Source organism: Paenibacillus glycanilyticus (assembly GCF_051200795.1).
Lineage (GTDB): Bacteria > Bacillota > Bacilli > Paenibacillales > Paenibacillaceae > Pristimantibacillus > Pristimantibacillus glycanilyticus.
The window spans coordinates 2,146,482-2,202,419 of record NZ_CP195155.1; the positions used below are offsets into that span (position 1 = coordinate 2,146,482).

Consider the following 55,938-nt stretch of genomic DNA (forward strand, 5'->3'; position numbering starts at 1 on the left):
GCGACCTATACCCGCAATTCGGAATAAACATCGTTCATTTCGAAGATGACGCACATACACTCCCAACCACTTATCGCATGATTGGCCAATCACTCGATATCATTGCGGGGCCATTTCTTACAGATAACTTGAAGGATTACTACCGTATGCTTAAACTGGGAAGTTACCGTGTTTGCTTTGCCGTATCTCGGCAACATAGGCTAGCTTCAAGAAAAACACTTTCTGTCAAAGATTTGTATGGGGAAAGATTGGCTATAGTGAACGGTGGCGAGAGTGCGATCATTCATGACATACGTGATTTCCTGATCATGAATCATCCTCAAATACGAATTAAGGATGTTCCGCGTCTCTATGATCTTGATGTGTTTAATCGCTGCGAGGAAAGTAATACGGTTATGCTAACATTGGAGGCCTGGGCAGATATTCATCCATCTTTGGTGACGATCCCTAGTGATTTAGATATAGAGATTCCATATGGTTTGATATATCCATTACATCCATCCCAGGAAGTTGATCAATTCTTAGAAATCATAAAAGAAATGCAAGGTAATGTTCTAGCTAAGGTTGAGTGATTCGAGGTGCAATGTGTAGAAAATGGTGACTGGAGCTGGAGCTGGAGCTATTGGTGAACGATATCTCAATTAGAAACGTCAGCAGCCGGTCAATAATGACCGGCTGCATGACGTTTCTTAACTAATACGGTCCACTAGATGAAGATAATGCATGTTGAGTTTTCGCTTAATCAAGTTTACAGATCGACTTTCCAGTTCCCCATCATCTTTGCAACTTCCGGATCACGGTACGATAAGAAAAGACTTTTTCGCGTATCGAGAGTGGAAATTTGTTCGATGTCGTCCGTGCTCAATTCAAAATCGAAAATGTTAAAGTTTTCGACGATCCCTGGTAACTGGGACAAAATCAAGCATATGCATAGTGACGTATTTTACTCGCAGAAAACGTAAGATATCACAAGAGACTTAACCCCTTTGAATAATAAACTCGGACATACAATAAGCGTCTTCCATTAATAAGTAAGCAAAATGGCAGCTGATCAATGATCAGTTGCCATTTTTGTTGAAGAAAAGGGCAGGATTACGTTATAAAACAATAAATTTTTGCGTCTTTATAACAGAGATGTTTTTTATAGACCTATGTGAAGGATGGAAAGGAGTTAACCATGTCACAACACCGTAAGATTATTTCTACCATAACCGTACTCTATACTATTTTGATTCTTTATTTTTTATTTCTCGCTTTCGGTAGAATAGGCGCCGCAGATCAAACGACTGGCTACACCTTTATATTTTTACCGGACGATTTCTTTAAGTTGCCAAGTATATCGGATCTTCTACATCCTACCTTGATGGATTTTGTAGGATTTGGAAACCTCGCAGCCTTCATTCCTTTCGGCCTATTGATTCCATTGTTATATCGGATCACCTTTGTTAGATTCATTACAGTGTTCTTTCTATCGATTCTCTTAATGGAAACCATACAGGCACTAACGTTGCTCGGCAGCTTCGATATTAACGACGCGATTCATAACGCATTAGGCGCGGCAGTCGGTTTTGGGGCATACAAGCTTGGTGTTCGCTCAAAAAACGGTTGGCGCAATACTGTGATGACTGCCATCTCCTGCATGGTTCTTTTATTAGGAGTACGGGGATTGTTTGGGATTGTAGATAAAGCGTTCACCAAAGAAGAAGGTCCCTTTGTGGCGATAAACGAATTGAAAGACAGCTCCGGAAATTCATCAACGGGAGAAAAAACAAATAGCTTTATAATTAGCGGTCAAAACGTAAAACCCCGCTATAATATGTATGACGTCGAAGGTGAAAATTTAGAAACGTTCACCTATACGTTTAAGGAGAAGTCTGTTTTCTCCTTGTATTACGGAATACCTGATCAAACGGATGATTCCGGAAGCATTCGTGTTTCCGTCAATGGGAGCGAGGTAATGACCGGTTCTGGAGAAGATCAACGCCGTTATCCGGAACTATTCCCGGCTATGTGCGAGATTCCTATCGAAGCGGGGAGCGAGCTCACGATAACAATTGAGGGGAACGAAAAAATATGGGATGTTGGGTATAGGAAGATGCAATATTTCTGGAACTGAGTCCATCGCTGTACTTATTAATTTTGCTCGCTATTTAATCAATCCGCCGAATACTTTAGGTACGGCGAAATATGCGGACCGATGTACTTAAAGATCATCAACAAATACTTCACATTGTTAATACGATGGGGGAATGAATAAATGAAAAATAATGAAAATATTCTCTATCTGATATCGGGACCACTCGGAGTAGGCAAATCAACCACTTCGAAAGAACTTGCACGAAATGTTCAGCAATGCGTACTTATTGAAGGGGATATTCTACTTGGCATGTTAAATGACGAACTCTCACTTTCGTGGGAAGAACGCTTACGACTCACATGGGATAATATACTGACATTAACCAGGAACTATTTGCAGCATGATTTAAATGTCGTTATTGATTTTGTAGTGGAGGAAGAACTGGAATGGTTTTGTAACCATTTATCGGACTTGAAAAATGTGACTTTAAAATACGTCGTGCTGACAGCGGATAAAGATAAAATAATAGAACGGCTAAACTCTCGAGGGGATATTGATTCCTTGGAACGTTCTTTGTTTTTATTAAACAAGATGGAAAGTTCACATTTCAATAAAAAATTTAGCTATAACACTACCCATAAACACCCGACAGAAACGGTAAAAGATATTATCGAAAACTCTCGTTTTCATGTGCCATTGAATCCTTTTAGATTGAACTCTAACGGCAAACTATAGTGCAATCAATACAGCTGCAGCTTTTTATCATTATCCATCTAAAGATCACTTGATCGTTGCCATTCTGGAACGCTCCAGCGAGATGTATTGGGCTTGGTTCGAGGAGACGGTGCATATGGCAAGTAACACTTTAATTGTTATGAAGGTTGTTTTCAAAGCCGAACCGAGGAGGCAATCGGTACGGCTTTGTTTGCATTCCGTCGATCTTAGCTCCTGGGTACTGAGTGTTGACAGCCATCCAAATATAGGATAACATGATGTCAGTCACCACTGACAGACATTAACGGGAGACGAGGTGTTCATCATAGATATCAGCAAGTTGGGAAGTAGCGAAAGACTCTTGCTAGTGGCGATCGATCTCATCTCGGAGAGAGGCTACAATGGGGTTACCACGCAAGAGATCGCTACGGCCGCCGGCCTGAGCGAGAAGACATTGTTCCGGCACTTCGGCAGCAAGCTGAAGCTACTTGAAGCCGCCTTCGAACGGTATCACTACGCCGAAGAGATGAGAAAGATTTTTGCGGAAAAGCTATCATGGGAGCTGGAAAAAGATCTCCTGACGATCAGCAAGACCTATCACGAGATCATGAACCGCAATCGCAAATTGCTCAAGATCAGCATCAAGGACGAAACTCAGATGTCGGGATTTAAAGAACGATTGCTTAGGCATCCTCTGCAGTTGCTCGAGTTTCTAACGAGTTACTTCAACACGATGAGCGAGAAAGGGAAGCTGCGTTTGACGGATCCGAGGATGCAGGCTTTTACGTTCATGATGTCGCAGTACGGAGCATTTATGAACGATCTGGAAGCGGGGAGGAACTACCCGGATATCGCGCTGGAACCTTTCATCGAGGAAAGCGTCAGAATGTTTGCTAGGGCTTTAACCCCCTAGCTTTTTTTCCAAACTAAATGTCAGTAAGTACTGACAGACAACAGGAGGGGATTAAAATGGCAGGACTAGAAAACCTGTACGATGTAGCGGTGATTGGCGGAGGACTGTCGGGTCTTACGGCCGCCGTATATCTGGCTGCAGGCATGGCAAGCGCTAAGCAAGCTGCTTTGGAGGTGATGAGCGATGAAAGGGGTTAAGCTCGCCTACTTGCTGGCCGTCGTCAATGCCGTCGTAATTGGGATGTCGTTCCTAGTCGTCAAAAAGTCGCTTGACTACGCAAGTCCATTCGATACGTTGACTTTTCGTTTCGCCGCAGCGTTCGCCATCCTATCCATCATGGCAGCATCCGGCTTGTTCAAGTTGAACTACCGCGGCAAACCGCTATACAAATTGCTGATGTTGTCCAGTATGTATCCTCTCGGTTTTTTTACCTTGCAAACGTACGGACTGCAGTATACAACTTCCGCGGAGGGAGGAATTATTAATGCGCTTTCGCCTCTCGCGACGATGGTGCTCGCCTCCGTATTTTTGAAAGAAGCGACGTCCCGGCCGCAGAAGCTATCCCTTATCCTGTCCGTGTCAGGCGTCGCCTTTATATTCATCATGAAGGGCAACGGCATCGGCTTTTCCAATATGAAGGGCGTGTTTCTGTTGCTGTTGGCTTGCGCGGCTCTCGCCGGATACAGCGTGCTTGCTCGTTCCGTGTCGAAATCTTTCAGCCCGGTGGAAATCAGTTATTTCATGGTAGGAACGGGATTTGCCGCATCGCTGGTATTCTCCCTTGCCTTCCATGTATCGGACGGAACGCTGAGCAGACTCGCGGCACCGCTTGCGAGCATGACATTCATGATGCTGATTCTTTGCCTCGGAGCGGTTCAAGTCGCCACGGCGCTGATGGGAAACTACATCCTGTCCCGAATCGAAGCCTCGCGAATGGGAGTATTCATCAACTTGTCGACGGTTGTCTCCATTGCTGCCGGCGCCGGGGTCCTCGGTGAACCTGTTGCCTGGTATCATTTTATCGGTTCAGCACTTATTGTTGCCGGAGTTATTGGAATGAATCTGCGCATACGGAAGGAAGGACTGGCCTTATGATCAAAGGCTCCGCTATAGCGGAGCCTTTTCTATAAGATTTCGATGACCTAAGCCTTTGGAATTTTCAGCACCATGCCGGCTTTCACATCATCCATATTATCAATATGATTGTAATCCGCGATGAATTTTACATATTTGTCGGAGCCGTAATAGATTTTGGAGATGCTGTAGAGCGTCTCGCCACTCTTTACGGTATGAACGGATGTCTTCAAGGAAGGAATGATGAGGTTGGTGCCAGCTTTCAAGCCTGCATTTTTATCAAGCTTATTTTCTTTCGCGATATAATCCACATATTCCACCGATTTGTAGAACATTCTGGAAACCTCCGACAGCGTGTCGCCTGCTTGGATTAGATAGGTAGCGGGCAAGTGTATTTTCGAATAGTCTTTAGTTCCTTGCTGGGCGCCATTTATCGAGCCGTTTGTTGATGATAAGGCCGGGATCTTAAGATGATCTCCAACTATCATATCATTAATAAACAAGATATGGTTATACTCTGCAAGCAGCGTATAATACTCCTTAGATTGATAAAACTTCTCTGATATCATTCTTAGCGTATCGCCTTTTTGAACCACATAGGTGGTTGGAAGCTTTACCGTTTTAGCGGGGGCTTCCGTTGATTTATTGCCATAATTCTTATTTTCTTGCATAGGTTTTTCTGTCTGTGCAGGCTTAGGCGTCTCCGTTGGCGTATCGCTTTCACTGACCGGTGTGTTGGATGCAAGAGGAGCAGGTTCTTCTATCAAATCATTTGATTCCTCTGCAGGCTCTTGTTCGTCTTCACCGTTAACGGTTCCGGCGGTGGGGTCATCCTCCGATAGCTCGTTTCCGCCATTCCCATTATTAAGGGAATCCGAATCAGCTGGCTTGCTAATACTGCTCTGCCCATTGGCTTGCTCGGCATTCTCGGCAGCTAGCGGAAGTTTAGAGTCAACTTTATTCGTATATTTTCCATAAATTACTCCGCAAATGCCAATAAGAAGGATGACTATCGCCAGATAGATGATGAGATTTGTTTGTTTTAAAGATACCAATCTTCCCTTGGAATGTTTGCTGCTGCGTGTGCTTCTCTTATCCAAAACGTAATCTTCTCCTTTATTACAAATTTAAACCTATTCTATCGGACTTATTAACCTCTGTGGAATGGGCCTTAATAGCCAATTCATTCTCAACGAGCATGTACACCGATTGAACAGTAATCCTATTTAGAAAATCTAGTTCTTTGGTGGCGTATGAGAATGCGGGTTAATATAGGTCTGCACGAATCTAGTAAATTCAGGTATAATAGTAAGCCTACATAACCTAAGAATATTAAAGGAGACTTATAGGCTTATATGAAAAAAATTGTATACCTGACAATTTTGATCTGTGGGTTGATTAGTATTTCCGGTTATATGCCAAACCGGGCGGAAGCAAGCGGTAGTTATACGGCCAAGGTATACACCGACTCCTTGAATGTCCGGAGCGAGCCATCGGGTGATTCGTCGATTGTAGGCGGTTTGAAGAATGGCGATATTGTCACCGTTTCAGCTGAAGAGTACGGCTGGCTGCGCATCAAGTCGAACCGCGTCTCCGGTTGGGTGGCAGGACATTATTTGAAGAAAGTTAATGCCGTTACGGCAACAGCGACAGATCAAGATGACAGCGTGAAGAAGAGCTCTGCAGCCGCACGTGCGACTGTGCTTGCCGATGGGCTTCGGCTCAGGGCAGGCGCCGGATTAAATCAAGAAATTCTGGGATATCTAACAAAAGGTGAGACTGTTACGATAATAGACAACCGGGAAGGATGGGCTCGGGTCAAGACTCTGGATAAGCAACTCGGCTGGGTATCGGATCGTTATATCGCGAAAGGCGAAACACAAACGGCGGCGGTTGCAGCGGGAAAATCGAAGAGCCTCAAGGGGAAAGTAATCGTAATCGACCCCGGTCACGGCGGAGACGACCCAGGAATGATCGGAACTACATATGAAACGATTGAGAAAAAGCTTAATTTGAGCACTTCCTTCTACCTAGAGAACGAGCTTCGCAGCCGCGGAGCGCGCGTCCTCATGACAAGAACGAAGAATGAGGAGAAGCCCGGGCTTTCCGATAGGGTCAGGATAAGCGAATCCGCCGGTGCGGACGCATTCGTCAGCATCCATTATAATTCTTCGGAGAAAAACACGTCCGGCATACTTACCTTCTATTATTCGAATACAAAAGATCGGCCGTTGGCCCGCGCGATAGAAAACAGGCTTGCGAACGGCATCGGCTTGAAGAGCAACGGGATTTCATACGGCAATCTTCACGTTTTGCGGGAAAATGATACGGTATCCACACTCGTAGAGCTCGGCTTCTTGTCCAACGCATATGATGAATCCATCGTCCGCGGCTCCGACTATCAGAAAACAGCAGCCAAAGCAATTGCGAATGGGCTGGAGGATTACTTCAACAGGTAACTGAATGTTTCGTACTCTACCGCTTCGTTCCTGCAGCCTGGTTTATTTTCCACTTATGTATGTACAGAAATCATACCAAACTTCGTTAATCCCCCTACAAAACGGTGGCCTCAATTAAAGGCTGCCGTTTTTTGAAATAAAGGGCAGTTTAACGCAACTATCCAAGTATTGGAAGCGTAAAATGTGTCGTATAGTTTTTCTGAGAAAGAAGAGGGGGGAAGGAACCTCCCTTTGGGAAGATCGTTAAGGGAGGCCGAGATGAACGAAACCGCATTTGACGAACCATTATTTGCAAGCCTGAGGCCGGGCTTAACCTCGTTCTGTTACCGAATGTTAGGCTCCATGGACGATGCGGATGATGCCGTTCAGGAGACGAGTATTCGGGTCTGGCAGAGCTGGAGCACGTTCAGACAGGATTCCTCTTTCAAAACTTGGGTCTATCGGATTGCCTCCAACCTGTGCTTGGACAAGCTGAGACAATCCAAACGCCGCGCGCTTCCCGTTGACCTATTCGATCCGGCCGTCTCCATCGTCGAGCCGCGCGAAACGCTGCCGGACTCTGCCTGGATCTGGCCGTCTTCCGACTTTGGGGGCAATCCGGAGGATCTGCTTCTCCGCAGGGATACTCTTCAACTGTGCTTCATCGCTCTCCTGCAGATCTTGCCTCCGCGGCAGCGCGCGGTACTCATTTTGAAGGATGTATTTGAATGGTCCTCCAAGCAGATCGCGGAAACGTTGGCGATGTCGCCGGCAGCGGTGAACAGCGCCTTGCAAAGAGCCCGAGAGACGATGGACCGGGCGCAGCTTCGCTCGGATGAGCTCAGCAGCATGGACGTTCAACCGGAGCAGCAGCTGTTGTCCCGATATGTGGAGGCCTTCGAGCAATTCGATATTGCCGCTCTCGTCGCGTTGTTCCACGAGGAAGGCTGCATGTCTATGCCGCCCTTCGAGATGTGGATCCGCGGCAAGGAAGATTTGTCCGCCTTCTATTCGCTTACTCGCTGGCATTGCGAAGGTTCGCGATTTGTGCCTATTACGGTGAATGGCGGTTACCCGGCGTTGGCCCAGTATATGCCGGACAAAGAGGGCCCTGGCTTGATACCCTGGGGCATCCACGTCATCGAAACCAAAGAAAATCAAATCCTGCACGTTCAAAACTTCATTCATACGCCATTATTTTCGCGATTTGGGCTGCCTGAGCGAATTGACCGATGAATTTCGTCATTGGGTTACGTCTATAACATTGAGGATAACCAAACAACGAATATCATGAGAGAGGTGTATATTTAGGATGGAAACGAGTCAACCGACGAAAGTAACCGTGCAAGCTGTCATTCTAGCTCCTGTAGAGAAGGTATGGCGCTATTGGACCGAGCCGGATCACATCACGAAGTGGAATCAAGCATCCCAGGACTGGCATGCACCGAGAGCTGAAAACGATCTGCGGGTCGGCGGCAAGTTTCTGACACGGATGGAAGCGAAGGATGGCAGCATGGGCTTTGATTTTGGCGGCGTCTACGATGTCGTGAATCGGCATGAGGCGATCGGCTACACCATGGAAGATGGAAGAAGAGTGGATATTGCTTTCGTCGATCAAGGGAATGAAACGAAGGTCATTGAAACGTTCGATGCGGAAAGCTCCAATCCCGTCGAGTTCCAGAAAGCAGGCTGGCAAGCGATCATGGACAATTTCAAAGCCTATACGGAACAAAACTAATCATCACGAAGAAAACGCCGGGGAAGATGCCCGGCGTCTTTCTTTTTGAACCCTAGTACGAGCCTGCTCTCCGTTAGTCTTAACCTTGTGCCGCATCCATGTTCATGCAGTTGATGGCCCACAGATGACCGTCCAAGTCCACGAAGCCCCAATGATACATGGACCCATGATATTCAGGTTCAGCGTGCAATTTCCCGCCCAAGGAGACTGCGGTATTTACGATTTCATCGACTTTTTCGCGGCTCTGGAAAGCCAATGCGATCGTCATCTGCGAGTACTTGCTCGTATCGACAGACTGCTTCTCCGTTAGCGTATTAAAGAATGCTTGATTGATCAGCATGACCTGCAGGTTGTCGCCGATTACGATGGCTACCGAATTCTCGTTATCGGGGAATTGCGGGTTGAGTTCGAATCCGAGTCCGGTGAAGAACGCTTTCGATTGTTCAACGTTTTTTACAGGCAGGTTAAAGCTCGTGAATGCGGACGTTAATGCCATTTTCAAAACACCTCTTCGTCAAATTAGTTTGTGTGCATTATGCCTTCGTTTATATAGACGACAGCCGATCCGGGAATTCATCGGTCTAATGGATAAGGAAGTGTAATCATGTTCAAGTTTATGCCAAAAATTTTTAGTGTTGTAATTCTGGTTGGAATGCTTGCATCTTGCGGTACCACTAGCACGACCGTTGGGTTAATTAAAGTTGTTGATAAAGAGCAACCAGAGAGGGACTCATACTGGATTAAAGTCGAAGATTTAGGTAATCATCCCGAGGAAGTCCGGCTTAAAGTGAATAATGAAAATACATGGAATCTGATATTAATAGGTGAGATTTACGCTGTATCATACGATTTTAAAACAAAAGACGAGAACAAACACACCGGAAAGCTAACATCAATAAGACCGGCTACTCAGCCTAAATGATTAGATACAATAGCTAAGACACGAGAAATTCGTATTCGTAAATCGCTTGAATCCTTTCCAGAACGTTCCGCGCCTGGTCTTTAAACTTTAATTCCGCAACCCGTCCTTTCAGCAAAAACACGCCGCTCTCATGATGGTGTTCCCCGAGAGCACCTTCGTACAGCTTATTGGCGCCGAGGGTAGGAGGGGAGAAAAATAGCTTCATCAATACTTCAACCACAACGGGCAGTCCGGATTGTTTCCCTTTTCTTATCGTATTGTTGCCACCCGGGTCAACGCTGCGGATCTTGATGTCGTCCTTGGCGAGCTGCGATGCCACGGCCTGAGTCCATAGCGAAAGAGCTAGCTTCGAGGTCGCGTAAGGACCAAGCAGCTTGCGAAAGGTTTTGGGATGCTCCAGGACTTCGATCGAAAATTGTTTTGTAAATTTAAGAGCAGAGGATGAGGTATTGATTACCGTTTTTAAACGACTATTTTTCAGGAGTTCCTTCAATTCCATCAGAATAATATAAGGAACAACCGTCATCAACTCATAATGCTTCTCGCGCCCTTGTTTCGAATAGCTCAGCTCGGGGAAGGATCCTCCGGCGTTATTGAATAAAATATCGATCCGCCGCTCCTTGCTTTTAATCTCTTCCAAAGTAAGTCTCAAGCTTGCAAAGTCGGCAAGATCATCCGTTTTATAAATGCGAAGCGATCCGCTCTTGACCGCATTGTGGAGACTCATATCGTCGGCAGGAAAGTCAGAACGGTTTACAGCAACCACATGCCAGTTCTCCGACAGTAATTTCCGTGTGAGCTCCAACCCGATCCCGGCGCTTGCGCCTGTAATCAATGCGATATGTTCATGCTGGTACTTGTTCATTGTGCATCTCCTTCTTATATATGATATTTGATTCGATAGCGCAAATTCTATAACTTGAAGTCGACTCCAAGTCAAGATGCGAATATAATGTTTTTTCCAAGGATAATTGGTTTGACTTGGAGCGAGCCTCAAGATGTATAATGTACAAAAATTAATCAATTTAAGGGAGGGAACAGGATGAAGGAAGAGCAACGCTTTACGATAAAGCAAACCGCCGAGCAAACGGGAATTACTGAGGATACAATCCGTTATTACGAAAAGATCGCGCTGCTGCCTCGCGCAGAGCGGAAGGATAACGGGCACCGCATCTACCGGCAGGAAGACATCGATACGATCCGGCTGATAGCATGCCTGAAAAAAACGGGAATGCCGTTAGAGGAAATTCGGCCTTTCTTGGAAGTCTCAGTTGATACTGATCCCGCGGAATATCCCGAGCTTGTGGAACTCCTAAGAAGTCATCGCGAAAATATTGTCAGCCAGATTACTTCACTGCAGCAAGTTGTAGATTTTATCGATATGAAGCTGGATGAAGGGAAATATAGACGGGATTGTTCGGATGAAGAGAACGTAGGGGTTGAACCGAAATCAAAGCCTGTCTCACCCGGCGAAATGAGGTATTTTTCCGTATCGGCCAAAACGGGCAAGTCACAGGCCTCCGCCAAATAAGCTCGTCATAACAGGGACGGCTGCTTCTCAAGTAGACTACTTTAGTCCATTGAGCTAACGGAGAAATTATAGATCAGTACGAAACCAGGCTGCCGATCATGGATCAGTAGCCATTTTTATTAAGAAGGAGGTTTTATTTCTGAAGCATTTTATCCCATACTTATTACAACGGTTGGATGTCAAAGTGAAACTGAGGTAGTACCGAAGGCTAGTATGTTCAGTATTAAAGTACATACTTCTAGCCATTTACAAGTTAATCAGGTGTTTGCTGTTAATAGTTCTTTAATTAATAACTCAAAAAGCTCTTGGGATATGGAGCACGGTGCCGATATGTTCACCTATGAGGTTTATGATAGGAAAGGTAAACTCATCCAGCAAGATGTAAAGGAACGGTTTGTGAATGCTATCGGATATGAGACCACATTAAATCCAAATGACTCCTATAGCTATGATGAAGGGGAGCATGTTTTCCCGAAGTATAACGAGCTTTCGTTACAGGAAGGAAGGTATGAAATCATTTCAAAGGCGAAATTCAGAATTAAAAAAGAGGGGAAAGACTTTGAATTTGAAGTTGAATCAAAACCTTTCAAAATCGATGTTTATTAATAACCGCCTTATTAAGAACTCTTAAATATCTCATTCGCGGCCGCATAAATTGCGGCTTTTTTGTGTTTACCAATGTTATGACAAATAAACGGCTCATGCAACACTTGATCTTAATAAAGTAAGCCTCTTTTTGCTTCATTATGTAATTAAACATAACACGAATTATTCTTCTTATAAAAAATCACAATAAACAAGTTCACGTTTTTGTGAGATTCACAAAGAAAATCGGTATTTTATGTGATATAATGTGACATATAAGAAAGAAGAACATCGGAAATGTGATGGATTGTTATTGATTCTTACAAAATGAGAGTGAAGAAAGGGGAAACCTAACATGCAGGTTACAGCAAATCCCTATGCATGGCCGTACGATGGCAGGATCGATCCTGCGAAAACAGCGCTCCTTATTATTGATATGCAAATCGATTTTTGCGGCAAAGGTGGTTATGTAGAGCAGATGGGATACGATTTGTCATTGACGGCCAAGCCGATTGAACCTATCAAAAAGCTGCTGAACCGGGTTCGCCAGATTGAAGGTATGACGGTTATCCATACAAGAGAGGGCCACAAGCCCGACTTGTCCGACCTTCCTGCAAATAAACGCTGGCGAAGCAAGCAAATCGGCGCGGAAATCGGCTCGCTTGGTCCAGCCGGACGCATATTGGTGCGAGGTGAACCGGGCTGGGAAATCATTGAAGAACTTACCCCGATTGAAGGGGAGTTCATTATCGACAAGCCGGGCAAGGGAAGCTTTTATGCAACAGACTTGGATCTGGTGTTAAAGAACAGGGGCATTACTCACTTAATACTGACTGGCATCACGACTGATGTTTGCGTCCATACGACAATGCGGGAAGCAAATGATAGAGGCTACGAATGCTTAATCCTTGAGGACTGCACAGGCGCGACCGATCCAACCAATCATCAAGCGGCGCTTCATATGGTGACGATGCAAGGCGGGGTATTCGGCAGCGTCAGCAGCTCAGCGGATGTACTGGTTGCTCTGGAAAGCTACTAACACGGACTATCGCGAAACTTCTATTCAGCATCCAGCTATTATTTATCCATAAATAGAGACATACCGGAGGGAAATATAATGTGGAATAAAAAATCATTGTTTATTGTTCTGACGGCTCTGATGCTTGTAGTAACGGCTTGCGGTTCCAATGCAAAAACCAGCACCAGCTCAAATGCGGTCTCTTCCAACTCGACAGCCGGAGAGACAAAGAAGCTGAAAAAAGTCGTGCTGAGGCTGAAATGGATTCATCAAGCGCAATTTGCCGGCTATTACGCAGCGGTTGAGAAAGGCTTCTATAAGGAAGCGGGATTGGATGTTGAAATCAGGCCGGGCGGAGCCGATTTCCCTTCCGTTCAGATGGTCGCTTCGGGAAGCGAGCAGTTTGGCGTAACGGGCGCGGATCAAATTCTGATGGCTCGGGAGAAAGGCGTACCGGTTAAAGCGTTGTCCGCGGTATACCGCAAAACGCCATTCGTATTGTTTAGCTTAAAAGACTCGGGCATTACGAAGATCGAAGATCTTGCCGGCCAGAAGGTAGGCGTGAAGCTTGGCGGCAATGAAGAGCTGACCTTCCGAGCGATGGTCAAAAGCGCGGGCATAAATGCGAAATCGATTGATGAAATGCCAGTGAAATACGACATGAGCCCGCTGCTCAGCGGTCAAGTGAAAGCGTGGCCGGGTTATGTCATCAATGAGGTGCTTGCCGTACAAGAGCAAGGGCATGAGGTGAATATTATCCAGCCTGGCGACTACGACATTAATTTCTATGCAGATACGTTATTTACGACGGAATCGTTGATTAAGAAGGATCCTGAAATGGTGAAAAGCTTCGTTGAGGCTTCGATGAAAGGTTGGGAATATGCGATTGCCAATCCGGAAGAAACAGCCGGGTTTGGTCTGAAGTTCGGCGATAAGCTGAACCTCGAGCATGAGACAGCGATGATGAAAGCAAGCATTCCGCTGCTGGAGCCGGATAAACTGCCGCTTGGCAAGATGAATACCGAAGCCTGGGACGTTTTGCAAAAAAGCTTGATTGATTTGAAGTTTCTGAAGAAAGAACAAGATCTGGATAAAGTGTTTACGAATGACTATATCGAATAGGGAGTGATTGATGTGCAAGCGACGGTAAGTGAATGGATGAATGGAGTGGCAAAGCAAGAACAAGCATCGGTTTCTTCGATGAACGAAATCGCGGTTACATTAAAGAATTGCTCCCTTTCGTTCGGCGATGTTCCTGTACTGAACAATGTTTCCTTGGACATCTATAATAATGAATTTGTTTCTATCCTTGGCCCAAGCGGCTGCGGCAAGTCCACGCTTCTGCGCTTAATGCTGAGTCTCCTCCAGCCGAATGCCGGAGGGGAGGTTAAGCTCGCAAAGGATCTCTCAATCGGGATGGTCTTTCAGAAGCCGGTTCTGATGCCTTGGCTTACGGCCATTCAGAATATCGTACTGCCACTGACGATCGGAGAGAAGCGCTTCTCGAAGAAAGAAGCTCGGGACAAAGCGGAGGGAGCGCTTCGGCTGGTTGGCCTGCAGGACTTTACGAATCACTTCCCGCATCAACTAAGCGGTGGCATGCAGCAACGTATCGCTATCGCGCGAGCGCTTGCCGCTGACCCGGCCGTGCTCTTAATGGATGAGCCGTTTGGCGCGTTGGATGAATTTACGAGAGAGAAATTGAATTTCGAGCTGCTGCGGCTGTGGGAAAGTCCAGACACAAGCTTAAGCACAGTCGTTATGGTCACTCACTCGATTCAAGAATCGGTCATTATGTCGAACAGAATCGTCATGATGTCCCCAAGACCGGCCGGTGTGGATGCCATTATTCCCGTTCCGCTTCCTGCGCACCGTGAAGTGGGCATGGAGGAGCTTCCGGAGTACCATCATACGGTTAATGAATTAAGAAAGAGGGTCAAGCACTTATGATGAATAAAATAAAAAGCAGCATGTACCCTATCAGCTTTGCGCTTGGCTTTATTCTTTTGTGGGAGCTGGCCGTCCGGTTGTTCCATGTCCCCGTGTATTTACTTCCCGCTCCTTCTGCCGTCATTGAGGTTATGGACGGATCGCTGTCGTCCCATATGCTCGTCACGCTAACGGAGGCGTTGGCAGGCTTTGTGCTCGCTAATATTTTGGGGATGATAACGGCCGTTATTTTCGTTCACTCCAAGTCCATTGAGAAGGGAGCCTTCCCGCTCGCCATTGCGCTTAAGACGACTCCGCTCGTCGCGTTGGCTCCGCTGTTGGTCGTTTGGATGGGAACCGGCTATTCCTCGAAGGTTGTCGCATCGATGCTTATCTGCTTTTTCCCGATTCTCGTCAATAGTGTCAAAGGTCTGAAAGCCATTGAACATGAGGCTTGGGAGCTGTTCTCCACTTATAAAGGAACAAAAGCGGAAATATTCTGGAAGCTGCGCCTTCCGACGAGCTTGCCTTACGTATTCTCTGCTTTGAAAATATCCTCGTCGCTTGCAATCGTAGGAGCGATCGTCGGGGAATTTGTCGGAGCGAACAAAGGGCTAGGCTATGTCGTACTCGTATCTTCCTATCATATGGATACGCCGATTATGTTCTCGGCCATTATTGCATCGGCATTATGCGGACTGTTGCTTTTCTGGGGCATTAGCTGGTTGGAGAAGAAAATTGTATTCTGGCAAAGGGCGGATGATCTATGATGAAATGTTCAGTTATTAAAGTACCGGCTCGTTCACCGAATGATATGTCTGCGCTTCAGCGCTATATTGACGAGTCGCTTATTAACCCGAAGGAAGTTGTAGCCGTGCTGGGCAAAACGGAGGGGAACGGCTGTGTCAACGACTTTACCCGTGGGTTTGCGGTTCTGGCCTTGAAAAACTTGTTCGCTCCTTATAAGGAAGCTTCTGCTGAACCGGTCTCGTTCGTGATGTCCGGAGGAACGGAGGGGATATTAAGCCCTCATTTCTCGGTCATTACCCGGAGTGAATCCGATTCGATTAGGAGCAAGCAGGAGTTGTCTTCATTAGCGATTGGAGTAGCAAGAACGCCTGATTTCATGCCTGAGGAGCTTGGGCGTCTCGCCCAAGTGGATCAAGTGGCGGAGGCCGTTCTCCGGGCAATGGAAGGGGCGGGCATTAACGATGCTGCCGACGTGCATTTTGTTCAAATTAAATGTCCGCTGCTGACGGCGGAGCAAGTGCAGGAAGCGGTTCTTAGAGATGCCTCCACTGTAACCGAGGATACTTACAAATCTATGGGCTACTCTCGCGGGGCATCGGCGCTTGGCGCAGCCGTAGCGCTTGGAGAGATTGAACGGGAGCGACTGCAGGATACGGATATTTGCCACTCGTGGGAGCTTTTTAGCCAAGTGGCATCCACGTCGGCAGGCAGCGAACTCGCCTATTGCGAGGTTATCGTATTCGGCAACTCCGCTTATGCGGAAGGGCCATATTTTATCGATCACGATGTGATGAAGGATGCAATTGACGCGGGAGCACTAAAGCGGATTCTGGAGAAATATCCGGATGCCGAGATGGTGCAGGTGCTTGCTAAGGCTGAGGCTGATCCAACCGGAAATATAAGAGGCAAACGGCATACGATGCTCGATGACTCGGACATTAATCATACCCGTCATGCACGCGCAGTCGTCGGAGGCGTTCTCGCTTCCGTATGCGGCGATCCAATGATCTACGTATCCGGCGGCGCGGAGCATCAGGGTCCGGCGGGCGGCGGCCCGGTAGCGGTTGTTTTCCGGCGTAACGAACATAAATAGCGAATGATAGGAGACTGATTATATGACAATTGCAAATGAGACAGAGGTTATCGTTGGGGAACATATGGAATGGGGGCTGATGCCAGACCATATTCATTTGTATCATAGAGAAATCGTATCGGCGGCGCAAGCGGATAGGCTGGGAATCCGTTCGAGCTCGATTCTATGGGAGAAAATCGGTGTCGGCGGGCAAGTACTGCCTCACTATCACGATGTCGCCGAAATTATATATATTTCCGTCGGAAAAGTAAAACTGCTCTGCAACGGCGAATGGAAAAGCTACAAAGCTGGCGATACGTTTCATGTGCCGGCCGGGGTTATTCATTCCGTAGCGAACGATGATGATCAGCCGTCCGAACAAATCAGTATTTTCCTCCCCGTTGAGGAGAACGTGCCTGCCAACTCGTTTTTCAATACAACTCTCGTGGAAGATGTTTATTCCATTAAGAAATAGAATAGCGGGGTAATGCCATTGGAGACTAACAATCAGGCAAGCTTCACCTGCGGAGACATCTTGCTTATACCCGACTTCAAGGAAGCAGTCGTACTAGCCGGTGCCGGCGGTATGCATCGGAGCATTAACCGGGTCAATGTCATGGAAGTGCCTGATGTCATCGATTGGGTGAGACCGGGGGAATTTCTCATTACGAGCGGATTCCCGTTCCGGGATCAGCCGGAGGCAATAGCGGACATTATTCCGCAGTTGGTTGAAAAAGGCGTTGCCGCGCTTGGCATTAAGACGAAGCGGTTCATTGACGAGATTCCTGAGCGGGCGCTTGAGCTGGCGGATCGACTCGCTTTTCCCGTCTTCGAACTTCCGGCTACGACCGTGTTCTCGGATGTTGTCCGCGATATTATGGAGCGAGTGCTGGTAACCGAAGTAAGGGAGCTGTCGCTTCTGCAGAGCCGATTCCAAAAATTATCCCAGCAGCTGTTGTACGGAAATGGAATTGAAGAATTTCTGCAAACGCTCGATGGTATGTTGAACAATCCAATCGTGCTGCTCGATGATACCGATCAGCTGTTTCTATCCCCGCAAGCGGGGCTGCTTGCGCAAGCGGCGAATGTCGAGCTCTGGTCGCAGCTGCGGATGGAGACGAATCTTGGCGTCAGCTTCATTTCCCTTGGCGACCGCCGTATTCGGGTATACGTCTCGGAGGTAAACGATAAGCAGCATGAGAAGTGTTTGCTTATTCTGTTGGAGTGGAATCAGGAGCATTCCATCGTCGATCAACTGACGATAGATCGGGTTGGCATTCTAGTAGGCTTGGAAATGATCAACGCAAACGCCCGGAGAGAGGTTGAATTAAAATATATTGACCAGTTTCTTCAGGATTGGATTTCCGGGCGGATCGTGGCAATGGAGGATTTGAAGCTCAGGGCAGAAGCATCGGGCAGCCAGTTGGAGGATCAGCAGCAGCTATTCGTAGCGCTTGTGCGCTGGTTAAATGGAAAGCCTGCGGTTAAGCAGCTGCAGCAAGTAGTCAAAAAGCTTCGTTCCAAGTCGCTTCGCGAAGGACTGCAGTTCACGATAGCGGAAGGGGAATTGATTTTTCTTATTCCGGTTTCCGCGCAGCACTCGAAGCAGACGGCGCTGGACCGGGTTGCGGCAGACCTGAGATCGGTTATTGGTTCGTCAACTGCGTTCTCGCTTTGTATCGGCAATGTCGCCAGCCGGCCTGACCTGGTGTGCGAAAGCTATGAAGAAGCCAAAAAAATTCATCACATCAGCACGATTTGCAATTATGAAGAGCCCTATGTGGATTTTAAACGGCTTGGAGCTTTTCAACTGTTATATCACCTGCCTCATTCAGAGGCAGTTATACAATACCGGGATCAGTATATCGTTCCACTGCTCGAATACGATAAGAAACATCAATCCCAGCTGTATGAGACGATCCGCGTTTATTTCAAATATAACCGGAACGTAAAAAAGACGTCCGCGGAGCTGATTACGCATTACAACACCGTTTCTTACCGGGTGGAACGAGTATGCGAGCTGCTAGGCATTAACGTCGATGACGGCGACGATATTTTACAGCTGTATTTGGCCGTTAAGCTAAACGAGATGCGGCCGGTAACGTTATGAGAGTAGGAGGTTGGTCATGAGCAAATCAGGTATTCCGGATAAGCTGACCATCGAGCGGCTTCGAGAGTTGTACGCAAGCGGAGCGCTTACGCCCGAGGCTGTTGTTGATGGAATTATGGAGCGCGTTCAGGCGGATGCCGGCATGAATATTTGGATTACGCCGCCAACTATGGATAGTGTGCAGCCCTATTTGGATCGGTTGAAAGGGACGGACCCGGAAAGCCTTCCATTATGGGGGATTCCGTTTGCCATTAAGGATAATATCGATGTTGCTCAAATTCCTACGACGGCGGCATGCCCGACATTTGCTTATACACCTCAGGAGCATGCAGCTGTTGTGCAGAGGATGATAGATGCAGGTGCGATTCCACTCGGCAAAACAAACCTGGACCAGTTCGCGACCGGACTAGTAGGCGTGCGCAGCCCGTATGGCGAGACGCATAATGCGCTGCGGCCCGAGCTGATTAGCGGCGGCTCAAGCTCGGGCTCGGCGGTCGCTGTTGCACGCGGCCATGCGGCTTTTGCCTTTGGTACGGATACCGCCGGTTCCGGCCGGGTTCCGGCTGCATTAAACAATCTGGTCGGCTATAAGCCAAGCCTTGGAGCCTGGCCGACCAAAGGCGTGGTTCCGGCTTGCGCCAGTCTTGACTGCGTCAATGTATTTGCCCACTCCCTCGCGGATGCCTTAGAGGTTGATAAGCTTGCGCGCGGCATTCATGAATCCGATCCATGGTCCCGCAGCATCGAGCGTTCCGCATCAAAGCTCCCGAACAAAGTTGTATTGCCAAGCGTCAAGCTGCAGTTCTATGGACCTTATGCCGCAGAGTATGAAAAAGCTTGGGAAGCTGCAGTAGAAAGAATTACTAAACTTGGAGTCGCTGTGGAATATATCGATTATGACTTCTTCTCCCGGGCGGCGGCGTTATTATACGACGGGCCTTGGGTTGCGGAGCGGTGGGCGAGTCTGGAACCATTCGTGACAGCTAATCCGGGCGTAACGTTTGAGACGACGGAGCGAATTTTGAGGTCAGGTGCTTCCGGGAAGCACAGCGCTGCTTCTGTGTTTAAAGCTATGCACCAATTGCAGCAGTATAAGCTGGAAACGAAGAAGCTGCTTAAGCAGGCGGTAATGGTGATGCCGACCTGCGGAGGCACATGGACGCGCGAGCAGGTGAGTGCCGATCCAATAGGGGCAAACTCGGATATGGGGCGCTACACCAATCATTGCAATTTGCTTGATTTATGCGCGGTTGCGATTCCTGCAGGCTTTGCTGCTGATGAGCTGCCATTTGGGATTACGCTGTTCGCGCTTGCAGAAGAGGAGGCACTCATTACCGGCGCTGCTGAGCTTTTCCTTACGGGAGAATGTGGTGCAGCTGTACCGCCTGTACCTAATTCCGTAACGGAGCAAGCAATGGTACCCGTTGCCGTATGCGGACTTCATATGCGTGGATTTCCTCTGGAGAAGCAAATGCTGGAGCATGGTGCCCATTTTGTTCGTGAGGCGGCTACAGCCGCAAAATATCAAATGATTAAATTGCCGACCGTTCCGGCTAAACCCGGCTTGATCAAGAAGGGTAACGGAGGGCAGTCCATTCAGTTGGAAGTATGGGAAATGCCGAAGGCGGCATTTGGTGCATTCACAGCCCTTATTCCTGCACCGCTTGGAATCGGGAAAGTCGAGCTTGAGGATGGCACCGAAATTCCCGGCTTTATTTGCGAAGGTTATGCGGAGCAAATAGCTGAAGATATTACCGATTCTGGCGGTTGGCGTTACATTAGCGTATAGAGGTTTTTACGCTAACGGCGAACTTTAGTTGAGAACAACAAAATGGCAACTGATCTGAAAAATGATCGGTTGCCATTTTTGTTGAAGTAAGGGGCAATATGTTATCACCTAACGTGAAGCTTATTAATCAGGTGATACTCTTTGGCCAGAATGGCAAGCCCGGAGCATTTGGCCGAGGGATAAAAAAGAGGCGGTTGGTTACCTAGTTTATGCTAACCAACCACCTATTTACTGCCTAATTACAGATAGACCGTTCCGTCAAGATGCACAGGACCGGTTATGGTAACGGAATTTTGACCGATATGTTCTACGGTCAGAGCATATTGCTGGAAAGTACCAACTAGAGCGGCTGTTGCCATTTCCGTATGCTGGAAGGCTGTCGTGAAATCAAGCGATACCCAAGGACCCTCATCTCTTGTTCCGATAAAAGCAGAATCTGTTGTCTGGTAAATAATAGGAGCAGGAGCAGCGGTTCCGCCTCTCCGGATGCGAAAGAGCAGCTTCGGAACAATTGTGAGTAGAAGCAGCTGTGCCTCCCAGCCAATTGTTGCTTTTATTTCGATCCGATTGTTGATGTTGTTCACTTGGAGAAAGAATGAGGTCAACAGGTATTCCGCACCAGGAGAGATTATAAACGGAAGCGAACCCGTTCCTGCTGCAACATCTTGATATTGGTGATCTACAATATTAACTGACATACTATCACCTCCTTTCAAAACGGGCTCCAATTACGGTAGTCGTACTCCTACCAGCTGTTTCTGTAGAACGAAATAGGACCTATATGATCTGTCCCTTATCGGTCTGGGGGATTTCACTTTAAAAAGTGTAATAGAGATTGAGATAGCGTACTTCGGGGGGATAACCTATGGGGGGCGGCTCTCAAGCAGACGGAGGCTCAATTATTTGCGATGCGTGGAAGAACACCTTACTGCAAAGCTAATTCCTGTCCTCTTCTTTATCTTATTTTCATATATTAGATTCATAGATTCAGTACTATGCAATGTACAAATATACGATGGAGCATGGAAAATTAATTTCGCTGCCAGTATGTCAACGAAGGCAGAATCGTTATAACTAAAGTCTTCCGTAAATTGGTAATTCCATTTGATATAATCATCTAAGCAGCTGTTGATTCTCGCAATGTGGATTAAGTAAACGAAGAAAATGGAGGAAGTAATGAATATTGAACATAAGAAGCTTATTTATGCTTTAAACCAACGCTTCAAGATGGATATCATCTCTGCCGACTGCGAAACTATTCCTTTACAGGGCGGAACTGTCGGAAATGTGTACCTGTTAAAGGGGATCGCTGAAACCGTGGACGGCGAAAAATTGCCGTACCGTATAGTACTGAAACACCAGAATAAATGGGAGCGTTACGGCGATCCGGGCTCATGGCGTCGGGAATATGATCTGTATTCGTCTGACCTAGGATCGACGTTCTCGCCAGCCCTTCGCTGGCCGACATGTTATTTCGCCGAACTCAATGCGGAAGAGAATGAATACCAGCTTTGGCTGGAATATATCGATGGCTTAACCGGTTTAGACTTGACCAGTGACATGTATGAAAAAGCTGCGCTAGAGTTAGGGCGCTTTCAAGGCAAATTGTATGCGGAACAGCCCGCCGTGCTACAGAGCCTGACCAACCTGAGTCATAAGGATTTCATGAAGAATACTTACTTGCATTATCGGTCATGGCCGGTCGTCTACGATTATATACGATCGGAAGACTGCCAATTTCCGCTACACGTGCGACAAATGCTTATAGACATCGATGAGCAAGCAGACCGGATATTCGCCCGTATCGAAAAATTGCCCCTCGTGCTATGCCACCGGGACTTCTGGGTAACCAACCTGATATATGTTGACGGGAAATTCGCGCTCATCGACTGGGATACCAGCGGATGGGGCTACCTCGGCGAGGATCTCGCAAGCCTGATTGCGGATGAAGCAGATATCGATCACATGGTAGAACACTACCAGCGATGCGTCCCTGCGTACTATAAAGGCTTTTCGGAGTATGTGGATGTATCCCTTATTACCGATCATTGTGTCTACGAAATAATCCTTCTTGTATTTGGATACAGGCTTGTGGAGCAGTATCTCCATACGGTGGCAGATGATGAGAAGACGAAGTGTGTCCATATTCTCCAAAAAATCTATGAAATGAAGGCTCTGGATGGTCACATCTGGTTACAGTGGAGCAGATGAGTTATGAAGGGATGAGGAGAAATGAAATTTGAAATTGTTTCAGTACCTTCATTTTGGGGAACTGATTTAAAGCAAAAGCTTATTTCAGTTCAAGAACGAAATAATAAACTTGTTGTACTATTTCCGGGTAGAAATTACTCTTGTGAACTTCCGCTTCTTTACTATGCGGGGAATGTCGCGCTTCAACACAATTATGATTTATTTATATTGGAATACGGATATCAAGCTGCACGAACCGGTTTTGACATGAATGATTTATCTAGAGTAATAGATGAATGTTATGACTCGATTAGGAGCAAAGTGGATAGCTATAATGAAATTATTTTTATTAGCAAGAGTATGGGGACTATTGTGGCAGGTGAGGTTTACAAAAGATTACAAATAAAAGCAAAGCATATTTACTTAACCCCTTTAGTTGAAACGATTCCATTCATTAATGCATCAGAAGGAATTGTCATTTATGGTGGGAACGATCCGTACTTTACAAGGGAAAATGCAATTGAAATTGAAAACAAACAAAGGGTTTTTGAGATTCCAAATGCAGATCATGGATTAGAGTCCGGAAATATAGATGAAAACCTTACTATATTGATGAAGGTTATAAATTTTTATAAAGGTGAATTACAGTTAATTAAAGAATGATATAATTAAATTTATTAAGTTTTAGATAAATAAAGAGGTGGAAATTATGGAAACTAGTGCTGATGTATTAATAATTATCGATTTACAAAATGGTGTATGTTACAACAAAGAACATTTGTTTGGATTAGAGGAATTACTTATTAAAGTAAATGAAAGAATTTCGTTATACAGAAAGTTGAATAAACAAATTATTTTTGTTCAACATTGTGATGAGGAGCTCATACCTGGAGAGGAACTTTGGGCTATTGATGCTAAACTTGATGTCCAAGAACAAGATTTTTTGATAAAAAAGATACATGCCAATTCTTTTTATAGAACGAACTTAAAGGAGATTTTAGATCAATTAAATGTACACAGTATAGAATTTTGCGGTGCCCAAACAGAATACTGTATGGATGCTACTATTAAGTTTGCTCATGGACTGGGGTACAAAAATTTTATGGTAAAAAACGCAACCTCCACATTAAATAATTCATTTATGTCTGCAGAAGAGACTATTAATTTTTATGAAAAGATGTGGAATCATAGATATTTAGAATTTGTATAAAGATGATAAGAAATCTTAGATGTTTTATTCATTCTAATATATAAGTTCAACACATAAAGCTGCAGCAGATCGGATGATCAGTTGCGGCTTTTGTTTATGTAGGGCAGGTTAGCGCAACAATCGTGTGTGTGCTTCCGTCAGATAGCAAGGGGGTAGTAGAATGAAAAAAATTGTGATGTTTCTTTTTCTCTTAATAATGCTTACGGGCTGTGGGTCGAAATCGCAGTCAGTACCTGGCAACCTAATAACGCTCACTCACGATTTTGAACAGAACGGACTTGTACTAAATGCCAAAATTACGATAAATAAAAATATTAAAGTCGTTGCATCGATTACCAATAACAGTGGGGAGACAATTGTTTATAATGACCGTTGCAGCATTCCTTTTAAGATATTTGTGCAAAAGGAAGATGCCTATTCTCTCCTTATTGCAATTGGTGAAAAAGAAGTAGTATGTGTAGATATTTTTGATCCGAATGATTTAAAGGAAATGGAGCCAAACGAAACATTAGAAAAAGAAATAACATTTAAACGTGAGGTTAGATTATCGAATGGACAATCGGTAAGCGCATTAAGTGGCATGTATGATGTATATTTTTCATTTCAAATGCACGGCAAGGAGCGCTTCCTATCCACATTACCATTAGAATTAGTAATGGATAAAGTGTCAGAAATCTTGACTGTAGATCAAGCTAAAGCGAAAGCAAAAGAGAATAAAGAAGTGATGGAATGGATTGAGGAGCATGAAAAAGAAAATATGTCCATTGAATCAGAAGACGCCATTTTAAGCGAAGGAATGTGGACAGTTATGTTTCATTCTTTTCATAAAGAGAAAGATGATCGCTTAGATCGCATCATCATCAACATGGATGCCAGATCTGGAGATATCAAGGGGATTCACTATGAAGAGCTTAGCAAAGAGGCATTGGAATATCTGAATTAATAAAATTTATTTACCATTTTTAGAACTGCAATCCGATAATGGAAACGTATTTGGTATATTCATAGATACCCCATGTTACTGGATATACCTTAAAAGTCATAGAATCGGAGGAGTTTCCATCGAGCCCAATGAGCTATCCTCCTTATTTTTAGAACCACCTTTTGTTGATTTGTACTTGGTAATGTTAAAAATAAAACAGCTTTTATTGAACATTTCAGATTTAAGCAAACCAATTCAAGCCTTCGGAATTTTGCCCAATCAAACGGAACATTTTTCTCGATTAGGCTTCAGCATCCAGCCTCAAACCGAATAGCATCCAAATTATTAAGAAGAGCGTTAACTGTGTTGCATGAAGAGTATGAGGTTCTTCGTCTTTTTATCACAATAGGAAATCCAGCGGAAGCATTATATTACAATGTAGGTTTCTATCCTGGATTAGCTCAAACTACATTTGAACTGCCACATAGAATCATTTGATGAGACTAACGGGGAACATTAGTTTAATCAAAAAGATTGGCAGCAGATCGGAGGATGAATGAGCGGCTGCCTTTATTTATGGGTGTGTGTCATGCTCATTCGCCCTTATTATAACTTCATCCTCAGAGTATCTTTGCTTAACATAAAGATCTCCCCAATCACAAACTCCTTTTAAAACGTCATTCAATGAAGCCCCTAAGTTTGTAAGCGAATATTCAACCTTCGGCGGCACTTGATTGTGCACGATTCTGGAAACTAACCCATCTTGTTCGAGTTCCTTTAATTTTTCTATAAGCATTTTTTGTGTAATCCCCGTAACCAAACGTTTTAATTCACCCGTTCTAACAGGTCCACTTCCTAAATTGAAGATAATATGTGACTTCCATTTTCCCCCCATTACATCTAACACTACTTCAACTTGATTATTATATATCTTTCTCATTTTGATTAGATCTCCTAACAATAATGCAATTGTTACTTTTTCGTGTGTATATCACGAAAAAGTGCGTACTTTTCAATGTATTTGTACTATACCATAATAAACCCGGTAAGCTATTTAGGTCTTATAGCTTAAACTAATCTATTCTATTCATATATGACGGAGGCAAGGCAAATGGAAAAGAAGAAAAATCTAAGTGCTAGTTTTTACGATGTGATTCATGATCGCCGATCTGTTCGCAAATATGATACTTCAGTTCATGTTCCTGATGAAGAAATTAAAGAACTTATTGGAGAAGCTATCCTTGCTCCAAATGCTCATAATCTAAACACTTGGAGGTTTATGGTCTTTACGGATCCTGTTCTTAAAGAAAGATTACACAAAATTGCTTTAGGTCAACGTCAAGCACTTGAAGCATCTGTTGTAATTGCTGTGTTAGGTGATTTGAATGCTTATTCTATAGAAAACTCGGATAGAATTAACCAAAAAGCTGTCGATGCGGGTTTTATGACAAAAGAAGTTAAAGAAAAAATTGATAATAGCATAGACAATTTTAGTGGGCATGTAAATGAGCAAGTCAAAAGAGAATGGCTAATGCTTGATAGTGGCCTAGCAGCTATGCAATTTATGTTAGCTGCAAAAGCAAGAGGTTACGATACTGTACCTATGATTGGATACGATGTTGAAGAGTTTCGTAAAGAGTTCAATATACCAGAAAATCTCGTTAATGTTCTACTGATCGCTGTTGGAAAAGCAAAAGAACCTGGACACCCGACTGTAAGATTAGAGGTAGATGAAGTGACCTTCTGGAACTCGTATACTTGAAATTACTCTGAAAGACGACATGGCAAACTCTTTAACTGAATTGCCGTTATCGGTGGACGAAATCTTTCGTGGTATTGATGCAGTTATTATTACCCATCTTCACGGGGATCATTACGATGATGCAGCCAAAGAAAAATTCTGCTTGAACCTGACGTTACGTAATGGTTTATGATAAAAGTGAATAAATTCGAAATCAAAGGAGTAACGGACATGAGAAAACTCGTATTGTTTATGCATGTATCGCTGGATGGGTATGCGTCGGATTTGAACGGAGGACTCGATTGGATTCCGTATAACGAGGAACTAGAGAAATACGCCGAGGAGGTCGTTGCCGAGGTCGGAGCTCCCGTCTATGGGCGTACGACGTATCGGATGATGGAGGGCTACTGGCCCACGATGTTGGACAATCCTGATGCGTCAGTCCATGAGATGGAGCATGCCAGATGGCTGCAGGATGTTCAGAAGATCGTCATTTCCGGAACGATGGACAAGTCGGAATGGGACAATACGATACTGATTAAGGAGAATATCGCAGAGCAAATCAAGGAGCTTAAAGAGCAGCCAGGGAAGAATCTCGTCATCTTTGGCAGCCCGGGAGCGGCGAAAACATTGCTTGAGCTTGGCCTGATCGACGAATTCCTGCTGACGATTTGTCCGGTCGTCTTGGGCAGCGGAAAATCGGTATTCGAAGGCAGCGAGAAAGTTAAGCTCAAGCTGTTATCCAGCCGAACGTTCAAGTCGGGCATTATTGCGACCCGTTATGAGTTGGAGAAATAGCCATACCGTTACGCAACGAGGATGAAGCTGCCGATATTGTCGGCAGCTTCATGGCGGTGCAAGTTATTTTTTTACCACAGGTACCCAGAACTCGCCGTAAAAGATGCCCTCACCGTTATCCTCGCGATAGGTCGCATTTGGTCCGCCGATGTAAGCATAATCAGTGATTTGGGACAAGACTTCGCCAAAAGCAAGGTAAGTCAACTGATCAAACAGAGTCTCCTTGTCACCCTTTCCCGCGACAACGATGTACTCGCTCTCCGGAAATTCGATCATGCGGGTAGCGTCAGCCACTGATTTTCCAGCTTCCACAGCAAAATAATTCCACGGCTTGCCTTGATATACCTCGTTCACGGACCATTCACGGTCATCTTTTGCAGCGTCTTTGAGCTTAGCAAATCGCCCGTCAGCCTTGAGTTTGCCCCAGAATTCGGCTTTTTCCTTTTGCAAAGCTGTCATGTCCTGGAAATTGGACTGGATTGAAAAACCGTATGCGGTTAATGTGAACGATTTTTTACGCTCAATTGTATATTCTGCTGCCATGGGAGCTCCTTTCGAAATTCGTAAAGATTAGGCGTCGACTTTTTTTGCGCGAAGCCACATTTCGCCGTAGAATTCACCGTTTTCGGCTGCTTTGACGAATGTTGAGTTGCCAGGTCCTACGTATTTGTAGTCAGTAACTTCTTGCAGCAAGCCGCCGAAAACTTTGCCTGTGATTTCATCAGCAAGGCTGTCTTTGTTAGAGCCTGTGCCAGGCACAACGAGGTAGTCGCCGGCGAGGAAATCGAGGACAATCGCGTCTTCCACCTTGAAATCACCCATCACGCCGAAGCCGCGCCAAGCCTTGCCGTCGAGCACGTAATTGATTTGATATTCTTGCCCGTCAGCCAGCGCGAGAAGCTCAGCAAGCTTGCCGTTTTCGGTGATTTCAGCCTTTTTCGCTGCCGTTTTTGCTGCGTTGCCTGCCCAGTCGTTGAAGTCCTCGAATGAAACACCGAAAGCCGTCATTTTGTAATTTTCCGAGATCGTTTTGATGGAGTAGTTAGACATTTTTATTATCTCCTTTGTGTGTTTACTTTGACAAGATTGATTCTATTTGCCGAATGTATCAAAAAATGATACTTTTTTGATACAATAAACACATGAAGAAAACAGAACGAGTAAACCTAATCATGCGCTATATCAATAACCGCGCGCATTTTACAATTGCCGAGATTCAGCGGGAGTTCAAAATTTCCCGAGCGACGGCGATTCGCGACATTAACGAGATCCAGGCGATGGGTTTTCCGCTGACAACCGAGCTGGGGCGGGGCGGAGGCTACAATGTCCTGCAAAATCAGTATTTGCCCGCTGCACGTTTCACGCCGGATGAGCTGAAGGCGATTTTTATCAGTTTTATAGCCTCGAAAAACTCACAGCTGCCCTATCTGCAAAATCGCCGCTCGATCACGGAAAAACTTATCGGCATCGCGTCGCAAACGCAGCAGGACGAGCTAATCGAGCTGAATCATATTTTGCTTTTTGAAAATACGAATCCTGCCAATCCGAATCTGTTGGAGCTCGACGATGCAGCGCCTGCGGAATTAAATCAGTTGATTTCGCTTGCTGTGCGAGATAAGCATTTGCGCGTGACGTATGAACCGAGTCCCGGCTGGCCGCAGTTGCTGGATGTTTTTTTGCTGCATATTTTCAACTCGAATGCCCAGTGGCTAGTCGAGGTTTACGATTTTGATACGGACGAATTTCGTTATTTGCCGGTTGATTTGCTGCGGGATTCCGCGATTTCCGAGGATGAGATGAAACACTCCGAGCAAGAGATTTTAAGCAAAAAACGGATCGGTGCGCGTCAGTCCAATCTAGTTGTGAAGCTTGACGCGGCTGGGATTCAGCGTTTTAAACGCATGCACCCGCCGGGGATTATTTTGTCCTTTACCGGAATGTTTCAGTCGAGCGGGATTTTTAATGTTCAGCTCGATGTGAACGATGCTGAGGAACTGGCTTACTACGCGGATTGGCTGTTATTTTTGGGGAAAGGGGTCGTGTTTGAGCGTATTCCAGAAGAGCTGCGTTTGATTTTGGAAGATCGTTTAACCCATCTAAGATTTCCTAACTAGTCTATTGTTGTATAAAAGTTAAATTTAGCGACGATACTTCTGAATATCTAGTATATTTGGAGGTTATTTCTATGAGTCAACAACTGAGTTATGATAAAACTCATCTTTTAATATCTAGCTTTTTGAACGAAAGCAATGATAAAGTGTTTTGTTTTCTGACAGCAGATCATACAAGCGGGAATTCTTTCGTGCTTAAGAGATACTGCAAGGATAACGATCATGCAGCTTATATGAATTTAATGTCTGCTAGATCTACTAAATCGTTGATCCTTCAATTGCTGCATTCGATAGAAGTGCCTTTTGTCAAACAATATCAAAATGATTATTTAATTCACTTGTTGTGTTCGGAACTGGCAAAAAAGAAGATTTCTTATTTTGTCTTTGATAATATTCAACAATTTGAAACGAGCACGAATATCTCCGAGATATTCGAGCTGTTAAGATATCTAAATATCAATACGGATGTTCGGTTTATTTGCGTAGGCTCTAGAATGCCGGAGAGCTTATCCGCGGAAATTACGAGGCGCAGCGAGTTTTTAAACGTCATCTAAAAACGAAAGATTGTTTCCGTTAAATCCCGATTAACTCTGCCGATCGGGATTTATTTTAGTGTTTCCCAACCCTTTCCTAGTTAAGCACAGACATCGTATCCAGAGTAATATCTATACTTGCAAAAAAAAAGACAGCTTCAGCATTTTATCTGCTGTAAGCTGTCTTTCATGTTTATTTCGCAAGCTCCGAAACGTGCTGCTCAACGTAGGAACGCACGGCTTCCGCATCGTCCAGATCAAGCACGGCTTCCGCGAGGGAAGTCAGTTTCTCGCGGTCTAAACGCGAGAGAAGCGCGCGGGCGGGAAGGACGGCCGATGCGCTCATGCTGAATTCATCCAGCCCCATGCCAAGCAGAATCGGAATGGCGATTGGCGTTCCCGCCATTTCGCCGCACATGCCTACCCACTTGTTCTCCTTATGGGCCGCCCGGATAACCTGATCGATCAACCGGAGGACGGGAGGATGGAGGGGATCGGATAAGTAGCCAAGCTTCGGATTCATACGGTCGGCTGCCATCGTATATTGCACGAGGTCATTGGTGCCGATGCTGAAGAAATCAACCTCCCGGGCGAACCGATCCGCCATTTGGGCGGCAGCAGGGATTTCGATCATAATACCGGCTTCAATCCGTTCGTTAAAGGCGATATTTTCGCTTCTAAGCTCCTGCTTGGCTTGCTCGAGCAAAGCCTTGGCCTGCCGCCATTCGCCAAGCGTAGCGATCATCGGGAACATAATTTTCAGATTGCCGTAGGCGCTTGCGCGCAGAACGGCGCGTAGCTGAGTCTTGAACAGCTCCGGCCGGTCCAGACAAATCCGGATCGCTCGGTAGCCGAGGAAGGGATTGTCTTCCTTCTCGAGCTGCAGGCTTGGCAGCTCCTTGTCGCCGCCGATGTCCATCGTCCGGATGACGATGGGAGCACCTTGGCCAAAGGCCTCAGCCGCATCTTTATAAGCGGAGAACTGTTCATCCTCCGTAGGCAGGTCGGAGCGGCCCATGTACAGAAACTCGGTACGGAACAAGCCAACGCCTTCTGCACCTTGTTCATGCGCCTGACGCGCATCTTGCACGGAGCCAATGTTGGCGACCAGTTCAACCTGATGTCCGTCCGCGCTAACCGAAGGCTTGCCGCGGAATTGCTCAAGCAGCGCGCGTTGTCCCGCGGCTGTTTCTTGCAGCGCTTGATATCGGGCCAGCTCTTCGTCTTCCGGCTCGACCAGCACAAGTCCGGCAGCACCGTCTACGATAACGAGCTGACCGTCCTCAATACGCAGCGCTTCATCTCCGGCGCCAACAATCGCGGGGATGCCGACCGAACGGGCAATAATGGCGGAATGGGAGGTGCGCCCACCAACCGCCGTTACGAACCCGCCAATCACAGAAGGATCAAGCTGAGCCGTATCCGAAGGCGTCAGATCGAAGGCGAACAGGATAGACTTTTCTTTTGAATGCGTAGCTGTTGTTGAAGCCGGAACGGAATCGGCGTCCGTGCCGTGACCAAGCTTACGAATGACGCGGCGGCTGACATCGCGGACATCCGCCGAGCGCTCCCGCAAATACTCGTCATCCAGGGAGGCGAGCATGTCGGCTACTTCTTCGCCGGATTCGTTCATCGCCGCTTCCGCCTTGTAACGTTGTCCGCGGATCCGTTCCTGTGCCGCGCCAATCAACTCTTCGTCCTCAAGCAGCATCAAATGCGCTTCGAAAATTTCGGCTTCCTTCTCGCGCCCGTCCGTTATCATGCGGTTATGAAGCTCTTCAAGCTCACTACGCGCTGCCGCCACAGCAGTATCGAAGCGGCTGAGCTCAGCCGCTTCTTCGCCTGCTTCGACGTAAGTTATTCCTTGAGGAACAGCCTCTTCGCGGAGGATAACCGCACGGCCGATTGCGTAACCTTCCGATGCGGCGATCCCTTTTATCTCGGTTGCCATCATTTTGCGTGCCTCCTTACTAGGCTTCCACAGAAGCCAGCACCGCACCAATAGCGTCAACCGCAGCTTCGGCTTTTTCTCCTTCGGCACTGACCGTTACCGTATCGTTTTGCTTGGCTCCGATTGACAGCACGTTAACCAGGCTTTTTGCGCTGACCTTACGTCCGCCTTTCTCGATGTAAACCGTGCCTTCGCAAATTTTAGCAGCTTCAACGATTTTTTTAGCGGGACGGGCGTGGACGCCCGTCGGGTTCATAACTACGTATGCTTTCTCCACCATAAATCCTCCTAAAAAGAATTGCTGCACAAATGGCCTCGTTTTGGCCATTCGTGGTGATTCTTACTTCGTAAGTTTGAGCTAATGTCGATCCTATTTATCTGATTACATGCGTTTTTTGATTTGTTCTTTCAACCTTTCCGACTGCGTACCGAAAATCGCTTGCACGGCGCCTTTGCCAAGGCGCATTACGCCTGCCGCGCCAAGACGCTTCAGTTCGGCGTCGTTCACCGCTTTCTCGTCTTTCACGATCAGGCGGAGGCGGGTGATGCAAGCATCGATGCTCTCGATATTGCCGGAACCGCCAAGCGCCGCAAGAACCTGACTCGCTTTATCGTCGCCTGCACCTGCCGGAGCTCCATCCTTGGCGCCATCTTCCACCAAATCATCGTCTTCGCGGCCAGGCGTTTTCAGGTTCAGCTTCACGATTACGACGCGGAACAGGACATAGTACACAACGGCGTATACGAGACCGATCGGGATAATCATCCAGCCCTTCGTGGAGAGCGGATAGTTGATCGCGTAGTCAAGGAAGCCGGCCGAGAAGCCAAAGCCATGATGAATGCCAAGCTCAACGACAAGCCATGCGGATATACCGGTCAACACGGCGTGAATCACGTACAGCACAGGTGCCACGAACATAAACGCGAATTCAAGCGGCTCCGTAATACCCGTCAGGAACGAAGCAAGAGCGGAACCGATAAAGATGGAAGAGACAAGCTTGCGTTTTTCCGGTTTTGCCGTATGAATAATCGCAAAGGCAGCGGCCGGGAGGGCGAACATCATGATCGGGAAGAAGCCTGTCATGAACATGCCTGCCGTTGGGTCGCCCGCGAAGAAGCGGTGCAGGTCGCCGTGAACGACGTTGCCGGCTGCATCCGTGTAGTCGCCGATTTGGAACCAAGCGATTGCGTTAATGACGTGGTGCAGACCAAACGGAATAAGAAGCCGGTTGGCCGTCATGAAGATAAACGCGCCGACGCCGCCAAGGTCTACGATCCAGCGGCCGAACGTATCGAGCCACGATTGGACAGGTCCCCAGATGAGACCAAAGATAAGACCTACGATAACCATCGCAAACGAAGTGACAATCGGAACGAATCGCTTGCCGCCAAAGAAGCCGAGCCAATCCGGAAGCTTGATGTCATGGTACTTGTTATAGAAGTAGGAAGCGACAAGACCCGCAATGATACCGCCCAATACACCCATGTTAAGCGTTGTGTCTTTATCCACGAGACCCGTGAATACGGTTGGGATTTTGCCCAGCACGTTCGTAAGAACAAGATACGCGATAACGGCGGCAAGCGTTGCAACCGCATCACCGGCCATCCCGATCGCAACGCCAATCGCAAAGATGAGAGGCAGGTTGTCAAAAATCGCGGAGCCGCCCGCTGCAAGGAACGGAGCGATATAATGGTTCAGGAAGTCGCCGAACTGGCCGAATCCGAAATCCTTTACGTAATCGATGTTGCCGAAACGCAATAAGAGGGCTGCCGCAGGCAAAGCTGCGACGGGAAGCATTAGAGATTTACCGATCTTTTGCAAAAATGCGAGCATCTTATCTCACTCCATGTCAAATAGTTTAGGTTTTCAGAACAACCTTAATCGCATCCGGTTCTCCGGCATTAACGGTTTTGAAGGTGCATTCCACTTTCTCTGCGCCGTCTTCGTTCGCTACGATAATCGGTGTTATGACCGGATAACCGGCATCGCGGATTTTATCCAAATCGCATTCGAGAAGGGTTTGACCCGCTTTGAAGGAATCGCCTGTCTTCACAAGCGCATTAAAGCCTTCGCCGTTTAAGGCAACGGTATTGATGCCAACGTGAATAAGCAGCTGTAGTCCGGACGAATGCTCAATGATCAAGGCGTGATGCGTGTCGATCAAATGGCTCACGACGCCGTCAAACGGCGCGATGACGCGGCCTTCCGTCGGCTCGATTGCAACTCCTTCTCCCATTAAGCCTTGCGCGAACGCTTCATCCGGCACTTCGCTAAGCGGAACAAGCTTGCCGCTAAGAGGTGCGGCTACACTAACGGAATTCGATTTTTTGCCAAACCATTTCATATGATCTACTCCTTGCTATCCATGTTGTTGTCTGTTTATGTTCATTCTGTATCTACCGAACGGAACAGCCGGTACAAATGCATCGCGAGATAACCGATCTCGTCGGTGGAGACCTTGACGTTTAGTCTTTCTCCGATCATCTTCGCAATTAACTCCGCCTTGCGATGCTCGGTAGGTATTTTGTCTTTAATCTCTGCGGAGAACGGATTTTCAGATTCCTTATTCTGCAAAATACGTTCCATCATATAACGCAAATGCATAATCAGCCGGGCATAATCCGAGCTCTTCTTGGACATTGGCGCTTCCCGCCAACCTTCGATCCGCTCTACGATCTCGTTCATCAGCTCCGTCAGCTGAACCATCTGTCCCGCGGTAACGGACCCTGCTGCCGAATACACGTGATACGTTAGAAAGCCGACTTCATCTTCAGGGATAGTGACGTCGAATTTCTCGCTGATCATCTTGGCTGCCTTGGCCGCGATCTTGAACTCCTGGGGATAACACATCTTCGTTTCGTACAGGAAAGGATTGACGATTTCCATGCCGTTTCTTAACCGGTAGACGACAAACTGGATATGGCTCGGTAAGGCGAAATACACTTTCGGATCGACGGGCGTTCCCAGCCGTTCCCGAATCTCATCAATGATCTGCTCGGAGATTTGAACCACTTCCGGGTCCAATTCCTCCAAAAGTGAATGGTAATGCAGAGCTTTATCCCGGTCGTCAAGCCGGTACCGCTTCTCGATTCGTGGGTCTTCGGCATCGATAAACTTCTGGCCTTTGCATGAGAAGCCAATGCCCTTGCCAAACAGCACGTATTCCCTCGATGAATTCGGCTCCATCGTCAGGATGACATTGTTGCCAACGATCCGGTCGATCCGAAGTTGTCCCGTAAGTCCCACGTCAATCCCTCCTCTCAGTAGTAAATTCCCCATTATGAGCACAAAAAAACCAAGAAAAGACACCGCCGTCATTCGGGCGGATACTCTCCTTGGCTCATGCCTAGTCGAACTAGTAACATGCCAAAAGGCTTGTTATATATTTGGCTCGTTTTCACTATAATTCATGCAACCGTTTACGTCAATCGAAAAATATTCATGCCTCAAATTAGTTGGTCTGATTCTCGAGACCTACCTGGCATGAACCCTTCCAGCCGTCTTTCATATAATAGTAGATAAAGTATCCTTACAGATTTAAAGAGTCAATAAGGGGGTGAAACGGATGGCGACGCTTATTTCTCACTTCTACAATGAGGAATATTTGCTGCCCTGGTGGCTGATGCATCATGTTCCCTTATTTGACCACGGCATTATGATTAACCGAGGGTCAACGGACAGATCCTCGGACATTATTCGGAAGCTCGCACCTCACTGGGAGTTAAGGGATTCCAGCGTCCCGGACTTTCATGCCGTTAAAGTCGACAAGGAAGTAATGGATATCGAGAAGGGTGTATCCGGCTGGAAAATCGTGCTGAATACAACGGAATTTCTCGTCAGCCGATACGGCATTCAACTATTTCAGATCCTGGATTCGCTTGGCGGGAAAATGTATTCGGTGAGGACGATTACGATGGTTGATCCTCTAGGTTACTATACGGATCCTATCTATGCGCAGCCGCTGGTCAAACAGCGCTATCACGGCTTATTCCCGGCAGATCCTCAAGCCTTGTATAACGGAAGATTTATTCATAAATACAGAAGCGGCGGATATACGGCAGGCAGGCATTGGACGACTAAGCCTTACGAGGTGCTTCTGATTCCGGCTTTTATTATGAAATTCTCGTTCAGTCCCTGGAATTATGCCGTGATTGCAAGGAAATTGCAGATTGGTCCCACGATTCCGGAAGATGCTTTGAAGAGCAACATGGGCAGCCATCATCTATTTAATCTGCATGAACTAGAAACCAACTATTTAGCTCTTGCCACTATAACGGAGGATTTGCGCCGTATCCCGGAATTCAGGTCGTTGAGATTACGTTAGCTTTGGGTTGCTTTGCTTGCTTCAGATTGGAGGGGAAGTTTGACGCTTGTCGCATAAGGTAGCCGTAACCGGCGCAACCGGCTGGATTGGCCGGTACGTTATCGCTTCGCTGCTGGCAAAAGGATACGAGGTACATGCCGCATACCGAACAGCTCCGCTTGCGTTAGGCGGGAATTGGCATCAGGTTGATCTGCTGAACGCAGATGAGGCGGCGCGTTTTATCTTGAAGGTAAAGCCCGATTCGTTAATCCATCTTGCTTGGGACTCCATTCCTCCGGGATGTTACCGGTCCTTGACCAATTACGAATGGACAAGATGCAGCATGGCGCTTATTCATCAGTTTGTCCAAAGCGGCGGCAAGCGCGTGGTTGCAGCCGGAACGGGCGCGGAGTATGTATGGGGAGAAGGGGTATTGTCGGAAACGGAATCCCCCGATTCATATGCCCATGCTTACGCAGCCTGCAAGAACAGCTTGCGGATCTGGCTGGAATCCTATGCGCGGATAGCGGGTTTTAGCAGCGCATGGGCTAGACTATTTCATTTGTACGGCCCAGCTGAACCCGGTAAAAGATTGGTGGCATCCATGATTACTTCCTTGTTGAACAAGGAAGAAGCTTATTGCCGGCAAGGCAGTCTGTACCGGGATTATTTATATATCCAAGATGCGGCGGACGCATTGGTGGCTTTATTCGAAAGCCGATGTGAGGGAACGGTAAATATCGCAAGCGGACAGCCCGTTCAGCTGGAGCGGATGGTCAGAATGATCGGCAGCCTTATCGGAAGCGAAGCAAATATTAGGTTTGGCGATGAACGGCCGGAAGAGCCGGTTGTCGTAAGGGCTGATATTGCGAGGCTTCAAAATGAAGTGCAGTGGAAGCCTGCCATTTCTTTGTCCACGGGGTTAAAAAAGACTGTAAAATGGTATTCTGATCGAGCTTAGCGGCAGTACTATCGCCGTGATAGATATGAAAACCTTCTTTTTTTGCAAGGAAGCTTGACGTATGCTATAGAATTAGGCACAATTACTTACTAGAGACTTCACTTACTATACGTATACTACTTACTTTACGTACATGAATAGGAATGGAAGCAATGTCAATCATTAGACTATTAGATCACGGTGGCATTGCTGAGGAGGACATACGGATGGGTTCATCAGGGAATGACGGGAATTTTGAGTTTGGCATTTACACATTAGGCGATCTTGCGGTTGATCCCCGTACGGGCGGGCTCAAGAACGCGGGAGAACGAATGAAGGAGATTATCCGGTCAGCCAAAGTTGCGGATGAAGCGGGTATTGACGTATTTGGAGTAGGCGAGCATCACCGCTTGGACTTTGCTTTATCCTCGCCACCGGTTGTACTTGCCGCAATTGCTCAGGCGACCTCCCGCATTCGGCTTACAAGCGCTACTACGGTACTAGGGACTGCGGACCCGGTACGGGTATTCGAGGATTTTGCGACGCTGGATCTCATCTCTGACGGCCGTGCGGAAATTATCGCAGGCCGCGGTGCTTATATCGAATCGTTCCCGCTCTTTGGCTTTGAGCTGGATGACTATAAAGAATTGTTCGCCGAGAAGCTGGAATTAATGAGACAGCTTAATTTGTCGGAACGGGTTACATGGAGCGGCCGTCTTCGCAGTCCTTTGGAGGATGCGGAAATTGCACCGCGTCCCGCGCAGCCGGCAATCCCGCTCTGGGTCGGCGTTGGCAGTACGGCGGAAAGCGCGGCTCTGGCCGGTCGGCAGGGGGCAGGGATGGCACTTGCGCTGCTTGGCGGAGAACCGACGAAATACAAGCATCTTGTAGACAGCTACAAGGAAGCGGGCATTGCGGCAGGCTACCGGGAAGAAGAGCTGAGGGTGGCGATTACCGGTCACTGTTATGTTGCGAAGACAACCGAGCAAGCACTGGATGAATTTTACGCCGGTTATTCGGTATACTATTCCCAGTTCATGGGCGGCAAGGAGAACGGAACGCCGCTCTCGCGGGAGGATTTCGAGAAGCTGGCGGGGGCGCTTGCGATCGGAAGTCCGGAACTGATTGCGGAGAAGATTATCGCCCAGCATAAGCTGTTTGGACATTCCCGCTTTATGGCCCAGATGGACATTGGCGGCATGCCTGCCGCCCAGGTGGAGTCTTCTATCCGACTGCTGGCAAAGGAAGTTGCGCCGCTTGTCCGGGAAGCCCTGCAAGTAAAAGTATAGTTAAACGATTGTTAAATCTTACTATTCACACTAGACAACTCGGAAAAACAGCGTTATACTCAATCCAATCATTTAAAAAAATTAATGGAATAAGGATCTTCGGGGCAGGGTGAAACTCCTGACCGGCGGTAAACGTGATTCCCTGCTTGGCAGAGGATAGCAAAGCCCGCGACTCCCTGAGCTGACAAACAGCAAGGGGACTGACTTGGTGCAACTCCAAGGCCGACGGTATAGTCCGGATGATAGAAGATCGCTTAAGTAAGCCTGCAGTAGACGGGAAACCGCCCAAACGCATGTTTATTTGAGTTGGCCCCGATTCGCGGAACCAAGCGGATCGGGGCTTTTAATTGCAAAGCGAAACCGTCTGCCGTTCTTCTAGCCGAAGGCGCAGCCGTAACGCTTGCTCCGTCCTGTATTCAGAAAGGGTACTCATTATGAACAATGTCACCGCATCACCACTTATTCGTACCAAATCTCCCGTTCGTCCGGAGTTTTGGCTGGTTGTCCTTGGAGCCGCGCTGTGGGGCGTGGATCCGGTATTCCGCATTATTTTGCTGAAAACATTAACTTCTACTCAAATTGTGCTGCTGGAGCATATCATTTTGTTCATCGCAGCAGCTCCGGTGTTATGGAAGTTCCGTGCGGATCTTCGCGGAGTCCGTCTCCGCCAGCTTGGCGCATTGCTGTTTGTCTCGTGGGGCGGTTCGGCGCTGGCAACGATTCTATTCACGCAAGGCCTCGTTCACGGCAATCCTAACGCGGTTCTGCTGCTGCAGAAGCTGCAGCCTCTCTTCGCGATTGTGATGGCTAGGATCCTATTGAAAGAGCTTCTGCCCAAAAAAATCGGACCGTTGCTCGTTCTTGCCATTGTCGGAACCTATTTGCTGACCTTTGGCTTTACGCTTCCTTTTGGGCATGTCCATGAATTTGTCCAGGTTGGCAGCTTGCTGTCACTAGGCGCGGCTGCTCTATGGGGCGGATCGACGGTTATGGGGCGTTATCTGCTTGGCAGCATGAAATACGAGACGGTTACCTCCCTGCGATTTATGATGGCATTGCCGCTGCTGCTTGTGATTACTTGGTCGGAGGGAGCAGCATGGAAGCTGGCGGAAGGAACGGATCCGGTAGCCGTTATCGTCAATCTGCTGCTTCAGGCTTTGCTTCCGGGGCTGGTCAGCCTGCTTGTCTACTATAAAGGTTTAAGCAAGATCAAGGCTTCTTATGCGACAATCGCCGAGCTGAGCTTCCCGATGGTGGGCGTTCTTCTGAACTGGACGGTATTCGGCCAAGTGATCACTAGCGCACAGATTACAGGTTTTGTGTTTATCTGGTTTACTTTATTTTTCATCTCCAGGCAGCAAAATTAAGCGCGGACATATCTCCGTAAACCGCTTTCATATCGGGTCAATTGCTGATATACTGCGGTTGGAGGTGTAGGAAATAATGGAGAATAGAACGATCAAATGGGGCATTCTCGGCGCAGGCTGGATTGCATCCCAATTCGCCCGCGATTTGGCTTTTGCACAGGATGCAGAGCTTAGCGCGGTAGGCTCTCGCTCCCTTGAGAAGGCTGCAGAGTTCGCCGGCAAATTCGGCGGGAAACGCGCGTATGGAAGCTACGAGGAGCTGGTGAACGATGCCGAGATCGACATTATTTATGTCGCGACTCCTCACCCGTCCCATAAGGAACATGTTCTGCAATGTCTTCGCGCAGGCAAAGCGGTATTATGCGAGAAGCCTTTTACGGTCAATGTAAAAGAAGCAGAGGAAGTTGTGCAATACGCAAGAGAAAACCGCATCTTCTTGATGGAAGCGATGTGGACGCGGTTCCTGCCCGTCATCCGCAAGGTCCGTGAGTGGATCGAAGAGGGCCGTATCGGCGATGTTCGGCTGCTTAAGGCAGACTTTGGCTTCCGCACCGGAGTTAATCCGGAAGGACGTTTATTTAAACCGGCTTTGCGCTGCTGGATGTCGGCATTTATCCGCTCTCCTTCGCTTCCATGTTATTTGGGGCAAAACCGAAACAGATTCTTAGCACCGCTCATCTTGGCGAGACTGGCGTAGACGAAGAGAACAGCATCCTGCTCTCTTATGAAGGCGGTCAGACCGCTTTGCTGAGCTCGGCCATCCGTCTGAACTCGGGCAGCGATGCTTACATAATGGGGACAGAAGGCTCCATTAAGATTCCTTCCTTCTTTAATGCCAAGTCCGCAACGCTTGTTGCCTCGGACGGTACGGAAGAAACCTTCTCGGATGACCGTACGACGCTTGGTTACGTGTATGAGGCCGAAGCGGCAGGGCAATACCTCCGTGAAGGCAAGCTTGAGAGCGAGGTTATTTCGCTGGACGAAACCCTGCAGCTTATGCGGATCATGGATGAAATCCGCGGGCAATGGGGACTGCGTTATCCATTTGAATAATAAACGAAGAAAAGGACCGGTTCTGTACCGGTCCTTTTTGTCTTAGAATAAAAAAGTGGCCCGCATTCGGGATACGGGCCCAAGAGACAAGCTATATCAAATAGGGAGTATGGTCATTATGTTCTCCCAAGATTAAACAAAGCTGAAAAGTACATTAGTTTCACATAAAAAATTAGGGCCATTGTCCGCAAAGCTAAGGTATAATGATCTCTATATTGTTTGCCATTTTGCCGGAGGGGGAAAATCCACATGGAAAATATTAATTTTTGCATGGCTTGCGGAGATAAGCTGGAAGTAAGGGAGATTGGCGGGGAGGACCGCAAGGCTTGCCCAAGCTGCAGCTTTGTTCACTGGGGTAATTACAGCATCGGCGTAGGAGCATGCGTCGTGAAGGATAACAAGGTTCTTCTGGTCCGCCGCGCCCATGAACCGGGAAAAGGCTATTGGACAACGCCGGGCGGCTACATTGAACAGTTCGAGCAGATTAGAGGTTCGGTTGCCCGCGAGGTATGGGAAGAAACGGGCGTCCGCGCGATCGTGTCCAAAATTATCGGCATTCGCGACCGGCCGCATTCGGTGCATGACGTCTACATAACATTCGAAATGGAATACATCGACGGCGAGCCTCGTCCGGACGGCGTGGAAGTAGACGGCGCGGGCTTCTTCAGCCTCGAGGAAATGGAGTCCATGAACGTTGCCGACTTGACCGCCTGGCAGGTCGATCTCGCCCTTAACGGCGACGGCGGCGGCTTGGCCGAGGATACCAAACCAATCCGCGACAGCCTTAAGAAGTACGGCTTGTACCGGGCTAAGTAACATCTTCTCCAATAACAAAGAGCCCCGGATTCAATTCCGGGGCTCTTGTTTTGTTCCCACTCCCACACCCGATAAACAGGTGTGGGACGAAGCGTTTGTGAAGTTAAAGGTGCGTGCGAAAGGTGGGGTGGAGGAAATGTATCGCCTGGAGGAGCGGAGCGTCTGCCTTTGGTTTCGTGGGAATACACCTAATCAAATTCATTCAGAATCCCACGAGACCAACAGCAGCCGCAAGGCGATACTTTTCCGTAATCCCCATCCTGAAGCATGCCTTTTAATATCACATCTGCTTCGTCTTAAACAACCTGTTTATCGATCCGCCATTATTAATGATACGCAAAGCATTCGCCAGCAGATCCGCCATTGGCAGAACAACAAACTTGTCCGAATGGTTCGGGTCAATCGCGATCGTATCCGTAATCACAACCTCTTTAATGAAAGGATGCGTCAGCTTCTCAAGCGCGTTCTCCGAGAACAGGCCGTGAGTGGCGCAGATATAAGCATCGTTGGCACCGCGCTTGTTCAAGGCTTCCACAACCTTGATAATGGTGCCGCCCGTATCGATCAAATCCTCGATAATAATCGGCGTCATGCCTTCGACTTCGCCGATAATATGCGTAATCTTCGACGTATTGTGGGCAGGACGGTTCTTGATCATAATCGCGAACGGACAGTCCATGTAGTTGGCAAGCTTCTCCGCCGTCGTTGCGCGTCCGGCATCCGGCGAGACAACGACAGGGTTTTTAATATTTTTGCTCTTCAAATAATCGGTGATCAAATCAAGGGCGGTAATATGATCGACCGGAATTTCGAAAAAGCCCTGGATCGGATCGGCATGCAGGTCAACCGTAATGAGGCGGTCGGCGCCAACGGTCGTCAGGACATCGGCAACCAGCTTGGCGGAAATCGGCTCGCGCGGAGCAGATTTCCGTTCCTGACGGGCATAACCGTAATAAGGCATGATGATATTGATTGTTTTTGCGGAGGCCCGTTTGGCCGCATCAATCATAATCATAAGTTCAACAAGATGCTCATTCACCGGATGAGACAATGATTGAATGATATAAACATGGGCCGAGCGAATCGACTCTATGTAACGCAGGCTGATTTCTCCGCTTGCCAGTCTGGAGATTTCAATGTCTCCAAGAGGAACGTCAAGTTTTCGGCATAGCTCTTCCGCGAGCGGGCGGTTCGAGGAACCGGAAAAGATTTTTACATTTTGCATCCGCTTGTCTCCTTACGTTCGATATACAGATAGTCCCATTATAGCCTTTCCCCAAACAATTTCAAAATTCCGGTAGGCCCAAAAAAGAAAGCGGCCTCGAAAAGTCCACTTAGGACTTCTCAAGACCACCTGTCTTCGCTTATTTCGCTACGATATCTTGAATCGCTTTTTCCAGCTTGTCGAAAAGCTGGTCTTTATTAATCGATCCGCCTTGGTACTCCTGCATGGCAGCGCCCCAGCCTTGCGGCACGCCGTCAGGGTAACGGCCCCAATGCCAGCCGCCGGCAGTTGCTGCCTGCTCGGATACGGCAACGCCCATTTGACCGATTTCATCCGCTGTAGGCTTGATGGAAGTAAGAGCAGGGATGAATTTGAATTCTTTTGTCAGGTACGATTTGCCGGTGTCCGATGTAACCATCCAGTTCAGGAATTTTTTCGCTTCTTCGGCGTTTTTGGATTTGCTGTTTACGATCCAGAAGTTTGCAGGGCCCGTGTAGATATGAGCATTGCCGCTGTCGTCAATCGGAATAGGGAGCAGGCCAACGTTCAGCTTCGCTACTTTGTCCACGTCGCCTTGGATCCAGTTACCTTGCTGAATCATCGCTGCTTTGCCGGATGCGAAGTTCGCAACCTGCGTCGCATAGTCGGTTGTCAGCTTGTCTTTCTGGCTGTATTTGAACACAACGTCAACGTAGTTAATCCATTTCTTGAATACATCGTTGTCTTTGAAGTTTGCGCTGCCGTCTTTTGTTCCGTTGATGAAGGCGATTGGATCCGGCTGTTCGGCAAGACCAACGTTGATCGTGTGATGACCGATCGACCACCATTCGTTTGTTGTCGAGAACGGCGTAATGCCTGCTGCTTGCAGTTTTTTCGCTGCGTCCTCAAGCTCAGTCAACGTTTTAGGAAGGGTAGTGATGCCGGCTTTTTCGAACAAGTCCTTGTTATAGAAAATGCCATAGCCCTCGATGTTCATCGGCATGCCGAGCAGCTTGCCGTCTACTTGAGCAGGTCCTGCAGCAGCAGGGATGACGTCTTTCGCCCAAGGCTCGCCGGACAAGTCTGTTGCGCGGTCGTAATAAGCTTCAAGCGCTGCGTAACCTTCGGAGTTGAAGATCTCCGGTTCGGAGCCGGAAGCGATTTCAGCCTTCAGCAGGGCATTGTAGTCTTCGCCGCCTCCATGCGTTTCGACTTCGACTTTAACGCCGGTCTCTTTCTCATATTCTTCAGCCATGCGGTTAAGCGCGTCGGCAATTTCCACTTTGAACTGGAATACTTTGATCTTAACGTCTTTCTTAGGAGCCGTAGAAGCCTCCGATGTCGCATTGGCGGATTCAGAAGGCTTGTTGCTTGCTTCGGAGCCCGAGTTATTGCCATTGTTGCTGTTGTTACCGCAGCCGGCAGCGGTCAATGTCAGGATTGCTGCAGCGAGAAGAATAGAAAGCTTTTTCATTTCGTTAACCTCCCCATGGTTTGTCAAGCTTTAGCGGTTCTCTTTACAATTTTGATTATATGGAAGCTGAAAGCCAAGAAACACAGACGTTTTTGTCGTGAAAAGTGCAAAATATTGATATTACCACAATAGAATTTATACGTTTCGGAGAACTCGAAACATAAATTCTATTTGGCGATAAAACCTACCTCTAAACGCGGTCGTTCATCTTTGAGAAGCCTCGATAGTGGTTTTCTCACCCTTTGAGCGATCCCGAAGAGATTCCCTCGATAATATGCTTTTGCAGCATAAGGAACATGATAATAATCGGCATTATGCCCATGGTCAGACCGGCCAGAGCCAGATCCCATTGCTTCGTATATTGCCCAAAGAAGCGGGTAATCGCGAGCGGAATGGTCGTGAGATCCTTGTTCGAACCGATGATCAGCACCGGCAGCAGGTAGTCGTTCCAGATCCACAAGCCGTTAAGGATAATTACCGTTACGATAATCGGGCGAAGCAGCGGGAACACGATTTTCCAGAACACGCCATACGGCGAGCAGCCGTCCACTACGGCCGCTTCTTCGATCTCAAGCGGAACGCTTTTAATAAACCCGTGGAACAGGAAGACCGAAAGCGATAAGCCAAAGCCGAGATAACAGACGACAATGCCGAACATGTTGGCTCTAAGCTCCAGGAAGCTGGTTACGCGTACCAGCTGAAGCATAACCGACTGGAACGGTATGATCATCGCCGAGATAAACGCCGTGAACAGGATTTTGTTAAAGACGGTTGGCTTGCGGACAAGCCGGTAGCCCGTCATGGCGCTGATGATTACGATGCCAGTCACGCTGATGCCGGTGATCAGGACCGAGTTCAGCAAAGCTTTCGGGAATTTAATAATATCCCATACCTTCGAGTAATTCGAGAACAGGTACTTGTCCGGGAACGAGGCGGCGTCCACCATAATCTCGCCAAGCGCTTTTACCGAATTGACAAGGACGAAGTAAAAAGGAGCAATGAAAAGCAGAGCGAGCAGGATTGCTGCAGCTGCAACGGCCCAAAGCCGGGAACGGGAAGCTGTCATTTACGCTTCTACCTCCTTCCGTTTGGTCAGCCACACTTGCGTGACGGCAATGATGGAGACGGCAAAGAAGAATAGCATGGCCTTGGCGGTGCCTAGCCCGTAACGGTTGTTGACCAGCGCCTCGGCATAAATGTTATAAGCAAGCGATTGGGTGGAAGTACCCGGACCGCCCTTCGTAAGCGAAAGGTTCAGGTCGAACATTTTGAACGCGCCGGATGTCGTCAGGAACAAGCAGACCGTAATGGCCGGCATAACAAGCGGCATGATCACCTTGCGGACGGTTTGGAAGTAGGTCGCTCCGTCAATCGTTGCGGCTTCCATCAAGTCCTTCGGTACCCCAACGATCGCGGCGATGTAAATAACCATCATGTAGCCGGTTGTCTGCCAGACGAAGACGATAACGAGTCCCCAGAAGCCGGTCTCCGGCGTGCCGAGCCATGGAAGCTCGAAGAAATGCCAGCCCGTCATTTCGCCGATGGTTTTGAAGCCTTTGGTGAAAATAAACTGCCAGATGTAACCGAGCAAAATACCGCCAATCATGTTAGGCAGGAAGAAAATCGTACGGAGCGTATTGCGTCCCCGCATGGGCCGGGTTAACAGAAGCCCCAGGATAAGAGCCAGAATATTGGTCACGACAACGGTCACGACCGTAAACTTCAACGTAAATTTAAAGGATGCCCAAAATTTGTCGTCGTTCGTAAAGATGCGGTGGAGATTATCCATGCCGATCCATTTCGCTTTGTCTAGATCCAGGCCATTCCACTCCGTGAAGGAAAAGTAGAAGCCAAGCAGGAACGGAATAAGCACGATAATCGTGAAGACGATCATGCCCGGTCCGACAAATACAAGCTGCTGTATCCATTCGTTTGATCTTTTTCGTAAGTTCAATTGGAGTCCCCCTTCGTAATGCGGCTTTAAGTATCGGTGCATAGCTAGACTATAAACAGTTATTGAAATTTGAACCACCGATAGATATGATGGGTTAGGTGTAATATATTGACCTGGAGGTAGGACGTCATGTTTGCGTTCGCAACGAGTATTAACCGGAAGCTGATGGCGCTCTTGCTCGCCGTCACGATTATTCCGATTACGGTATCGATGATTATCTCGAATTATTACATCAAAGATAAGGTGACGCAGCAGTCGATTCACGAGAATCAGAACCTGCTGGCGCTTGGCAAAAACAACATCCTGGGCTATATGGACAAGATCAACGAAAACTCGCTTGACGTGTACTTGAACATTAACAAGTCCAATTCGCTGTATGCCTTGATCGAGCGGGGGCAGTCGCCAAACGTAAACGTACCGATGTTCGACGAGAAAAATAATTTGCAGATTTACGCCCATATGCTGAATATTTATCAGTCTACAAACGGGATTCATCAAATCCAGCTGCAGATCGGGGATGGCAAGCTGACGTATCTGATGGCCCGCGGGTTTTTCCGCAGAGGGATCAATCAACCGCTGGAATGGCCAACGGAGCATGGCTCGAATCCGAAGCCGTTTGTGGAGGCTACGCATACAAGCGCGCATTATAATTTGGATTGGAGTCATGCCGTCAAAGAGGAAAGCGTTTTCACTTTGCGGCGGCCGATTATCCGGACGCCTAGCGACGAAGTGATTGGTTATTTGTCGATGGACGTTAAATCGGATGAGCTGAACCAGATCTGCCGGCAGCTGACGATGTCATCCGAAGAGCAGCTGTATATTATCGACCGGAGCCGCAATTTCGTGTGCTCGGTAAATGGGCAGGAAGACCAGGATCAGCTGAAATGGACGACTCAGGTTCTTGCTTCCAAGCAGGAAAACGGCGTGATCAAATGGAAAGATCAGTCTTTTTCCGGCATCGTCATTTATGATACACTCAGTACCAATTACATGGACTGGGTCGTGGTGAAGCAGCTTCCGTACTCGTATTTGTACGAGAGCGCAACGGCGATCCGGACGATTAATACGTCGGTTATCGCGATCTTTATGGTGCTTGCGGTTATCGCAAGCTTCCTCGTCAGCTACCAGTTCACGAAGCCGGTCAAGCGGCTTATCGGGCATATCAACCAGGTGCAGTCCGGGAATTTCAACGTCGTGGTGCCAGTTGATCGGAAGGACGAGATCGGCATATTGGCAAGGCGTTTCAATACGATGATTCAGACGATCCGGGATTTGATCAATAGCGAATACCGGCTGGAAATTGCCAATAAGACGAATCAGCTGAGAGCGATGCAGGCGCAGATCAATCCGCATTTTCTGTACAATGCCCTGCAGTCGATCGGGACGCTGGCCCTTCATGCCGAGGCGCCAAAGGTATATACGCTTATCACTTCGATTGCGAAAATGATGAGATACAACATGAATACCAGCGAGTCCATTGTGCCTTTCTCGATGGAGCTGAATCATGCGAAGGCGTATCTTGAGCTGCAGCAGCAAAGATTCAACGAACAGCTGACGGTGCATTACGAGATTGATCCGGCCTCTCTGTCGGTACAGGTGCCCAAAATGCTGCTGCAGCCGCTTGTCGAGAACTATTTCAAGCATGGCTATGAGAACTCGGGGCGCAGCGGCGTTCTTCGATTGTTCTCGGAAGTTACCGACGACGGAAGCTGGCTGACGATCCGGATTGAGGATAACGGTAGCGGGATGGATCCGGATAAGCTGCGGGAGCTGCGACAGCTGTTATTCCGTTCCACCGGAGCGCTGCTCGAGGAGCAGAGGAGCATCGGCATCAGCAACGTCTGGATGAGGCTGAAGCTTTATTACAACGAGGAAGCGGAAATGAGCATTGACTCTTCGCCTGCGGGCGGATTTACCGTGACCCTGAGAATACCTGTGCAAGAGCTGGAGGAACGAGCATGAAAATACTCATTGTAGACGATGAACAGCATGTGCGCGAAGCGGTTAAGCTGCTGATTGATTGGGAGCAGCTCGGAATCAATGAAATTTACGAAGCCGATAACGGCGATTCCGCCATTGAAGTGCTGGGGAATATCCAGCCGGAAATCGTCATTACCGATATGCGAATGCCGAACCGAGATGGGGTAGAGCTACTGGCTTGGATGAAAGAGAAGGGGCGAAAAAGCAAGACGATCGTCATCAGCGGCTACGACGATTTCCATCTGGTGCGCAGCTCGATGAAATATGGCGGTCAGGATTATTTGCTGAAGCCGATTGACCCGGAGCAGCTGATGGAGGCTCTTCAGAAAGCGAAGCAGAGCTGGGAGCAGGAGGATCAGGCCCGCAGGCTTGATCAGCAGCGCAGCATCGAAATCAACCAGATTAAGCCGGTGTACCGGGATAAGCTGTTCTCGACGATGATCAGTGAAGCCGGGGCTGGCGGGCAAGTGGCGGTTCCGGCCGTGCTGAAGGAGGAATTTCAGCTGGATCGCGCGACGGAATGCCAGGTCATCATTCTGAGCACCGGGATGCTGGAGCCTCAAATCTCCCGTAAATTCGATGGTAACCGGGATTTGCTCACTTTTTGCCTGATCAATGTGTGCAACGAAATACTCAAGCCGAAAAATAGCGGCTTTGCGTTCCGCTATTGGAACAGCGAGCATGAGATTATTATCTTGCTGTGGGATCGGCTGGCGGACTGGGAGGACTTGCTTGCGCAAATTACGGAAGGAATCGTGAAGTCGATTCATGGACGGTTCCATTACGGAGTAGGGCATAAGCAGGCTTTCCCAACGGGTTTATCGTTATCGTACCAGGAGGCAAGAGTCGCGCTGAAGCAGCGTAATCTGCTCAAGGACAACAGTTATGTTCATTGCAGCGAGCAAGGCTTTAAAACGGGAATCCACTCCCTGAGCATTGCCGCTTACGAAGAGCGGTTCCGTCTTGCGGTGTGGAGCGGCAAGGAGAAGGATATCGAGACGGCCGTCGAGAGCTTCCTCGAGAATGCACGGCTGCTACCGGTTATTACGCAAGAGCAGATTGAGCTATGGCGCTTCGAATACGAATCCATGCTGAGCCGCTGGCGGCAGGAGCTTGCGGCCAAGCAGGACATTCAGGCAAGTGCGGAGCCGTCTTCGAGCCTGCCGTTGTATGTGTTGCTGGATGAGCAGGGCAGATTGTCTCTGGAGCTCTGCAGGCGCGAGCTTCTGAACGGGCTTACCGCGTTTGCTGCATTAACGGGTGCCGGCGGCAATAAAGAGCATAGCATTATGCGGGACATTGCCAGATACATGGAGCAGAATTATAATCGCGAGGTTACGCTGCAGGATATCTCCGAAAGGTTTTACCTGAGCAGAGAATATATTTCCCGCCGCTTCAAACAGGAGTTGGGGGAGAATGTTTTTGATTACCTGGGCCGTATCCGTGTTGAAAAAGCGAAGCTGCTGCTGCAAAATCCGAATCTGAAGATCGCCCAGATCGCCGAGATGGTCGGTTATGACGACGATAAATATTTCAGCAAGGTGTTTAAGAAGTTTGAGGGGCAGTCGCCTAACCAGTACAGGAAATTGTGAGACTGTACGACTGCGCTTTGAATGTTCTTCCGATCGCTGTTGCTCGGGGATTCCTTGATTAGAATATTATGAGGTGGGAATCCCCAAGCAAAGGCGAACGCTGCGCTTCTCCAGAATCATTCAAAAGCTCCGTCGTCAGCTCACAAAAGAAAAAAGAATAAAAGAGAAGGAGCTTGCCATTGCGGCAGCTCCTTCTTTTTTGGATACATAGCAGGATTGGTTGGTTATTCGATCATGTTTTTGGTGGCGTGATACATGTTTTCGGCGTATTTGTCGATATCGTCGCGGGACATACGGAGACGGTCTACCGAGGTGCCGTAGCCGATCTCGGATTTGCCTTCCTCGAGTCCTTGGAAGATACCGTCCGCAAACGCATCGAGAGGTTCGCCGTGGAAATGGAGACCGGCGCCGCCCAGATCGGTATTAACGGCCGGAGGGGCAACCTCGATGACCTCTACGGAAGTAGCCGAGAGCTGATGTCTCAAGCTGATCGTAAAGGAATGAAGAGCAGCCTTCGTAGCAGAATAGATCGGTGCAATGGCGAATGGCGTAAAAGCCAGACCCGATGTCACATTGATAATGGCGGCGTTCTCTTTTGCCGCAAAAAACGGGGCAAACAGCATCGCAAGATGGAAGGGCGCTTCAATGTTTGTTGTCAATTCTTTATTGAAATACGCCCAGTCGTTCTTTACATCCGATTTTAACACGTTGAAACGCTGCTGAATCCCCGCATTGTTAACCAGTACGTTGGTCGCCGGATAATTCGCAGTCACCCAATCAAACAGGGCAATCCGCTCGGCTTCATTGCTCAAATCGCTGGCTTTGGTTATAAGGCCGGGCAGCTTGTCTTGCGCGGCTTGAAGCACTTGCTCGCGCCGTCCGGTTACTATAACCGTATTGCCGGCTTTCATAAATCGTTCCGCGAATGCTAGACCAATCCCCGTGCTTCCGCCTGTGATGAGTATCGTATTTCCTGAAAGTTTCATATTAGCGCCTCCTGGGTTTGTTTGATATAACGTTGTATTTTTACTTCGATTCCTTCTAGGGATTCCGTCATTAAAGCCATTTGCGCCAGCACCGTCTGCTTATGCTTGTTCAGCATGTCAAGACGAAGAGTCACCGTGCTTGCGCCTTCAATGACCCAATCGATATATTGCTTGATATCATCGATGGGCATATTCGTGTTCTTTAAGCACATGACCGTTCCAAGCAAGGTCATTTGATCTTCCGAAAATAACCTTCTCCCCGCATGATCACGCTCAATTAGAGGGAGCAGTCCTTTTTTTTCATAGTAACGAATCGTTGATTCGGGTATATCTAATTTGGCAGCAGCTTCACCAATGGAATAATAGTTCATCTGGAGTCCTCCAATTTGTTGTCGACGGGAATATCATACGACTTAAACCTTGGTTTAAGTCAAGCGAAATGAAAAAAGAATTTATTGTGCCTTTATACGGTCATGGTAAAATACTCCATATAGCTTTTTTCTACATGGAGGTGTATTGAAATGACTAACAGGATTTCACTGAGACAGCTTTCCAGCCTGGACGAGGCCGAGATGTTGAATAAGGAATTTGCCGCACATTTTCCGTGGTATCGGCAAGGCGATTATTATATCAGATGCTTGGAAGAGAACCGTGCTGGGAAACGAATAACGTTGATGGCCTTTTACGGGGAGGAGCTGGCGGGCTGCTGTCATCTGATCTACGAGTCCAAATACTCGTATTTTGCCGAACGTCATATACCGGAAGTAAACGATTTAAGCGTATTTCAAGAGTACAGAAAAAAGGGGATCGCCAGCAAACTGCTGGACGAGCTCGAGAGCAAAACATCTGAATCATTCAAGTATATCGGGCTTGGTGTCGGATTATATAAGGATTACGGAAATGCCCAACGGTTGTATGGTAAACGGGGATACGTCATGGACGGCAACGGGCTGACTTACAATAATGTCGAGGTTAAACCCGGCACGGACGTCTTTGTGGATGATGAGCTGCTGGTTTATATGGTGAAGGAGCTAGTAACGTAACATGATGGCCTAACGATACGGCGTATCGTTAAGGACGCGGTAAATCTTATTTCCAGAGCGCTTAACGATGCCGCGCATCGTTAAGGTCCGCGGATTTGCAGGCAAGTTTGATTTCGGGGCAGGGAAAAGATTGTGGGGAATCAGCGAGGATCTAATCAGGCATTAGACGAAAAAAGCGCGGCAGGAATTATCCTGCCGCGCTCATTTATTAATGCGGTTTGCACTCTTCCGAGCAATGACGATTATGCTCCGCTTCGCATTCCTCGCAGCAGATATGACGCTTGTCGCAGGTCACATTCGCGCAATTGACGTAGCGGTCTTCCGGTTTGCCGCAATGATGGCATTTGCCGATGACGACATCTTCTTCCGTCCGATTGATCGGCACGGAAATCCGGTCATCAAAGACGTAGCATTTGCCGTCCCATAAGCGGCCTTTTACTTCTTCATCCTTGCCGTAAGTGACGATACCGCCCTCCAGCTGGGCTACGTCTGTAAAGCCCTCCTCCATAAGAACGCCGGTCAGCGTTTCACAGCGGATACCGCCGGTGCAGTAGGTCAGAATGGGCTTATTCTTCGCGTCCTCCGGCAGGTTCTTGCGAATCCATTCCGGGAACTCGCGGAACGACTCTACCGTAGGGCGGATTGCGCCGCGGAAGTGGCCGATATCGTATTCGTAGTCATTCCGTCCGTCAATGATAATGACATCTTCCTGCTGAAGCTGCTCGTAAAATTCCTTCGGAGACAGCCGTTTGCCCGTAAGGACATTCGGATCCATCTTTTTCTTGTAACGCAAAGTGACAAGCTCGTTCTTGTGGCGGACGAACAGCTTTTTGAATACATGTCCTTCGGACTCGTCGATCTTATAAGTGATATCCTTAAATAAGGGATGTTCATTCATATACGCCATATAGGCATCGGTTTGCTCGATCGTGCCCGAGCAAGTGCCGTTAATGCCTTGATCGGAGATGAGAATGCGGCCCTTTATGCCAAGCTCTTTGCAGAAGCGGAGATGCTCGGCCGTTACCTGCTCGGGATTCTCGATATGCACGTATTTATAATAAAGCAGTATGCGGTAAGGTTTATTTTCGGTATTTTCGGTCATTGGCTTACTCTCCAAAAAACTGTTTGATTTCCTCTTGCACGGCTTCTTCCACCTGCTTAAGGCATTCTTCCTTGGTGCCCGCGTAAATCCGGTTCTCATTCACCATCGCATAAGGCCTTGCGCGGCATAGATTGCACATATTGAGGCAATCCGTGCGCATGACTGCCGCTTCCGGAAATTTCTCCTCAAGCTCCTCAAGAGGCAGCAGTGCCATTTCGTTGCGGGTACATACCTCAACAACAACTAACCCAAGTCCCATAATTTATCACCGACCAGAAATAACTTTCAATTTGCGTGCTTCGTCGTTCACTTTGCATTCAGGCGCGCAGTAGCTCTCATGCTCTGCTTCACACTCTGGGCAGCAAATATGCTTGCGATGGCAGAGGTCGTCCGCGCAGTTGATGTAGCGGTCTTCCGGTTTGCCGCAGTGATAGCACTTGCCGACGATAATATCCTCGTCCGTCCGGTTGATTGGCACGGAGATGCGCTCATCGAATACATAGCATTTGCCGTCCCACAAATGACCTTTTACCTCTTCGTCCTTGCCGTAAGTCACGATACCGCCTTCAAGCTGATTAACATCCGAGAAGCCTTCCTCAAGAAGAACGCCGGTCAGCGTCTCGCAGCGGATACCGCCCGTGCAATACGTGAGAATCTTTTTGTTCTTGGCGTCTTCCGGCAGATTCTTGCGGATCCACTCCGGGAACTCGCGGAAGGATTCTACCGTTGGACGGATCGCGCCGCGGAAGTGTCCGATATCGTATTCATAATCATTGCGGCCGTCGATAATAATAACGTCATCTTGCTGCAGCTGCTCGTGAAATTCCTTCGGTGACAAATGCTTGCCCGTGCGGACGTTTGGATCAAGCTTCTTGTCGTAACGAAGGGTAACAAGCTCTTTCTTGTGACGAACGAAGATCTTCTTGAATACATGACCCTCGGACTCGTCAATCTTGTACACCATATCGGCAAACAGCGGATTCTGGCGCATATGCGCGATGTAGGCATCCGTCTGTTCAATCGTGCCGGAGCAAGTGCCGTTAATGCCTTGCTCGGAGATCAGAATACGGCCTTTAATGCCAAGATCCTTGCAGAATTGAAGATGCTCCGCGGTAAGCTCGGCAGGGTTGTCGATGTGAACATATTTATAGTACAAAAGGATACGGTAAGGTTTGTTTTCGCTCATGTCTAACGCTCCATTATATAAGATTATCATTATATGTTAAAACTCTTAAATCACTTAGTCAACAACGATTCCAAGGCATTCTGTTGAACTTTCATGCCTATTTATTGATCCATTACCTCTTTGAGGAAAATGGACGAGCAGGACGGCAAAGTGGCGTCTTTTCGGGTAACCACGCCAATCGCGCGGGAAGGCAAAGCCTCCGTCAATTTCACCTCGAACAGCGTTCCGTTATTCAGCTCCTGCTGGGCAAACCGGCGGGTAAGAAACGCGGTGCCGTAACCCCTCTGCGCGAACTCGATAATCATCTCCGTGCTGGTCAGCTCAATGTCCGGTTCCTTATAGATGCCGTGACCGGCCAGCCATTGCTCGACAAAAAGCCGTGTACTGCTGCCTGCCGTAGGCAATAATAAAGGAAGCTTAAGCAGCTCGCGGACCGAGATTGCATCGTTTGCAAGCTCCTTATAAGCCTCGCCGACAAGGAAACAGTCTTGAATAGACATCAGCGGCTGAATAGCCAATTCCTGATCGTCAAACGGCAGATGGACAAAGCCAAGATCGATATTCTCTTCCTTTAACTGCTTGGAAATCTCGTTTGTCTTGCTTTGCTGAAGACGAATGCGCACATTCGGATGCTCGGCATGAAACTTATCTATATAAGGAAGCAGAATATGCTTGATAATCGGACCGCTTGCTCCGATGCGAAGGTCGCCTCCATGCAGGTTGGCAAGCTCCAGCAGCTTGCGTTCCCCGCGCTCGATAAGATGGAAGGATTGCTCGATATAGTCGAGCAGCGCTTTTCCTTCAATGGTAAGCTTTACGCCTTTCGAGCCGCGGTCGAATAATTTGACGCCAAAGGACTCCTCGAGCTGTTTGATCGCATAGCTGACCGATGGCTGGGTGACATGAAGAATTTCGGCTGCTTTCGTAAAGTTGCCCGTCCTTGCCGTGTACAAAAAAATCCGGTAGCTTTCTAAGTTATTTAATTTGTTTGGCATAAACCCTCTCTATTACAAGGCTATTGAATTGTGATTTCATTTATTGCATATTTGAAATTATAATAAAATTAATCCATATAGTCAAAAGAGAAAGGTTGGTTTTTCATATGTCAGGAAGCAGCTTTGGCACTCATTTCAAAATGACCACGTTTGGCGAATCGCACGGCGAGGCTGTAGGCGTTATTATTGACGGCGTTACGCCGGGAGTAGAGCTTACGGAAGCGGATATTCAAGTACAGATGGACCGCCGCAAGCCGGGTCAGTCCTCGGTTACGACTCCGCGTAAAGAATACGATATTATCCGTATCCTGTCGGGTGTCTTCGAAGGCAAAACAACGGGCGCTCCGCTGGCCGTTATGCTGAACAATACCGATATGAAGTCCAAGGACTACGAGGCGAACCGCAAGCTGTTCCGTCCGGGTCATGCCGATTTCACTTACGTGCACAAATACGGTCACCGCGATCACCGCGGAAGCGGCCGGGCATCGGGGCGCGAAACGGCGGGCCGCGTGGCAGCGGGCGCTATCGCTCGCAAGC

General features: G+C 47.8%; 59 protein-coding genes, 3 pseudogenes and 1 riboswitch (2 of these 63 running past the window's edge). Of the genes and pseudogenes, 39 read left to right on the forward strand and 23 right to left on the reverse strand.

Going from position 1 to position 55,938, the window contains the following annotated elements:
- Positions 1-572, forward strand: the 3' portion of a protein-coding gene (locus ACR9FF_RS09635) for a LysR family transcriptional regulator (protein WP_248756995.1). Its footprint begins 337 nt before the window's first position; only the last 572 of its 909 coding nucleotides appear in the window; the start codon falls outside the window, past its left edge; the stop codon is at positions 570-572.
- A 176-nt stretch (positions 573-748) separates the two neighbouring features.
- On the opposite strand, the pseudogene ACR9FF_RS09640 reads toward ACR9FF_RS09635, so the two are convergent.
- Positions 749-898, reverse strand: a pseudogene (locus tag ACR9FF_RS09640) (aldo/keto reductase); the annotation flags it as partial.
- 279 nt (positions 899-1,177) lie between these two features.
- Here ACR9FF_RS09640 and ACR9FF_RS09645 point away from each other — a divergent pair.
- From ACR9FF_RS09645 to ACR9FF_RS09665, 5 genes are all read left to right on the forward strand, one after another.
- Positions 1,178-2,116, forward strand: coding sequence for a VanZ family protein (locus ACR9FF_RS09645; RefSeq protein WP_435170667.1), 939 nt, complete (start codon positions 1,178-1,180; stop codon positions 2,114-2,116).
- Between the two features lie 141 nt (positions 2,117-2,257).
- Positions 2,258-2,812 carry an AAA family ATPase gene (locus ACR9FF_RS09650; RefSeq protein ID WP_317979273.1) on the forward strand — a complete coding sequence of 185 codons (555 nt, stop codon included), beginning with the start codon at positions 2,258-2,260 and terminating at the stop codon, positions 2,810-2,812.
- 304 nt (positions 2,813-3,116) lie between these two features.
- A complete protein-coding gene (locus tag ACR9FF_RS09655; RefSeq protein WP_127494002.1) occupies positions 3,117-3,704 on the forward strand; it encodes a TetR/AcrR family transcriptional regulator in 588 nt (195 codons plus the stop codon).
- Positions 3,705-3,760: 56 nt separating this feature from the next.
- On the forward strand, positions 3,761-3,901 hold the full coding sequence (locus tag ACR9FF_RS09660) for a hypothetical protein (RefSeq protein WP_201004784.1): 141 nt from the start codon (positions 3,761-3,763) through the stop codon (positions 3,899-3,901).
- Positions 3,888-4,799, forward strand: coding sequence for a DMT family transporter (locus ACR9FF_RS09665; protein ID WP_435170670.1), 912 nt, complete (start codon positions 3,888-3,890; stop codon positions 4,797-4,799). The genes ACR9FF_RS09660 and ACR9FF_RS09665 overlap by 14 nt, the downstream gene beginning before the upstream one ends.
- Before the next feature lie 47 nt (positions 4,800-4,846).
- On the opposite strand, the gene ACR9FF_RS09670 is transcribed toward ACR9FF_RS09665, so the two are convergent.
- A complete protein-coding gene (locus tag ACR9FF_RS09670) occupies positions 4,847-5,878 on the reverse strand; it encodes a LysM peptidoglycan-binding domain-containing protein (RefSeq protein WP_435170672.1) in 1,032 nt (343 codons plus the stop codon).
- A 255-nt stretch (positions 5,879-6,133) separates the two neighbouring features.
- Here ACR9FF_RS09670 and ACR9FF_RS09675 point away from each other — a divergent pair, with 255 nt between their 5' ends.
- The 3 genes from ACR9FF_RS09675 to ACR9FF_RS09685 all read left to right on the forward strand — a co-directional run bounded on the left by ACR9FF_RS09675 (position 6,134) and on the right by ACR9FF_RS09685 (position 8,954).
- Complete coding sequence (locus ACR9FF_RS09675) at positions 6,134-7,237, forward strand: N-acetylmuramoyl-L-alanine amidase (protein WP_435170674.1); 1,104 nt, start codon at positions 6,134-6,136, stop codon at positions 7,235-7,237.
- 258 nt (positions 7,238-7,495) lie between these two features.
- Entirely contained in the window at positions 7,496-8,452 is a 957-nt protein-coding gene (locus ACR9FF_RS09680; protein WP_435170676.1) for a sigma-70 family RNA polymerase sigma factor, read from the forward strand.
- Positions 8,453-8,528: 76 nt separating this feature from the next.
- Entirely contained in the window at positions 8,529-8,954 is a 426-nt protein-coding gene (locus ACR9FF_RS09685; protein WP_435170678.1) for an SRPBCC family protein, read from the forward strand.
- A 79-nt stretch (positions 8,955-9,033) separates the two neighbouring features.
- On the opposite strand, the gene ACR9FF_RS09690 is transcribed toward ACR9FF_RS09685, so the two are convergent.
- Positions 9,034-9,450 carry a VOC family protein gene (locus tag ACR9FF_RS09690; protein ID WP_435170680.1) on the reverse strand — a complete coding sequence of 139 codons (417 nt, stop codon included), beginning with the start codon at positions 9,448-9,450 and terminating at the stop codon, positions 9,034-9,036.
- A 108-nt stretch (positions 9,451-9,558) separates the two neighbouring features.
- Between ACR9FF_RS09690 and ACR9FF_RS09695 the strand changes: the two genes are divergently transcribed.
- Positions 9,559-9,876 carry a hypothetical protein gene (locus ACR9FF_RS09695; RefSeq protein ID WP_435170682.1) on the forward strand — a complete coding sequence of 106 codons (318 nt, stop codon included), beginning with the start codon at positions 9,559-9,561 and terminating at the stop codon, positions 9,874-9,876.
- A gap of 13 nt (positions 9,877-9,889) precedes the next feature.
- On the opposite strand, the gene ACR9FF_RS09700 is transcribed toward ACR9FF_RS09695, so the two are convergent.
- Entirely contained in the window at positions 9,890-10,741 is an 852-nt protein-coding gene (locus tag ACR9FF_RS09700) for an SDR family NAD(P)-dependent oxidoreductase (RefSeq protein ID WP_435170684.1), read from the reverse strand.
- A 177-nt stretch (positions 10,742-10,918) separates the two neighbouring features.
- Between ACR9FF_RS09700 and ACR9FF_RS09705 the strand changes: the two genes are divergently transcribed.
- The 10 genes from ACR9FF_RS09705 to atzF all read left to right on the forward strand — a co-directional run bounded on the left by ACR9FF_RS09705 (position 10,919) and on the right by atzF (position 20,660).
- Positions 10,919-11,407 (forward strand): MerR family transcriptional regulator, encoded by a 489-nt coding sequence (locus ACR9FF_RS09705; protein WP_435170686.1) that lies wholly within the window; start codon positions 10,919-10,921, stop codon positions 11,405-11,407.
- Positions 11,408-11,620: 213 nt separating this feature from the next.
- Entirely contained in the window at positions 11,621-12,013 is a 393-nt protein-coding gene (locus ACR9FF_RS09710) for a hypothetical protein (RefSeq protein ID WP_435170688.1), read from the forward strand.
- A gap of 334 nt (positions 12,014-12,347) precedes the next feature.
- Positions 12,348-13,031 carry a biuret amidohydrolase gene (gene biuH, locus ACR9FF_RS09715; protein WP_435170690.1) on the forward strand — a complete coding sequence of 228 codons (684 nt, stop codon included), beginning with the start codon at positions 12,348-12,350 and terminating at the stop codon, positions 13,029-13,031.
- A gap of 78 nt (positions 13,032-13,109) precedes the next feature.
- Complete coding sequence (locus tag ACR9FF_RS09720; protein WP_435170692.1) at positions 13,110-14,132, forward strand: ABC transporter substrate-binding protein; 1,023 nt, start codon at positions 13,110-13,112, stop codon at positions 14,130-14,132.
- Positions 14,133-14,144: 12 nt separating this feature from the next.
- A complete protein-coding gene (locus ACR9FF_RS09725; RefSeq protein ID WP_435170694.1) occupies positions 14,145-14,960 on the forward strand; it encodes an ABC transporter ATP-binding protein in 816 nt (271 codons plus the stop codon).
- Entirely contained in the window at positions 14,957-15,709 is a 753-nt protein-coding gene (locus ACR9FF_RS09730; protein WP_435170696.1) for an ABC transporter permease, read from the forward strand. Before ACR9FF_RS09725 ends, ACR9FF_RS09730 begins: the two co-directional genes overlap by 4 nt.
- Positions 15,706-16,782, forward strand: coding sequence for a ring-opening amidohydrolase (locus ACR9FF_RS09735; RefSeq protein ID WP_435170698.1), 1,077 nt, complete (start codon positions 15,706-15,708; stop codon positions 16,780-16,782). The genes ACR9FF_RS09730 and ACR9FF_RS09735 overlap by 4 nt, the downstream gene beginning before the upstream one ends.
- A gap of 22 nt (positions 16,783-16,804) precedes the next feature.
- Entirely contained in the window at positions 16,805-17,236 is a 432-nt protein-coding gene (locus tag ACR9FF_RS09740; RefSeq protein WP_435170700.1) for a cupin domain-containing protein, read from the forward strand.
- Between the two features lie 18 nt (positions 17,237-17,254).
- A complete protein-coding gene (locus ACR9FF_RS09745; RefSeq protein ID WP_236013330.1) occupies positions 17,255-18,871 on the forward strand; it encodes a PucR family transcriptional regulator in 1,617 nt (538 codons plus the stop codon).
- 16 nt (positions 18,872-18,887) lie between these two features.
- Positions 18,888-20,660: an allophanate hydrolase gene (gene atzF, locus ACR9FF_RS09750; protein WP_435170702.1), complete on the forward strand. Its 1,773-nt coding sequence runs from the start codon at positions 18,888-18,890 to the stop codon at positions 20,658-20,660.
- Between the two features lie 239 nt (positions 20,661-20,899).
- Here the strand turns inward: atzF and ACR9FF_RS09755 are convergent, their stop codons facing one another.
- Entirely contained in the window at positions 20,900-21,358 is a 459-nt protein-coding gene (locus ACR9FF_RS09755; RefSeq protein ID WP_435170704.1) for a hypothetical protein, read from the reverse strand.
- A gap of 478 nt (positions 21,359-21,836) precedes the next feature.
- Between ACR9FF_RS09755 and ACR9FF_RS09760 the strand changes: the two genes are divergently transcribed.
- The 4 genes from ACR9FF_RS09760 to ACR9FF_RS09775 all read left to right on the forward strand — a co-directional run bounded on the left by ACR9FF_RS09760 (position 21,837) and on the right by ACR9FF_RS09775 (position 25,003).
- Entirely contained in the window at positions 21,837-22,871 is a 1,035-nt protein-coding gene (locus ACR9FF_RS09760; protein ID WP_435170706.1) for a phosphotransferase, read from the forward strand.
- Positions 22,872-22,892: 21 nt separating this feature from the next.
- The gene (locus ACR9FF_RS09765; RefSeq protein WP_435170708.1) at positions 22,893-23,513 is read left to right on the forward strand and encodes an alpha/beta hydrolase; all 621 of its coding nucleotides are present in this window, start codon (positions 22,893-22,895) and stop codon (positions 23,511-23,513) included.
- Between the two features lie 46 nt (positions 23,514-23,559).
- Entirely contained in the window at positions 23,560-24,060 is a 501-nt protein-coding gene (locus ACR9FF_RS09770) for a cysteine hydrolase family protein (protein ID WP_127493916.1), read from the forward strand.
- 160 nt (positions 24,061-24,220) lie between these two features.
- Positions 24,221-25,003 (forward strand): hypothetical protein, encoded by a 783-nt coding sequence (locus tag ACR9FF_RS09775; RefSeq protein WP_435170710.1) that lies wholly within the window; start codon positions 24,221-24,223, stop codon positions 25,001-25,003.
- A 553-nt stretch (positions 25,004-25,556) separates the two neighbouring features.
- On the opposite strand, the gene ACR9FF_RS09780 is transcribed toward ACR9FF_RS09775, so the two are convergent.
- On the reverse strand, positions 25,557-25,922 hold the full coding sequence (locus ACR9FF_RS09780; RefSeq protein ID WP_201004839.1) for a winged helix-turn-helix transcriptional regulator: 366 nt from the start codon (positions 25,920-25,922) through the stop codon (positions 25,557-25,559).
- Between the two features lie 171 nt (positions 25,923-26,093).
- Here ACR9FF_RS09780 and ACR9FF_RS09785 point away from each other — a divergent pair, with 171 nt between their 5' ends.
- From ACR9FF_RS09785 to ACR9FF_RS09795, 3 genes and pseudogenes are all read left to right on the forward strand, one after another.
- Positions 26,094-26,744, forward strand: coding sequence for a nitroreductase family protein (locus ACR9FF_RS09785; RefSeq protein WP_435170712.1), 651 nt, complete (start codon positions 26,094-26,096; stop codon positions 26,742-26,744).
- 22 nt (positions 26,745-26,766) lie between these two features.
- Positions 26,767-26,877, forward strand: a pseudogene (locus ACR9FF_RS09790) (MBL fold metallo-hydrolase); the annotation flags it as partial.
- Positions 26,878-26,954: 77 nt separating this feature from the next.
- Positions 26,955-27,521: a dihydrofolate reductase family protein gene (locus ACR9FF_RS09795; RefSeq protein WP_435170714.1), complete on the forward strand. Its 567-nt coding sequence runs from the start codon at positions 26,955-26,957 to the stop codon at positions 27,519-27,521.
- A 63-nt stretch (positions 27,522-27,584) separates the two neighbouring features.
- On the opposite strand, the gene ACR9FF_RS09800 is transcribed toward ACR9FF_RS09795, so the two are convergent.
- On the reverse strand, positions 27,585-28,064 hold the full coding sequence (locus tag ACR9FF_RS09800; RefSeq protein WP_435170716.1) for a GyrI-like domain-containing protein: 480 nt from the start codon (positions 28,062-28,064) through the stop codon (positions 27,585-27,587).
- 27 nt (positions 28,065-28,091) lie between these two features.
- A complete protein-coding gene (locus ACR9FF_RS09805; protein ID WP_127493926.1) occupies positions 28,092-28,571 on the reverse strand; it encodes a hypothetical protein in 480 nt (159 codons plus the stop codon).
- Positions 28,572-28,663: 92 nt separating this feature from the next.
- On the opposite strand from ACR9FF_RS09805, the gene ACR9FF_RS09810 reads away from it, so the two are divergent.
- Together ACR9FF_RS09810 and ACR9FF_RS09815 are read left to right on the forward strand one after the other, a co-directional pair.
- Entirely contained in the window at positions 28,664-29,635 is a 972-nt protein-coding gene (locus ACR9FF_RS09810; RefSeq protein WP_435170719.1) for a helix-turn-helix transcriptional regulator, read from the forward strand.
- A 71-nt stretch (positions 29,636-29,706) separates the two neighbouring features.
- Entirely contained in the window at positions 29,707-30,186 is a 480-nt protein-coding gene (locus ACR9FF_RS09815) for an AAA family ATPase (protein WP_435170721.1), read from the forward strand.
- A 172-nt stretch (positions 30,187-30,358) separates the two neighbouring features.
- On the opposite strand, the gene ptsP is transcribed toward ACR9FF_RS09815, so the two are convergent.
- From ptsP to ACR9FF_RS09840, 5 genes are all read right to left on the reverse strand, one after another.
- Entirely contained in the window at positions 30,359-32,119 is a 1,761-nt protein-coding gene (gene ptsP, locus ACR9FF_RS09820; protein WP_435170723.1) for a phosphoenolpyruvate--protein phosphotransferase, read from the reverse strand.
- Positions 32,120-32,135: 16 nt separating this feature from the next.
- Positions 32,136-32,396: an HPr family phosphocarrier protein gene (locus ACR9FF_RS09825; protein ID WP_174806540.1), complete on the reverse strand. Its 261-nt coding sequence runs from the start codon at positions 32,394-32,396 to the stop codon at positions 32,136-32,138.
- A 102-nt stretch (positions 32,397-32,498) separates the two neighbouring features.
- Positions 32,499-33,950 carry an N-acetylglucosamine-specific PTS transporter subunit IIBC gene (nagE, locus tag ACR9FF_RS09830; RefSeq protein WP_435170725.1) on the reverse strand — a complete coding sequence of 484 codons (1,452 nt, stop codon included), beginning with the start codon at positions 33,948-33,950 and terminating at the stop codon, positions 32,499-32,501.
- 25 nt (positions 33,951-33,975) lie between these two features.
- Complete coding sequence (locus ACR9FF_RS09835; protein WP_435170727.1) at positions 33,976-34,461, reverse strand: PTS sugar transporter subunit IIA; 486 nt, start codon at positions 34,459-34,461, stop codon at positions 33,976-33,978.
- 41 nt (positions 34,462-34,502) lie between these two features.
- On the reverse strand, positions 34,503-35,363 hold the full coding sequence (locus ACR9FF_RS09840; RefSeq protein ID WP_174806541.1) for a PRD domain-containing protein: 861 nt from the start codon (positions 35,361-35,363) through the stop codon (positions 34,503-34,505).
- Positions 35,364-35,682: 319 nt separating this feature from the next.
- On the opposite strand from ACR9FF_RS09840, the gene ACR9FF_RS09845 reads away from it, so the two are divergent.
- The 6 genes and pseudogenes from ACR9FF_RS09845 (at position 35,683) to ACR9FF_RS09870 (ending at position 41,885) form a co-directional block, all read left to right on the forward strand.
- Positions 35,683-36,441 carry a glycosyltransferase family 2 protein gene (locus tag ACR9FF_RS09845; RefSeq protein WP_435170730.1) on the forward strand — a complete coding sequence of 253 codons (759 nt, stop codon included), beginning with the start codon at positions 35,683-35,685 and terminating at the stop codon, positions 36,439-36,441.
- Positions 36,442-36,487: 46 nt separating this feature from the next.
- On the forward strand, positions 36,488-37,381 hold the full coding sequence (locus ACR9FF_RS09850) for an NAD-dependent epimerase/dehydratase family protein (RefSeq protein WP_435170732.1): 894 nt from the start codon (positions 36,488-36,490) through the stop codon (positions 37,379-37,381).
- A gap of 206 nt (positions 37,382-37,587) precedes the next feature.
- On the forward strand, positions 37,588-38,649 hold the full coding sequence (locus ACR9FF_RS09855; RefSeq protein ID WP_435170734.1) for an LLM class flavin-dependent oxidoreductase: 1,062 nt from the start codon (positions 37,588-37,590) through the stop codon (positions 38,647-38,649).
- Between the two features lie 91 nt (positions 38,650-38,740).
- Positions 38,741-38,904, forward strand: a riboswitch (FMN riboswitch).
- Positions 38,905-39,083: 179 nt separating this feature from the next.
- Positions 39,084-40,016 (forward strand): DMT family transporter, encoded by a 933-nt coding sequence (locus ACR9FF_RS09860; protein WP_435170736.1) that lies wholly within the window; start codon positions 39,084-39,086, stop codon positions 40,014-40,016.
- Positions 40,017-40,092: 76 nt separating this feature from the next.
- Positions 40,093-41,069 (forward strand): annotated as a pseudogene (locus ACR9FF_RS09865) (Gfo/Idh/MocA family protein).
- 249 nt (positions 41,070-41,318) lie between these two features.
- A complete protein-coding gene (locus ACR9FF_RS09870; protein WP_435170738.1) occupies positions 41,319-41,885 on the forward strand; it encodes an NUDIX domain-containing protein in 567 nt (188 codons plus the stop codon).
- Between the two features lie 280 nt (positions 41,886-42,165).
- Here ACR9FF_RS09870 and ACR9FF_RS09875 read toward each other — a convergent pair whose 3' ends face one another.
- From ACR9FF_RS09875 to ACR9FF_RS09890, 4 genes are all read right to left on the reverse strand, one after another.
- Complete coding sequence (locus ACR9FF_RS09875; RefSeq protein ID WP_127493953.1) at positions 42,166-43,110, reverse strand: ribose-phosphate diphosphokinase; 945 nt, start codon at positions 43,108-43,110, stop codon at positions 42,166-42,168.
- A 139-nt stretch (positions 43,111-43,249) separates the two neighbouring features.
- Positions 43,250-44,563: an ABC transporter substrate-binding protein gene (locus tag ACR9FF_RS09880; protein WP_435170740.1), complete on the reverse strand. Its 1,314-nt coding sequence runs from the start codon at positions 44,561-44,563 to the stop codon at positions 43,250-43,252.
- Between the two features lie 235 nt (positions 44,564-44,798).
- Positions 44,799-45,629: a carbohydrate ABC transporter permease gene (locus ACR9FF_RS09885; RefSeq protein WP_127493957.1), complete on the reverse strand. Its 831-nt coding sequence runs from the start codon at positions 45,627-45,629 to the stop codon at positions 44,799-44,801.
- Entirely contained in the window at positions 45,630-46,517 is an 888-nt protein-coding gene (locus ACR9FF_RS09890; protein WP_127493959.1) for a carbohydrate ABC transporter permease, read from the reverse strand. It lies immediately after the preceding gene.
- 129 nt (positions 46,518-46,646) lie between these two features.
- Here ACR9FF_RS09890 and ACR9FF_RS09895 point away from each other — a divergent pair, with 129 nt between their 5' ends.
- Positions 46,647-48,479 (forward strand): cache domain-containing sensor histidine kinase, encoded by a 1,833-nt coding sequence (locus ACR9FF_RS09895; RefSeq protein ID WP_435170743.1) that lies wholly within the window; start codon positions 46,647-46,649, stop codon positions 48,477-48,479.
- Positions 48,476-50,089, forward strand: a complete 1,614-nt coding sequence (locus tag ACR9FF_RS09900) for a response regulator (protein WP_435170745.1) — start codon at positions 48,476-48,478, stop codon at positions 50,087-50,089. The genes ACR9FF_RS09895 and ACR9FF_RS09900 overlap by 4 nt, the downstream gene beginning before the upstream one ends.
- Positions 50,090-50,313: 224 nt before the next feature.
- Here the strand turns inward: ACR9FF_RS09900 and ACR9FF_RS09905 are convergent, their stop codons facing one another.
- Entirely contained in the window at positions 50,314-51,075 is a 762-nt protein-coding gene (locus ACR9FF_RS09905; protein WP_435170747.1) for an SDR family oxidoreductase, read from the reverse strand.
- A complete protein-coding gene (locus ACR9FF_RS09910) occupies positions 51,072-51,446 on the reverse strand; it encodes a MerR family transcriptional regulator (RefSeq protein ID WP_201004881.1) in 375 nt (124 codons plus the stop codon). The genes ACR9FF_RS09905 and ACR9FF_RS09910 overlap by 4 nt, the downstream gene beginning before the upstream one ends.
- Before the next feature lie 150 nt (positions 51,447-51,596).
- Here ACR9FF_RS09910 and ACR9FF_RS09915 point away from each other — a divergent pair, with 150 nt between their 5' ends.
- Positions 51,597-52,118: a GNAT family N-acetyltransferase gene (locus ACR9FF_RS09915; RefSeq protein WP_435170750.1), complete on the forward strand. Its 522-nt coding sequence runs from the start codon at positions 51,597-51,599 to the stop codon at positions 52,116-52,118.
- A 208-nt stretch (positions 52,119-52,326) separates the two neighbouring features.
- On the opposite strand, the gene ACR9FF_RS09920 is transcribed toward ACR9FF_RS09915, so the two are convergent.
- The 4 genes from ACR9FF_RS09920 to ACR9FF_RS09935 form a co-directional block, all read right to left on the reverse strand.
- Positions 52,327-53,220, reverse strand: coding sequence for a rhodanese-related sulfurtransferase (locus ACR9FF_RS09920; protein ID WP_127499365.1), 894 nt, complete (start codon positions 53,218-53,220; stop codon positions 52,327-52,329).
- A 4-nt stretch (positions 53,221-53,224) separates the two neighbouring features.
- Positions 53,225-53,479, reverse strand: a complete 255-nt coding sequence (locus tag ACR9FF_RS09925; RefSeq protein WP_015843630.1) for a DUF1450 domain-containing protein — start codon at positions 53,477-53,479, stop codon at positions 53,225-53,227.
- Between the two features lie 6 nt (positions 53,480-53,485).
- Positions 53,486-54,406: a rhodanese-related sulfurtransferase gene (locus ACR9FF_RS09930; RefSeq protein ID WP_201004894.1), complete on the reverse strand. Its 921-nt coding sequence runs from the start codon at positions 54,404-54,406 to the stop codon at positions 53,486-53,488.
- Positions 54,407-54,507: 101 nt separating this feature from the next.
- Positions 54,508-55,401 (reverse strand): LysR family transcriptional regulator, encoded by an 894-nt coding sequence (locus ACR9FF_RS09935; protein ID WP_435170753.1) that lies wholly within the window; start codon positions 55,399-55,401, stop codon positions 54,508-54,510.
- A gap of 107 nt (positions 55,402-55,508) precedes the next feature.
- Here ACR9FF_RS09935 and aroC point away from each other — a divergent pair, with 107 nt between their 5' ends.
- Positions 55,509-55,938 carry the start of a chorismate synthase gene (aroC, locus tag ACR9FF_RS09940; protein ID WP_435170755.1) on the forward strand. 626 nt of this gene lie beyond the right edge of the window, so only the first 430 of its 1,056 coding nucleotides appear in the window; the start codon lies at positions 55,509-55,511; its stop codon lies off the right edge, out of view.

Bases quoted from the DNA above. Each gene is read 5' to 3' on its own strand.
- ACR9FF_RS09910 (WP_201004881.1), bottom strand. From the start codon at position 51,446: ATGAACTATTATTCCATTGGTGAAGCTGCTGCCAAATTAGATATACCC.
- ACR9FF_RS09660 (WP_201004784.1), top strand. From the start codon at position 3,761: ATGGCAGGACTAGAAAACCTGTACGATGTAGCGGTGATTGGCGGAGGA.
- ACR9FF_RS09680 (WP_435170676.1), top strand. From the start codon at position 7,496: ATGAACGAAACCGCATTTGACGAACCATTATTTGCAAGCCTGAGGCCG.
- ACR9FF_RS09795 (WP_435170714.1), top strand. From the start codon at position 26,955: ATGAGAAAACTCGTATTGTTTATGCATGTATCGCTGGATGGGTATGCG.
- ACR9FF_RS09775 (WP_435170710.1), top strand. From the start codon at position 24,221: ATGAAAAAAATTGTGATGTTTCTTTTTCTCTTAATAATGCTTACGGGC.
- ACR9FF_RS09805 (WP_127493926.1), bottom strand. From the start codon at position 28,571: ATGTCTAACTACTCCATCAAAACGATCTCGGAAAATTACAAAATGACG.
- ACR9FF_RS09835 (WP_435170727.1), bottom strand. From the start codon at position 34,461: ATGAAATGGTTTGGCAAAAAATCGAATTCCGTTAGTGTAGCCGCACCT.
- ACR9FF_RS09875 (WP_127493953.1), bottom strand. From the start codon at position 43,110: ATGCAAAATGTAAAAATCTTTTCCGGTTCCTCGAACCGCCCGCTCGCG.
- ACR9FF_RS09920 (WP_127499365.1), bottom strand. From the start codon at position 53,220: ATGACCGAAAATACCGAAAATAAACCTTACCGCATACTGCTTTATTAT.
- ACR9FF_RS09870 (WP_435170738.1), top strand. From the start codon at position 41,319: ATGGAAAATATTAATTTTTGCATGGCTTGCGGAGATAAGCTGGAAGTA.
- ACR9FF_RS09880 (WP_435170740.1), bottom strand. From the start codon at position 44,563: ATGAAAAAGCTTTCTATTCTTCTCGCTGCAGCAATCCTGACATTGACC.
- ACR9FF_RS09755 (WP_435170704.1), bottom strand. From the start codon at position 21,358: ATGTCAGTTAATATTGTAGATCACCAATATCAAGATGTTGCAGCAGGA.
- nagE (WP_435170725.1), bottom strand. From the start codon at position 33,950: ATGCTCGCATTTTTGCAAAAGATCGGTAAATCTCTAATGCTTCCCGTC.
- ACR9FF_RS09720 (WP_435170692.1), top strand. From the start codon at position 13,110: ATGTGGAATAAAAAATCATTGTTTATTGTTCTGACGGCTCTGATGCTT.
- ACR9FF_RS09735 (WP_435170698.1), top strand. From the start codon at position 15,706: ATGATGAAATGTTCAGTTATTAAAGTACCGGCTCGTTCACCGAATGAT.
- ACR9FF_RS09925 (WP_015843630.1), bottom strand. From the start codon at position 53,479: ATGGGACTTGGGTTAGTTGTTGTTGAGGTATGTACCCGCAACGAAATG.
- ACR9FF_RS09905 (WP_435170747.1), bottom strand. From the start codon at position 51,075: ATGAAACTTTCAGGAAATACGATACTCATCACAGGCGGAAGCACGGGG.
- ACR9FF_RS09845 (WP_435170730.1), top strand. From the start codon at position 35,683: ATGGCGACGCTTATTTCTCACTTCTACAATGAGGAATATTTGCTGCCC.
- ACR9FF_RS09930 (WP_201004894.1), bottom strand. From the start codon at position 54,406: ATGAGCGAAAACAAACCTTACCGTATCCTTTTGTACTATAAATATGTT.
- ACR9FF_RS09765 (WP_435170708.1), top strand. From the start codon at position 22,893: ATGAAATTTGAAATTGTTTCAGTACCTTCATTTTGGGGAACTGATTTA.
- ACR9FF_RS09685 (WP_435170678.1), top strand. From the start codon at position 8,529: ATGGAAACGAGTCAACCGACGAAAGTAACCGTGCAAGCTGTCATTCTA.
- ACR9FF_RS09700 (WP_435170684.1), bottom strand. From the start codon at position 10,741: ATGAACAAGTACCAGCATGAACATATCGCATTGATTACAGGCGCAAGC.
- ACR9FF_RS09810 (WP_435170719.1), top strand. From the start codon at position 28,664: ATGAAGAAAACAGAACGAGTAAACCTAATCATGCGCTATATCAATAAC.
- ACR9FF_RS09650 (WP_317979273.1), top strand. From the start codon at position 2,258: ATGAAAAATAATGAAAATATTCTCTATCTGATATCGGGACCACTCGGA.
- ACR9FF_RS09705 (WP_435170686.1), top strand. From the start codon at position 10,919: ATGAAGGAAGAGCAACGCTTTACGATAAAGCAAACCGCCGAGCAAACG.
- atzF (WP_435170702.1), top strand. From the start codon at position 18,888: ATGAGCAAATCAGGTATTCCGGATAAGCTGACCATCGAGCGGCTTCGA.
- ptsP (WP_435170723.1), bottom strand. From the start codon at position 32,119: ATGATGGCAACCGAGATAAAAGGGATCGCCGCATCGGAAGGTTACGCA.
- ACR9FF_RS09900 (WP_435170745.1), top strand. From the start codon at position 48,476: ATGAAAATACTCATTGTAGACGATGAACAGCATGTGCGCGAAGCGGTT.
- ACR9FF_RS09915 (WP_435170750.1), top strand. From the start codon at position 51,597: ATGACTAACAGGATTTCACTGAGACAGCTTTCCAGCCTGGACGAGGCC.
- ACR9FF_RS09645 (WP_435170667.1), top strand. From the start codon at position 1,178: ATGTCACAACACCGTAAGATTATTTCTACCATAACCGTACTCTATACT.
- ACR9FF_RS09935 (WP_435170753.1), bottom strand. From the start codon at position 55,401: ATGCCAAACAAATTAAATAACTTAGAAAGCTACCGGATTTTTTTGTAC.
- ACR9FF_RS09770 (WP_127493916.1), top strand. From the start codon at position 23,560: ATGGAAACTAGTGCTGATGTATTAATAATTATCGATTTACAAAATGGT.
- ACR9FF_RS09675 (WP_435170674.1), top strand. From the start codon at position 6,134: ATGAAAAAAATTGTATACCTGACAATTTTGATCTGTGGGTTGATTAGT.
- ACR9FF_RS09690 (WP_435170680.1), bottom strand. From the start codon at position 9,450: ATGGCATTAACGTCCGCATTCACGAGCTTTAACCTGCCTGTAAAAAAC.
- ACR9FF_RS09825 (WP_174806540.1), bottom strand. From the start codon at position 32,396: ATGGTGGAGAAAGCATACGTAGTTATGAACCCGACGGGCGTCCACGCC.
- biuH (WP_435170690.1), top strand. From the start codon at position 12,348: ATGCAGGTTACAGCAAATCCCTATGCATGGCCGTACGATGGCAGGATC.
- ACR9FF_RS09730 (WP_435170696.1), top strand. From the start codon at position 14,957: ATGATGAATAAAATAAAAAGCAGCATGTACCCTATCAGCTTTGCGCTT.
- ACR9FF_RS09815 (WP_435170721.1), top strand. From the start codon at position 29,707: ATGAGTCAACAACTGAGTTATGATAAAACTCATCTTTTAATATCTAGC.
- ACR9FF_RS09860 (WP_435170736.1), top strand. From the start codon at position 39,084: ATGAACAATGTCACCGCATCACCACTTATTCGTACCAAATCTCCCGTT.
- ACR9FF_RS09895 (WP_435170743.1), top strand. From the start codon at position 46,647: ATGTTTGCGTTCGCAACGAGTATTAACCGGAAGCTGATGGCGCTCTTG.
- ACR9FF_RS09740 (WP_435170700.1), top strand. From the start codon at position 16,805: ATGACAATTGCAAATGAGACAGAGGTTATCGTTGGGGAACATATGGAA.
- ACR9FF_RS09695 (WP_435170682.1), top strand. From the start codon at position 9,559: ATGTTCAAGTTTATGCCAAAAATTTTTAGTGTTGTAATTCTGGTTGGA.
- ACR9FF_RS09665 (WP_435170670.1), top strand. From the start codon at position 3,888: ATGAAAGGGGTTAAGCTCGCCTACTTGCTGGCCGTCGTCAATGCCGTC.
- ACR9FF_RS09780 (WP_201004839.1), bottom strand. From the start codon at position 25,922: ATGAGAAAGATATATAATAATCAAGTTGAAGTAGTGTTAGATGTAATG.
- ACR9FF_RS09760 (WP_435170706.1), top strand. From the start codon at position 21,837: ATGAATATTGAACATAAGAAGCTTATTTATGCTTTAAACCAACGCTTC.
- ACR9FF_RS09855 (WP_435170734.1), top strand. From the start codon at position 37,588: ATGGGTTCATCAGGGAATGACGGGAATTTTGAGTTTGGCATTTACACA.
- ACR9FF_RS09800 (WP_435170716.1), bottom strand. From the start codon at position 28,064: ATGGCAGCAGAATATACAATTGAGCGTAAAAAATCGTTCACATTAACC.
- ACR9FF_RS09710 (WP_435170688.1), top strand. From the start codon at position 11,621: ATGTTCAGTATTAAAGTACATACTTCTAGCCATTTACAAGTTAATCAG.
- ACR9FF_RS09785 (WP_435170712.1), top strand. From the start codon at position 26,094: ATGGAAAAGAAGAAAAATCTAAGTGCTAGTTTTTACGATGTGATTCAT.
- ACR9FF_RS09885 (WP_127493957.1), bottom strand. From the start codon at position 45,629: ATGACAGCTTCCCGTTCCCGGCTTTGGGCCGTTGCAGCTGCAGCAATC.